General features: G+C 62.9%; 61 protein-coding genes and 1 tRNA gene. 32 read left to right on the top strand and 30 right to left on the bottom strand.

Annotated elements, in window-relative coordinates:
- Window positions 1-262: 262 nt before the first annotated feature.
- Window positions 263-766, bottom strand: coding sequence for a protein-export chaperone SecB (gene secB / locus NKI08_RS18515; protein ID WP_352453643.1), 504 nt, complete (start codon window positions 764-766; stop codon window positions 263-265).
- Window positions 767-879: 113 nt separating this feature from the next.
- Window positions 880-1,371: an FxsA family protein gene (locus NKI08_RS18520; protein WP_352771329.1), complete on the bottom strand. Its 492-nt coding sequence runs from the start codon at window positions 1,369-1,371 to the stop codon at window positions 880-882.
- A 198-nt stretch (window positions 1,372-1,569) separates the two neighbouring features.
- On the opposite strand from NKI08_RS18520, the gene NKI08_RS18525 reads away from it, so the two are divergent.
- Genes NKI08_RS18525 through NKI08_RS18540 form a run of 4 tightly spaced genes read left to right on the top strand, consistent with a single transcriptional unit; the run spans window position 1,570 to window position 4,362 of the window.
- On the top strand, window positions 1,570-2,277 hold the full coding sequence (locus NKI08_RS18525; protein ID WP_352771331.1) for a Tim44/TimA family putative adaptor protein: 708 nt from the start codon (window positions 1,570-1,572) through the stop codon (window positions 2,275-2,277).
- Window positions 2,278-2,300: 23 nt separating this feature from the next.
- Window positions 2,301-3,407 carry a murein transglycosylase A gene (gene mltA / locus NKI08_RS18530; RefSeq protein ID WP_352771333.1) on the top strand — a complete coding sequence of 369 codons (1,107 nt, stop codon included), beginning with the start codon at window positions 2,301-2,303 and terminating at the stop codon, window positions 3,405-3,407.
- Window positions 3,404-3,940 (top strand): Smr/MutS family protein, encoded by a 537-nt coding sequence (locus NKI08_RS18535; protein ID WP_352473990.1) that lies wholly within the window; start codon window positions 3,404-3,406, stop codon window positions 3,938-3,940. The genes mltA and NKI08_RS18535 overlap by 4 nt, the downstream gene beginning before the upstream one ends.
- Window positions 3,941-3,993: 53 nt before the next feature.
- Entirely contained in the window at window positions 3,994-4,362 is a 369-nt protein-coding gene (locus NKI08_RS18540; protein ID WP_352473989.1) for a helix-turn-helix domain-containing protein, read from the top strand.
- A gap of 9 nt (window positions 4,363-4,371) precedes the next feature.
- Here NKI08_RS18540 and NKI08_RS18545 read toward each other — a convergent pair whose 3' ends face one another.
- The 3 genes from NKI08_RS18545 to NKI08_RS18555 all read right to left on the bottom strand — a co-directional run bounded on the left by NKI08_RS18545 (window position 4,372) and on the right by NKI08_RS18555 (window position 7,094).
- Window positions 4,372-4,989, bottom strand: coding sequence for a transglutaminase-like cysteine peptidase (locus tag NKI08_RS18545; RefSeq protein ID WP_352473987.1), 618 nt, complete (start codon window positions 4,987-4,989; stop codon window positions 4,372-4,374).
- 212 nt (window positions 4,990-5,201) lie between these two features.
- Entirely contained in the window at window positions 5,202-6,479 is a 1,278-nt protein-coding gene (locus NKI08_RS18550) for a polyhydroxyalkanoate depolymerase (protein ID WP_352771336.1), read from the bottom strand.
- Window positions 6,480-6,734: 255 nt separating this feature from the next.
- Window positions 6,735-7,094: a septal ring lytic transglycosylase RlpA family protein gene (locus NKI08_RS18555; RefSeq protein WP_352771483.1), complete on the bottom strand. Its 360-nt coding sequence runs from the start codon at window positions 7,092-7,094 to the stop codon at window positions 6,735-6,737.
- Between the two features lie 305 nt (window positions 7,095-7,399).
- Between NKI08_RS18555 and NKI08_RS18560 the strand changes: the two genes are divergently transcribed.
- Window positions 7,400-7,531 carry a hypothetical protein gene (locus tag NKI08_RS18560; protein WP_352771338.1) on the top strand — a complete coding sequence of 44 codons (132 nt, stop codon included), beginning with the start codon at window positions 7,400-7,402 and terminating at the stop codon, window positions 7,529-7,531.
- Window positions 7,532-7,643: 112 nt separating this feature from the next.
- Here the strand turns inward: NKI08_RS18560 and NKI08_RS18565 are convergent, their stop codons facing one another.
- From NKI08_RS18565 to tauA, 4 genes are all read right to left on the bottom strand, one after another.
- Window positions 7,644-7,832 carry a hypothetical protein gene (locus tag NKI08_RS18565; RefSeq protein WP_352453651.1) on the bottom strand — a complete coding sequence of 63 codons (189 nt, stop codon included), beginning with the start codon at window positions 7,830-7,832 and terminating at the stop codon, window positions 7,644-7,646.
- Between the two features lie 19 nt (window positions 7,833-7,851).
- Window positions 7,852-8,715, bottom strand: coding sequence for an ABC transporter permease subunit (locus NKI08_RS18570; protein ID WP_352473980.1), 864 nt, complete (start codon window positions 8,713-8,715; stop codon window positions 7,852-7,854).
- A complete protein-coding gene (locus tag NKI08_RS18575; RefSeq protein ID WP_352771340.1) occupies window positions 8,712-9,485 on the bottom strand; it encodes a taurine ABC transporter ATP-binding protein in 774 nt (257 codons plus the stop codon). The genes NKI08_RS18570 and NKI08_RS18575 overlap by 4 nt, the downstream gene beginning before the upstream one ends.
- A gap of 108 nt (window positions 9,486-9,593) precedes the next feature.
- Complete coding sequence (tauA, locus tag NKI08_RS18580) at window positions 9,594-10,607, bottom strand: taurine ABC transporter substrate-binding protein (RefSeq protein WP_352771342.1); 1,014 nt, start codon at window positions 10,605-10,607, stop codon at window positions 9,594-9,596.
- Window positions 10,608-10,946: 339 nt separating this feature from the next.
- Here tauA and NKI08_RS18585 point away from each other — a divergent pair, with 339 nt between their 5' ends.
- The 4 genes from NKI08_RS18585 to NKI08_RS18600 all read left to right on the top strand — a co-directional run bounded on the left by NKI08_RS18585 (window position 10,947) and on the right by NKI08_RS18600 (window position 13,816).
- Window positions 10,947-11,138 carry a hypothetical protein gene (locus NKI08_RS18585; protein WP_352458582.1) on the top strand — a complete coding sequence of 64 codons (192 nt, stop codon included), beginning with the start codon at window positions 10,947-10,949 and terminating at the stop codon, window positions 11,136-11,138.
- Between the two features lie 147 nt (window positions 11,139-11,285).
- The gene (locus tag NKI08_RS18590; RefSeq protein ID WP_023675902.1) at window positions 11,286-11,738 is read left to right on the top strand and encodes an RrF2 family transcriptional regulator; all 453 of its coding nucleotides are present in this window, start codon (window positions 11,286-11,288) and stop codon (window positions 11,736-11,738) included.
- Between the two features lie 49 nt (window positions 11,739-11,787).
- Window positions 11,788-13,134 (top strand): FAD/NAD(P)-binding protein, encoded by a 1,347-nt coding sequence (locus NKI08_RS18595; RefSeq protein WP_352473976.1) that lies wholly within the window; start codon window positions 11,788-11,790, stop codon window positions 13,132-13,134.
- A gap of 328 nt (window positions 13,135-13,462) precedes the next feature.
- Window positions 13,463-13,816, top strand: a complete 354-nt coding sequence (locus NKI08_RS18600) for a winged helix-turn-helix transcriptional regulator (RefSeq protein WP_352771345.1) — start codon at window positions 13,463-13,465, stop codon at window positions 13,814-13,816.
- A 114-nt stretch (window positions 13,817-13,930) separates the two neighbouring features.
- Here NKI08_RS18600 and NKI08_RS18605 read toward each other — a convergent pair whose 3' ends face one another.
- Entirely contained in the window at window positions 13,931-14,578 is a 648-nt protein-coding gene (locus tag NKI08_RS18605) for a cysteine hydrolase family protein (RefSeq protein ID WP_352771347.1), read from the bottom strand.
- Window positions 14,575-14,904 (bottom strand): hypothetical protein, encoded by a 330-nt coding sequence (locus NKI08_RS18610; RefSeq protein WP_352458586.1) that lies wholly within the window; start codon window positions 14,902-14,904, stop codon window positions 14,575-14,577. The genes NKI08_RS18605 and NKI08_RS18610 overlap by 4 nt, the downstream gene beginning before the upstream one ends.
- Window positions 14,905-15,059: 155 nt before the next feature.
- Between NKI08_RS18610 and NKI08_RS18615 the strand changes: the two genes are divergently transcribed.
- The 8 genes from NKI08_RS18615 to NKI08_RS18650 all read left to right on the top strand — a co-directional run bounded on the left by NKI08_RS18615 (window position 15,060) and on the right by NKI08_RS18650 (window position 24,850).
- Window positions 15,060-15,458: a RidA family protein gene (locus NKI08_RS18615; RefSeq protein ID WP_352771349.1), complete on the top strand. Its 399-nt coding sequence runs from the start codon at window positions 15,060-15,062 to the stop codon at window positions 15,456-15,458.
- Window positions 15,459-15,645: 187 nt separating this feature from the next.
- Complete coding sequence (locus tag NKI08_RS18620) at window positions 15,646-17,070, top strand: pyridoxal-phosphate dependent enzyme (RefSeq protein WP_352542812.1); 1,425 nt, start codon at window positions 15,646-15,648, stop codon at window positions 17,068-17,070.
- A complete protein-coding gene (locus tag NKI08_RS18625; protein ID WP_352458589.1) occupies window positions 17,067-18,248 on the top strand; it encodes a cystathionine gamma-synthase in 1,182 nt (393 codons plus the stop codon). Before NKI08_RS18620 ends, NKI08_RS18625 begins: the two co-directional genes overlap by 4 nt.
- A gap of 327 nt (window positions 18,249-18,575) precedes the next feature.
- Window positions 18,576-19,553, top strand: a complete 978-nt coding sequence (locus tag NKI08_RS18630; protein ID WP_352458590.1) for a GlxA family transcriptional regulator — start codon at window positions 18,576-18,578, stop codon at window positions 19,551-19,553.
- 326 nt (window positions 19,554-19,879) lie between these two features.
- Window positions 19,880-21,184, top strand: a complete 1,305-nt coding sequence (locus NKI08_RS18635) for a M24 family metallopeptidase (protein WP_352539769.1) — start codon at window positions 19,880-19,882, stop codon at window positions 21,182-21,184.
- Between the two features lie 20 nt (window positions 21,185-21,204).
- Window positions 21,205-21,882, top strand: coding sequence for an isochorismatase family protein (locus NKI08_RS18640; RefSeq protein WP_352539770.1), 678 nt, complete (start codon window positions 21,205-21,207; stop codon window positions 21,880-21,882).
- Window positions 21,883-21,898: 16 nt separating this feature from the next.
- Window positions 21,899-22,891, top strand: coding sequence for an alpha/beta hydrolase (locus NKI08_RS18645; RefSeq protein WP_352771353.1), 993 nt, complete (start codon window positions 21,899-21,901; stop codon window positions 22,889-22,891).
- Between the two features lie 318 nt (window positions 22,892-23,209).
- The gene (locus NKI08_RS18650; protein ID WP_352771355.1) at window positions 23,210-24,850 is read left to right on the top strand and encodes an ABC transporter substrate-binding protein; all 1,641 of its coding nucleotides are present in this window, start codon (window positions 23,210-23,212) and stop codon (window positions 24,848-24,850) included.
- 139 nt (window positions 24,851-24,989) lie between these two features.
- On the opposite strand, the gene NKI08_RS18655 is transcribed toward NKI08_RS18650, so the two are convergent.
- Window positions 24,990-25,391, bottom strand: coding sequence for a hypothetical protein (locus tag NKI08_RS18655; RefSeq protein ID WP_352683973.1), 402 nt, complete (start codon window positions 25,389-25,391; stop codon window positions 24,990-24,992).
- 761 nt (window positions 25,392-26,152) lie between these two features.
- On the opposite strand from NKI08_RS18655, the gene NKI08_RS18660 reads away from it, so the two are divergent.
- The 7 genes from NKI08_RS18660 (at window position 26,153) to NKI08_RS18690 (ending at window position 32,048) form a co-directional block, all read left to right on the top strand.
- The gene (locus NKI08_RS18660) at window positions 26,153-26,542 is read left to right on the top strand and encodes a hypothetical protein (protein WP_352614715.1); all 390 of its coding nucleotides are present in this window, start codon (window positions 26,153-26,155) and stop codon (window positions 26,540-26,542) included.
- A gap of 33 nt (window positions 26,543-26,575) precedes the next feature.
- Window positions 26,576-27,016, top strand: a complete 441-nt coding sequence (locus NKI08_RS18665; RefSeq protein WP_352473549.1) for a hypothetical protein — start codon at window positions 26,576-26,578, stop codon at window positions 27,014-27,016.
- 113 nt (window positions 27,017-27,129) lie between these two features.
- Complete coding sequence (locus tag NKI08_RS18670) at window positions 27,130-28,125, top strand: Do family serine endopeptidase (RefSeq protein ID WP_352771357.1); 996 nt, start codon at window positions 27,130-27,132, stop codon at window positions 28,123-28,125.
- A gap of 37 nt (window positions 28,126-28,162) precedes the next feature.
- Complete coding sequence (locus NKI08_RS18675) at window positions 28,163-30,475, top strand: lysozyme inhibitor LprI family protein (protein ID WP_352771359.1); 2,313 nt, start codon at window positions 28,163-28,165, stop codon at window positions 30,473-30,475.
- Window positions 30,476-30,575: 100 nt separating this feature from the next.
- Window positions 30,576-30,983 (top strand): lysozyme inhibitor LprI family protein, encoded by a 408-nt coding sequence (locus NKI08_RS18680; protein WP_352771361.1) that lies wholly within the window; start codon window positions 30,576-30,578, stop codon window positions 30,981-30,983.
- Window positions 30,984-31,097: 114 nt separating this feature from the next.
- The gene (locus tag NKI08_RS18685; RefSeq protein WP_352614725.1) at window positions 31,098-31,598 is read left to right on the top strand and encodes a hypothetical protein; all 501 of its coding nucleotides are present in this window, start codon (window positions 31,098-31,100) and stop codon (window positions 31,596-31,598) included.
- Between the two features lie 78 nt (window positions 31,599-31,676).
- Window positions 31,677-32,048 (top strand): DUF4087 domain-containing protein, encoded by a 372-nt coding sequence (locus NKI08_RS18690; RefSeq protein WP_352473554.1) that lies wholly within the window; start codon window positions 31,677-31,679, stop codon window positions 32,046-32,048.
- Window positions 32,049-32,177: 129 nt separating this feature from the next.
- On the opposite strand, the gene NKI08_RS18695 is transcribed toward NKI08_RS18690, so the two are convergent.
- The 9 genes from NKI08_RS18695 to NKI08_RS18735 all read right to left on the bottom strand — a co-directional run bounded on the left by NKI08_RS18695 (window position 32,178) and on the right by NKI08_RS18735 (window position 40,864).
- Window positions 32,178-32,262, bottom strand: a tRNA-Leu gene (locus tag NKI08_RS18695).
- Window positions 32,263-32,335: 73 nt separating this feature from the next.
- The gene (locus NKI08_RS18700) at window positions 32,336-32,956 is read right to left on the bottom strand and encodes a 2,3-bisphosphoglycerate-dependent phosphoglycerate mutase (RefSeq protein WP_352473555.1); all 621 of its coding nucleotides are present in this window, start codon (window positions 32,954-32,956) and stop codon (window positions 32,336-32,338) included.
- A 59-nt stretch (window positions 32,957-33,015) separates the two neighbouring features.
- Window positions 33,016-33,849 carry a 4-hydroxy-tetrahydrodipicolinate reductase gene (dapB, locus tag NKI08_RS18705; RefSeq protein ID WP_352683980.1) on the bottom strand — a complete coding sequence of 278 codons (834 nt, stop codon included), beginning with the start codon at window positions 33,847-33,849 and terminating at the stop codon, window positions 33,016-33,018.
- Entirely contained in the window at window positions 33,846-35,705 is a 1,860-nt protein-coding gene (locus NKI08_RS18710; RefSeq protein WP_352771485.1) for an ABC transporter ATP-binding protein, read from the bottom strand. Before NKI08_RS18710 ends, dapB begins: the two co-directional genes overlap by 4 nt.
- Window positions 35,706-35,824: 119 nt before the next feature.
- Window positions 35,825-36,850 (bottom strand): glucokinase, encoded by a 1,026-nt coding sequence (locus tag NKI08_RS18715; RefSeq protein ID WP_352771364.1) that lies wholly within the window; start codon window positions 36,848-36,850, stop codon window positions 35,825-35,827.
- Window positions 36,851-36,971: 121 nt separating this feature from the next.
- The gene (gene mepA, locus NKI08_RS18720) at window positions 36,972-38,069 is read right to left on the bottom strand and encodes a penicillin-insensitive murein endopeptidase (protein WP_502899645.1); all 1,098 of its coding nucleotides are present in this window, start codon (window positions 38,067-38,069) and stop codon (window positions 36,972-36,974) included.
- 56 nt (window positions 38,070-38,125) lie between these two features.
- A complete protein-coding gene (locus tag NKI08_RS18725) occupies window positions 38,126-39,034 on the bottom strand; it encodes an SDR family oxidoreductase (protein WP_352683987.1) in 909 nt (302 codons plus the stop codon).
- Entirely contained in the window at window positions 39,031-40,191 is a 1,161-nt protein-coding gene (queG, locus tag NKI08_RS18730) for a tRNA epoxyqueuosine(34) reductase QueG (protein ID WP_352771368.1), read from the bottom strand. Before queG ends, NKI08_RS18725 begins: the two co-directional genes overlap by 4 nt.
- A complete protein-coding gene (locus tag NKI08_RS18735; protein WP_023678968.1) occupies window positions 40,172-40,864 on the bottom strand; it encodes a glutathione S-transferase family protein in 693 nt (230 codons plus the stop codon). The genes queG and NKI08_RS18735 overlap by 20 nt, the downstream gene beginning before the upstream one ends.
- Window positions 40,865-41,025: 161 nt before the next feature.
- On the opposite strand from NKI08_RS18735, the gene NKI08_RS18740 reads away from it, so the two are divergent.
- Window positions 41,026-41,832, top strand: a complete 807-nt coding sequence (locus NKI08_RS18740) for an undecaprenyl-diphosphate phosphatase (protein ID WP_352473563.1) — start codon at window positions 41,026-41,028, stop codon at window positions 41,830-41,832.
- A 94-nt stretch (window positions 41,833-41,926) separates the two neighbouring features.
- Window positions 41,927-43,177, top strand: coding sequence for a flavin-containing monooxygenase (locus NKI08_RS18745; RefSeq protein ID WP_352771371.1), 1,251 nt, complete (start codon window positions 41,927-41,929; stop codon window positions 43,175-43,177).
- Window positions 43,178-43,499: 322 nt separating this feature from the next.
- Here NKI08_RS18745 and NKI08_RS18750 read toward each other — a convergent pair whose 3' ends face one another.
- From NKI08_RS18750 to rsmI, 4 genes are all read right to left on the bottom strand, one after another.
- The gene (locus NKI08_RS18750; protein WP_352926009.1) at window positions 43,500-43,736 is read right to left on the bottom strand and encodes a metallothionein; all 237 of its coding nucleotides are present in this window, start codon (window positions 43,734-43,736) and stop codon (window positions 43,500-43,502) included.
- Between the two features lie 82 nt (window positions 43,737-43,818).
- On the bottom strand, window positions 43,819-44,778 hold the full coding sequence (locus tag NKI08_RS18755) for a complex I NDUFA9 subunit family protein (RefSeq protein WP_352771375.1): 960 nt from the start codon (window positions 44,776-44,778) through the stop codon (window positions 43,819-43,821).
- A gap of 204 nt (window positions 44,779-44,982) precedes the next feature.
- Entirely contained in the window at window positions 44,983-45,360 is a 378-nt protein-coding gene (locus NKI08_RS18760; protein WP_352451879.1) for a YraN family protein, read from the bottom strand.
- Complete coding sequence (gene rsmI, locus NKI08_RS18765; RefSeq protein WP_352771378.1) at window positions 45,353-46,279, bottom strand: 16S rRNA (cytidine(1402)-2'-O)-methyltransferase; 927 nt, start codon at window positions 46,277-46,279, stop codon at window positions 45,353-45,355. Before rsmI ends, NKI08_RS18760 begins: the two co-directional genes overlap by 8 nt.
- 176 nt (window positions 46,280-46,455) lie before the next feature.
- Between rsmI and NKI08_RS18770 the strand changes: the two genes are divergently transcribed.
- Window positions 46,456-46,641: a hypothetical protein gene (locus tag NKI08_RS18770; protein WP_352614740.1), complete on the top strand. Its 186-nt coding sequence runs from the start codon at window positions 46,456-46,458 to the stop codon at window positions 46,639-46,641.
- A gap of 263 nt (window positions 46,642-46,904) precedes the next feature.
- Here NKI08_RS18770 and NKI08_RS18775 read toward each other — a convergent pair whose 3' ends face one another.
- The 5 genes from NKI08_RS18775 to rph are packed head-to-tail and all read right to left on the bottom strand — an operon-like array spanning window position 46,905 to window position 50,214.
- Entirely contained in the window at window positions 46,905-47,228 is a 324-nt protein-coding gene (locus NKI08_RS18775) for a low molecular weight protein tyrosine phosphatase family protein (RefSeq protein WP_352770193.1), read from the bottom strand.
- 4 nt (window positions 47,229-47,232) lie between these two features.
- Window positions 47,233-48,396 (bottom strand): radical SAM family heme chaperone HemW, encoded by a 1,164-nt coding sequence (hemW, locus tag NKI08_RS18780; protein ID WP_352771381.1) that lies wholly within the window; start codon window positions 48,394-48,396, stop codon window positions 47,233-47,235.
- Window positions 48,393-49,040 carry an RdgB/HAM1 family non-canonical purine NTP pyrophosphatase gene (gene rdgB, locus NKI08_RS18785; protein ID WP_352771487.1) on the bottom strand — a complete coding sequence of 216 codons (648 nt, stop codon included), beginning with the start codon at window positions 49,038-49,040 and terminating at the stop codon, window positions 48,393-48,395. The genes hemW and rdgB overlap by 4 nt, the downstream gene beginning before the upstream one ends.
- 14 nt (window positions 49,041-49,054) lie before the next feature.
- Entirely contained in the window at window positions 49,055-49,465 is a 411-nt protein-coding gene (locus NKI08_RS18790) for a VOC family protein (RefSeq protein WP_352473571.1), read from the bottom strand.
- Window positions 49,466-49,497: 32 nt separating this feature from the next.
- Window positions 49,498-50,214 (bottom strand): ribonuclease PH, encoded by a 717-nt coding sequence (gene rph, locus NKI08_RS18795; RefSeq protein WP_352684003.1) that lies wholly within the window; start codon window positions 50,212-50,214, stop codon window positions 49,498-49,500.
- 145 nt (window positions 50,215-50,359) lie between these two features.
- Here rph and hrcA point away from each other — a divergent pair, with 145 nt between their 5' ends.
- The 5 genes from hrcA to cysK all read left to right on the top strand — a co-directional run bounded on the left by hrcA (window position 50,360) and on the right by cysK (window position 55,013).
- Window positions 50,360-51,472: a heat-inducible transcriptional repressor HrcA gene (hrcA, locus tag NKI08_RS18800; protein WP_502893799.1), complete on the top strand. Its 1,113-nt coding sequence runs from the start codon at window positions 50,360-50,362 to the stop codon at window positions 51,470-51,472.
- 36 nt (window positions 51,473-51,508) lie between these two features.
- Window positions 51,509-51,706, top strand: coding sequence for a hypothetical protein (locus NKI08_RS18805; protein WP_023678983.1), 198 nt, complete (start codon window positions 51,509-51,511; stop codon window positions 51,704-51,706).
- 100 nt (window positions 51,707-51,806) lie between these two features.
- The gene (locus NKI08_RS18810) at window positions 51,807-53,162 is read left to right on the top strand and encodes a PQQ-dependent sugar dehydrogenase (protein WP_352771383.1); all 1,356 of its coding nucleotides are present in this window, start codon (window positions 51,807-51,809) and stop codon (window positions 53,160-53,162) included.
- Window positions 53,163-53,249: 87 nt separating this feature from the next.
- Window positions 53,250-53,867 carry a LysE family translocator gene (locus tag NKI08_RS18815; protein ID WP_352771385.1) on the top strand — a complete coding sequence of 206 codons (618 nt, stop codon included), beginning with the start codon at window positions 53,250-53,252 and terminating at the stop codon, window positions 53,865-53,867.
- Window positions 53,868-54,032: 165 nt separating this feature from the next.
- Window positions 54,033-55,013 carry a cysteine synthase A gene (cysK, locus tag NKI08_RS18820; protein ID WP_023718844.1) on the top strand — a complete coding sequence of 327 codons (981 nt, stop codon included), beginning with the start codon at window positions 54,033-54,035 and terminating at the stop codon, window positions 55,011-55,013.
- The last annotated feature ends 127 nt before the right edge of the window (window positions 55,014-55,140 follow it).

A 55,140-nucleotide genomic window follows, 5' to 3' on the forward strand; every position in this document is an offset into this window, starting at 1 on the left:
AATCGGTGATCGCAACGTCACCACCGTGCCATGGCCGCTCGCCCCTCAGAGCAAGCTCCGTTCTCTCTCCAAAACTTTTTGCAGAACCTTCAGCACACTATCCCTGCGGCGATGAAAGATTGGCGAAGGCTGACGTGAAGTCCGATCTCCCCCCTTGAGGGGGAGATGGCCGGCAGGCCAGAGGGGGGTACTGCCCCGCCGGCGTCTCAAACAAAAAACCCGGCTTCGCGCCGGGTTTTCAAACGCTGCGAGCCAACCAGCCTCAGCTCACCTTGACCTTGGCGGCGGCAGCCTGGTCCTCGGCCAGCTTCTGCTGGAACATCTGCGCGAAATCGATCGGGTCTAGCATCAGCGGCGGGAAGCCGCCGTTGCGTGTTGCCTCGGCAATGATCTGCCGGGCGAACGGGAACAGCAGCCGCGGGCATTCGATGAACAGGATCGGCAGCATGTGCTCCTGTGGGAAGCCGCTGATGGAGAAGACGCCGCCATAGACCAGCTCGACGTTGAACAGCACTTCCTGGTCGAACGACGCTTTTGCGTTCAGCGTCAAATTGACGTCGAACTGCTTGTCCGAAAGCGGGTTGGCGTTGACGTTGACATTGATGGCGATGCCCGGAGCCTTGTCGCGGCCGCGCAACGAGTTCGGTGCGCCGGGGCTTTCGAAGGACAGGTCCTTCACATATTGCGCAAGCACGTTGAGCGAAGGCTGCGCCGCATTTCCATTACCGTTGGCTGCGCCGGTCGGCGCGTCGTCGTTGCTGGCCATAAGCTGTGGTCCTTTTGCCTGGGCAGCGTTGCTGACCGGATTGAAATTCGGGCGTTCGCTATCATGGCCGGCCCGACAAGACAAGTTTGCAAAAGACACCGGTTGCCTTGCAGCTACTCGTCCTTGAGGCGGCGCCAGGGAGAACCCGGTCCGCGCGTATGGTCGTCGGCCCGCGAATAGTCTCCGTCGTCGAGATCGATGGTCTTGCCGCGTTGCCTTGCCCGCAAACCACCGCTGAAATCGGTGGCCAGCACGATGCGGCCTTTCAGCATCCGCCAGGCAAGATCGCGCACCGGCGGCAGGAACAGCAGAAGGCCGAAAATATCCGAGATGAAGCCGGGGATGATCAAAAGGATCGCGGCCAGCACGATCATGGCGCCATGCGCAAGCTGGCCGCTCGGATCACGCCCAGCATCCATTTCGGCACGGATCCTGGCCATCACGCCAAAACCCTGGTGTCGAAGGAGCAAGGCGCCGGCAATGCTCGAGGCCAGCACCAGCCCGACCGTCGCCAGCGCGCCGATCTGGCGGCCGACAATGACGAAACCGGCTATCTCCAGCAGCGGAAGCGCGAGAATGAACAGGGGAAACAGCGAGATACGCAAATCTTGACCGATCGTTTCGATGTTTTGCCGGCCGGCGAGCAATCGCCGCTGGCACCAGAGCTGTTAGATAGGTATGGCTGCCTTTGATTTGAATGATTGCGCCATGCGTTCTATATGCTTTGGATACCGAACGCTATGTGATCGCGGCCCTTGCTTGGCCGCTGGTCCGGCCAAAGCAGGGATTGATTGGCGCAAGATATGGGCTTCTTCGACTTCGGCACGATTTTCTTTCTGATTGCGGCGGTGGTGATCTTCTTCCAGCTGCGCAACGTGCTTGGCCGACGCACGGGCAACGAGCGCCCGCCCTTCGATCCATATACGGCAGCGCGCAAAAACGACAAGGATGCCGCCCAGAAACCCGAGAACGTGGTTTCGCTGCCGCGCAAGCGCCTGACAGGAGAGCCGGCGGCCGACACCTATGTGGCGATCGATGCCTTTGCCAAGCCCGACACCGATCTCAACCGGGGCCTGCGGGCGATCAAGGACAATGATCCGACCTTCGACCCGAAGACCTTCGTCGACGGCGCCAAGATGGCTTATGAGATGATCGTCATGGCCTACGCCGATGGCGACCGCAAAACCTTGAAGAACCTTTTGTCGCGCGAGGTCTATGACGGCTTCGTCTCGGCCATCGGCGACCGTGAGGCGAAAGCCGAAAAGATCCAGTCCTCCTTCGTCGGCATCGACAAGGCCGACATCGTTTCGGCCGAGATGAAGGGCAGCGAGGCCCACATCACGCTGCGCATTGTCAGCGAACTGATTTCGGCGACCCGCGACAAGGCCGGCGCCGTCATCGACGGCGATCCCGAGACCGTCGCCGAGGTCAAGGACGTCTGGACCTTCGCCCGCGACACGCGCTCGCGCGATCCGAACTGGAAGCTCGTCGCCACCGAAGAAGAAGACTGAACTGGACGGCGGCGGAGGCTGTCGTGTCGCTTTCTCGAGCCTTCAGCGAAAAATCCTTTGGCGAATTGCCGGGCTGGGGTGAGGACGACCATCTTGCTGCCTTTGACGCCTTTCGCCGCTCGGCCTTTCATATCCTGAGCAAACCCTACCGCTCCGGCGCGCTCGGCGTCGACTACAATGGCTTTGCCGACGCCTATGCCGAAGCGCGCACCGTTTCGCCGGCGAATCGGTCGCAGGCTCGAAGCTTTTTCGAGCGCCATTTCGTTCCGGCCCGTATCGATGCCGAAGATGGTGGTCCCGGCCTGGTCACCGGCTTTTATGAGCCGGAGGTCGAAGCCTCGCCGGTACGCACGCAACGGTTTTCGGTGCCGTTGCTGGCGCGCCCGGCCGACCTAGTCGACATCGACGACGGCAATCGTCCTTCAGCCTTGGATCCTTATCTCGCCTTTGCTCGTGCGGCGCCGAACGGCCCGGTCGAATATTTCGACCGCGGCGAGATCGAACGCGGCGCGCTTGCCGGAAAAAGGCTGGAAATCGCCTGGCTCGCCGACAAGGTCGACGCCTTCTTCATTCACGTGCAGGGCGCGGCACGCCTCAAGATGACCGACGGCAGGCTTCGCCGCATCACCTATGCCGCCAAATCCGGCCAGCGCTTTACCGGACCGGGCAAGATCTTGAGCGAGGAAGGCGAGATCCCGCGGGAGAAAGTGACGATGCAGTCGATCCGTGCCTGGTTCAAGGCGCATCCGGAACGCGTCGACGAGATCCTTTGGCGCAACCGCTCCTACATCTTCTTCCGCGAGATGGGCGTCGACGACCCAGAGCTCGGCCCGATCGCTGCCGCCAAGGTGGCGCTGACACCCGGCCGCTCGATCGCCGTCGACCGGCTGCTGCATACGTTCGGCACGCCCTTCCATATCGATGCGCCGTCGCTGACCGCTTTCGACGGAAAACCGTTCCGGCGGCTGATGATCGCGCAGGACACCGGCTCGGCGATCACCGGGCCGGCCCGCGGCGATCTGTTTGCCGGGTCGGGCGATGCTGCCGGCGAGATCGCCGGCGTTATCCGCAACGCCGCAGATTTCTATGCGCTGGTCCCCCGGCCGCTGGTTTCAGGAGCAGGCCGATGACCCGGCGCATCGATAGGCTGAGCGAGGACGACCGGGTGCTGTGGAACCTGGTGGCGCACACGGCAAAACCGCTGAAGGGCAGAACCGCCGTCGAAATTCCGCACGTCGGGCCGGAGATCGACGAGACCAGGCAGGCGCCGCCGCCGGCACAGGTCGCGGGCAATGCTGCCACGGCCGCAAAGCCGAAGGCGCAGCATGTCTCCCACGCACTCGACGAACCGACGCTGGACAAGCTGTCGAAGGGCCGGCTGCCGATCGAGGGCCGCGTCGACCTGCATGGCCTGACGCAGGACGAAGCCTATTCGCTGCTGTTTTCCTTTCTGCACCGGGCGCATGCCGGCGGCATCCGCTACGTCCTCGTGATCACCGGCAAGGGCTCTTCGTCGGGCGGCGATGGCGTCTTGCGGCGCGCCGTGCCGTCATGGCTGTCGACACCCGCCTTCCGGCCCCTCGTCTCCAGCCACGACCATGCCGCCCGCAAACATGGCGGCTCGGGTGCGCTCTATATCCGCTTGCGGCGGGCGCGCTCATGAGGAAACGCCGATGAGGGACGCACCTATGAGGATGCACCCATGAAGGTGCGCTTGTGACCCCATTCGGCGAAAAGCTTCGCGTGCTGCGAAACGAGCGCGGCGTCAGCCAGAAGGACATGGCCAAGGCGATCGGCGTCAGCGCAGCCTATCTCTCGGCGCTGGAACACGGCCGCCGCGGTGCGCCGAGCTGGACGCTGATCCAGAAGATCATCGGCTATTTCAACATCATCTGGGACGACGCCGAGGAACTGGCGCGGCTGGCCGAAACCTCGCATCCGCGTGTCAAGCTCGACACGTCGGGCCTTAGCCCGGCGGCGACCGAGCTTGCCAACCTTCTGGCCGACAACATCGAAAAGCTTGACGAAGCCGAGCTTCGCCGCATCATTGCGTCGCTCCGCGCCGCACTGGCACGACCGAAATGAGCTGCCTTGTTACTGGACAGAGCCGACCAGCACCTGCTGGCCGCCGCGGATCGACACCCAGCGGCCGGTATTGTCGATCGCCTGCCGCTTGAGGAAACGATAGCCGGTCTGGTCCCAGGAACGGACCTGGTCGGTCAGATTGTCGAGGATGTAGTCGCCCTTGTCGGTGCGCACCGTCAGCACCGCGTGGCCTTCGCCATCCGGCTTGCGCACGACGGTCATCAGCAGATCGGAAAACGAGACGCCCAGCCGGTTCAGCTCACGGCGCTTTTCCAGGACATAGTCCTCGCAATCGCCGACGCCCTTGTCGGGATAGGCCCAGACCTCGTCCTTGCCGTAGATGTCGAAGTCGCTCTCCGGCTTGACGGCGGCGTTGACCCTTGTCGTGACGCTGAGCAGCTTGCGCCACAGCGAGCCGGTCAGGCTGGCGGGCGACAGATCCTTCGGGCGGATCGAACATTCGGACGCGTAGCTCTTGCAGAAATCATAATGGCCGATCGGCTGCGAGGTCGGGCCACCTGTTATCATCGGGCTGGCTGCCGAGGCCGAACCGGCCCAACCTGCCGCCACAGTAAGTCCGGCCAGCGCACACAGGCGCAGCGTTCTCGCCATTGGTGAGGAAATCATTGTCCCCGCTTGTCCCTTGTTGTTAACGAAACGTTAAGGGGTATTTACAGTCCGTGTCAATTATGAGGATGGATTGATTTTTGCGGCATGGTTACCCGCGTGGCGCCAACGCGACTATTGTGCAACAGGTCGACCGGCCGCACGGCCCCGCCAACCGATGATTTTGGCATTGACCGACCTGATGCGGATTGACGGGCATCATCACTGGTCGCCTATTTCTTGCCGGTCCTGACCAGCTTGGGCTTGACCGCAACACGGTTCTGACGGCCGTAGCTGGTAATGAAGTCGACGATGCGCGGCACGATTTCGGAGCGGAAGCGCGAGCCGTTGAACACACCATAATGGCCGACCGCCGGCTGCATGTAATGGGCGTGCCTGTCGGCCGGGATGTTGATGCACAGGTCGTGCGCAGCCTTGGTCTGGCCGAGGCCGGAGATGTCGTCGTTCTCGCCCTCGACCGTGAACAGGGCGACATTGCGGATCGCCGAAGGGTCGACCGCCACGCCGCGATGCGTCATCGTGCCCTTGGGCAAGGCCTGGCGGACAAACACGGTGTCGACGGTCTGCAGGTAGAATTCCGCCGTCAGATCCATCACCGCCAGATATTCGTCGTAGAACTCGCGGTGCTTCTCGGCATTGTCGCCGTCATGCTTCACCAGATGCATGAAGAAGTCCTTGTGGGCGATGATGTGGCGGTCGAGGTTCATGCTCATGAACCCCGAAAGCTGCAGGAAGCCGGGATAGACCTCGCGGCCGAAGCCCGGCACCGGCCAGGGCGCGCGCATGATGACGTTGCCGCGGAACCAGTCGATGCCCTTTTCCTGCGCCAGCAGATTGACCGCCGTCGGATTGCGGCGCGTGTCGATCGGCCCGCCCATCAGCGTCATCGTCGAGGGCACGAACGGATCACCCTTGGCTTCCATCAGTGCCGCCGCCGCCAGCACCGGCACCGAAGGCTGGCACACCGCCATCACATGGGTGTCGGGACCCAGCGCATGCAGCATGTCGACGATGTAGTCGATATAGTCGTCAAGATCGAAGCTGCCGTCGGCCAGCGGCACCATGCGGGCGTCGACCCAGTCGGTGATATGCACGTCGGCATAGGGCAGCATCGCCTCAACCGTGCCGCGCAGCAGCGTCGCGTAGTGGCCAGACATCGGCGCGACGATCAACAGTTTCGGATCCGGTCGGCGCCCAGCAGGAACCGCCCGCTCGAAACGGACCAGGTTGCAGAACGGCCGCGACCAGACGGTATGTTCGCTGACCTCGACGGTTTTCCAGTCGACCACGGTCTTGGTCAGGCCGAATTGCGGCTTGCCGTAGCGGCGCGTCGTGCGCTCGAACAGTTCGGCCGTTGCCGCAACCGAGCGACCCCAGGACGTGTGTGAGACCGGGTTGAGCGGATTGGAGTAGAACAGGCGCACCGCATCGGCATAGAGGCGCGCCGGCTGCAAGGCGGCGTGGTTCAGTTCGTAGAGCTGGTAGAACATCGAGAACCCCGCTGCCGACTGCGATCGAAGGGCCGACGAGCAGCGCCGAGCCTTGAATGCCTTGCGGGGAAGTTAGCAACAATCTGCTGCGATGCAATACGTCAACTTGCGTGATTTAGGCTCGTTCTTTCGTCCAAGGCGTTGAGAATCCGCCTGGAACGGCAACAGCCGGCTCAATGTGCACCTGCGAAGGCCAGGCAGGCAGCACGGCTATTGGGGACGAGCGTCGGAGGCGGTGTCCGGCCGTGGCGGCCGTTAGATCCGTGCCATGCAGACAGCGGTGTGACCCGAGCTGATGAAGCCAAGCTGACTGGCGGCGCCCTTCGACAGATCGAGCATCCGCCCCTTGATGAACGGGCCGCGGTCGTTGATGCGCACGACGACACTGCGGCCATTGTTGCGATTGGTCACCTTCAGCTTGGTGCCGAACGGCAGGCTGCGATGCGCGGCAGTCAGCGCCGACGGGTTCATGCGTTCGCCGGAAGCGGTTCTGGAATGCAGTGAGTACCAGGACGCACGGCCGCACTGAGCGGCGGCGCTGGCAGTGGATGCGCCGACCATCAGGCCAGCCGCGATCGTGGCCGCGACAAGCGCGGTCTGGTTGCTTTTGTTCATGTGTTGGGGACTGGCTCCGTTGACAGACCCGCAGCGGTTAGGGACGAATGAGGCAGCAAATGCGGCAATGATCTGTCGGTTCCATGGCAATGTTACACGTTTGGAGTCGACGCGAAACAATTTGTCAGAGATTTCCCGCAGCGCGGCACAGCTTCCTTGATGATCTTTTCACCGATCTCCGCATGTCTTGCGCAGGATCAGAGGTTAGCATCTAAGTAGAAGTTGGCGTAATTGGGCTGCTTCTTTTAGCTGTTCCATTTCGGCCGGAATGCGGCTGATGATCGACTTGGAAGGGAGTTCTAGCGATGAGATTGATCAAAAATCTGCTGGCCTTGATTGTGCTCGCCATCGGCGTGCTGTGGTCATTGCAAGGCATCGGTTGGGTCCAGGGCAGCTTCATGACCGGCCAGTCGCAATGGCTTATGCCGGCATCGTGACCGCGCTGGTCGGCCTGGTCGGTCTGGCCTGGGCAAACCGTTCGCGCGGTTGAGCAGGCGTCCATGCTCAGGCGCCCGCCGGAGCAGCACACAGCGGACCCGTGGCGGCCGCTCACCGCGACCAGTACTGCCAGCCCCAGTAGAAACTTTCGTCGCGCGGCGGCAGGCGGTTGCGCTCGGCATCCAGCTGGACCGGCGTCGGCGTTTTGCGTTCGCCGTCAGGCGGCTGTTTGTCTCCGGCCTTGATCAGGCGGAGCCAATGGCCGAAATGCGCAAACAGTACAGCGGTGGAATGGGGCATCGTCACGTCTCCGGTCCGGTTACTCCCGCCCCGCCCACGGGACGAGAACCCGCTCGATCCTGCGGATGATGAATTCGAGCACGAAGGCAATGGCAGCGATCACCAGTATGCCCATCACCACCACGTCGGTGACGAGGAACTGGGCAGCGGACTGGATCATGAATCCAAGCCCGCGCGTCGCGGCCACCAGCTCGGCGGCGACCAGCGTCGACCAGCCGGCGCCGAGCGCGATGCGCAGCCCGGTCAGGATCGAGGGCAGCGCGCTGGGCAGGATGACGTGCCTGATCACCTGGCGCTGCGTGGCGCCAAGCGAGCGCGCTGCATTGATGCGCTCCTGCGAGACGCCGCGAACACCCGATGCCGTCGACAGCGCAACCGGCGCCAGCATGGCAATGGCAATCACCAGGATCTTGGACGGCTCGCCAATGCCGAACCAGATAATGATCAGCGGCAGATAGGCGAGCGGCGGGATCGGCCGCAGGAATTCGAGCAGCGGATCGAAGATGCCGCGCCCGATCGTGCTGATGCCGATAGCCAGCCCGATGGGAACGCCGACGAAAACGGCCGCGACCAGCGCCGCAAACACCCGCCACAGGCTGGCGGCGATATGCTGGAGCAGCGTTGCGTCGACAAAGCCGTCACGGGCGACGACGACAAATTTGTTCCAGACTGCCACAGGCGACGGCAGGAAAACCGGCGACACCAATTGCAGGCGGGCCGATGCCGTCCACGCCGCCAGCATCATCAGAATGGTGATCGCGCTAACCACGCGGGCCGAAACGCGGCTGCGTCTCGGCCGCGGCCGCGACCATGGCACCGACAGCGCGTCGGCTCCGTCGTCGACCTTGCGCTGCGGCCGCTCGGTATAGGAGGTAACGGTCATGCTGCCTCCCCTTCGAAGATCGCGTCGGTCAGCTCGCCGCGCGCTGCGGCGAAGGCGGGATCGGCCTTGATGCTGCGAATGGCCTCGCCGGCTGCATAGCGCCGGCTGAAGCCGGTCTCGAAGCTCCACACCACCCGGCCAGGGCCGGGAGCGAGCACAATGATACGGGTTGCCAGCACCAGGGCTTCCTCGATGCCGTGCGTGACCATCAGCACGCCGACCTGGCTCGCCGTCCACAGATCGAGCAGCGTTGTCTGCATGCGTTCGCGTGTCAGCGCATCGAGCGCGCCCAGCGGCTCGTCGAGCAGCAGGAATTGCGCCTCGGCCGCCAGCGCCCGGGCCAGGCCGACCCGCTGGCGCATGCCGCCGGAAAGCTCCCAGATGCGCTTGTCGCCGGCGCCGTCGAGTTTCACCAGCGCCAGAAGGTCGTCGGCAGTCCGCGCCCGTTCCGCGGCCCTGACACCGCGCAGCCTGAGCGCAAAGGCGACATTTTCCCGCGCGGTCAGCCACGGAAACAGCGCGTCGTTCTGGAACACGACGGCGCGGTCAGAGCCTGGCGCCGTGATCGGCCGGCCGCCAATCGTGGCGCGTCCGCGCACAGGCTCGACCAGGCCCGCAGCGACGTTGAGCAACGAGGTCTTGCCGCAGCCGGAGCGGCCGACCAGGACAACGAAGTCATCCTTGGCGATCTCAATCGACACATTTTCGACCGCCGGCGCCGGCTGACCGTCATAGTGGACCGAGACCTTGTCGAGCACGAGATGCGTCATGGGAACCTCGCCGATATCCCGAATCTGTCTGCCCCGAAGCCGCTCCTCGCAAGCGGTTCGGGGCAGGGAGCACGCGGCGTCAGGGAAGGAGAACCGCGCGCGTTGGCGTCAGTTCGAGGCAAGCGCTTCGCTGACATATTTCGACGATACGTATTCCGAATAATCCGGCAGCACGGCGTCGATCTTGCCCTGCTCCTTGAGGAAGGCCGATGTCGCCTCGACCGCTTTGACCGTGCCGCCACCGAGGAACTTGTCCGAGGCTTGCTCCTCGAGCGTCGGGAAGAAATAGCCCCTCAATAGTTGCGGCACGTCCTCCAGCTTGGCCCCGGTGATCGTGGCGATCTTCGCCGCTTGCGGCGACGTCACCGACCAGGCGTCCGGCTTGGCCAGGAACTCGGCATAGGCCGCGCCCGTCACCTTGACGAAGTCGCGCACCGCTTCCGGGTTCCTTTCGGCGAAATCGGTGCGCACGATCCAGGCGTCGAAGGTCGGCGCGCCCCAGGCGGCGACCTGCGAGGAATCCAGCACGACCTTGCCCGAAGTCTTGATCTGGCCGAGTGCCGGATCCCAGACATAGGCGGCGTCGATGTCGCCGCGCGCCCATGCCGCCGCGATCTCCGGTGGCCGCAAATTGAGAATATCGATCGACTTCGGGTCGACACCCTCATGCTTCAGCGCGGCAAGCAGGCTGTAATGCGTCGTCGAAACGAAGGGCACCGCCACCTTCCTGCCGGCAAGGTCGGCGGCCTTCTCGATGCCGGCGCCGTTGCGGGCGACAAGGGCCTCGGATTCGCCGATCAGCCCGACAATGAAGATTGTCTGGATTGGAAGCTCGCGGCTCGCCGCCGCCGCCAGCGGGCTCGAACCGACATAGCCAATGTCGACCGATCCGGAAGCGATGGCGGCGATCACGTCGGCGCCGGAATCGAATTTCCGCCAGTCGATTGCCGCCTTGGTCGCGCTCTCATAGGCGCCGTCGGCCTGCGGCACCTTCGAGGGCTCGACGACCGTCTGGTAGCCGATAGTGATCTTGAGGTCCTGCGCATCGGCTTGGCCGAGAAAGGCGGCGCCAGCCAAGGCCGCCGAGGACAAGAGAACGATACGTCGCGAAATGGTGGACATGAAACGCTCCTTGGAAACGAGGAAAACCCGGATTGCGTTTCATAGTCATCTAACTCTATCGTTCTTGTAGAGTTAAATCCTTCCAATCGGTGCGGTCTTGTTAGAAAAAGTCATCTGGCTATGGCAGTTCGCGCGCTTCTGGGTGACGGCTCGGGTGAGAACCATCGTCCTTGCCCGGGAACCTCTTCCACGTCGTCCTTGCGCGCAACAAGGATTTTCCCGTTTTCGCCCCTGCATCGGCAAATCCATACTGTGGATAGCCAAGAAATTGGAAACAAGTTCCCTGTGTTCGCGGTTAAGTCTAGTATCCTTATCGACATTGAAGGATTGGAGAGGACGATGAGCGACGCCACCCTCCTTGTTGCCGCGCGCGGCATGCTTTGGCCTTCAAATTCAGGGGCAGAAGCTGCTGTTGGTATTCTCGCCGATCGGGACATTCCTGCCGCCGGCCAGTTTGCCGGTGTGTCATTCGCGGTGGCTCCTGTGCTCGCAAGAGCACAAGCCCCGGCCAAAATGGCCATTGCGGCGTGAAAACGAAGCAAAATCAACGTTTCTCGGCTTGTATATCATGTCACTAGAATTTATCTGTAGTGACAGCTTGGACGCGGCGGGGAGGCACGCCAGGCGTTTCGCAACCGGTGGCCTTGCGCCATCGCATGACAGAGAAACGTGCGGGTTATGCTCACGAAAAAAGGTAAATACGGCCTCAAGGCGCTCGTCCATCTGGCGCGCCTGCCGGTTGGACAGCTCGCCTTCGTCAACGACATCGCCACAGGAAACAATATTCCGAAGAAGTTCCTCGATGCCATCCTTGGCGAATTGCGCAATGCCGGTTTCGTTCAGAGCCGCAAGGGCAAGGAAGGCGGCTACCGGCTGGCACGCCCAGCGGACGAGATCAAGGTCGGCCACGTCGTGCGCGTGCTCGACGGGCCGCTTGCCCCCATTCCTTGCGCCAGCCGCACCCAGTATCAGCGCTGCGAAGACTGCAACGAGGCGACATGCCAAGTCCGACACCTGATGCTGGAGGTCCGGCAGGCCATCGCCGAGGTGCTGGATCAGCGCAGCCTCGCGGAAATGCGCGACATCGCCGGCGACGAGGATTTTTCGGCGGCGTTGAAAATCCAGGCCTGAACCAATCTCTCCTGAGCCGGCGACGATCGCCAGGACAGCTGGTGTGCGCATGACCGGGCGCGCTACGCCAAGTTCGATCATCATTGTCGGCGGCGGCGCCAGCGGTGTCGTGCTTGCCGCTCATCTGCTGAAGTCGCCCAATCCCGATCTACGTGTCAGCCTGATCGAAAAACGCCCGCATTTTGGGCAAGGCATGGCCTATTCAACGCTGCTGTCGGCGCATGTGCTGAATGTCAGCGCGTCGGGCATGAGCGCCTATGCCGACGATCCCGGCAATTTCTCGCGCTGGCTGCTTGAACGCGGCCTGGCAACGCCGGAACAGGCGCCGGTCTATGCGCCGCGCAGCGTCTACGCCCGCTATCTCAAGGAGTTGCTCGACGAGCTCGAGGCGCGTGAGCAGCAGACGGGCCGGCTGCGCTTGATCCGCGAGGAGAGCCTGTCGATCTCGCCGACCGCGTCAGGCGTCGAAGTGGCGCTGGCCAACGGCACCAGCGTGGTTGCGCATCTTGCCGTGCTCGCCACCGGCCACGACGAAGAGCCGGGGGCGGGGCAGGGGCATGCGATCAGGATGGGATCCGAGGCGGACACTGCGCTCGACCCCGAAGCCCGAGTCCTGGTGCTGGGCACCGGCTTGAGCATGGTCGATGCCTTCCTGTCGCTCGAGCAGCGCGGCCACCGCGGCGCGATCGTCGCGGTGTCGCGGCGCGGCCTGCTGCCTTCGCCGCATCGCAAGGGCAATCCGATCAAGCTCGACGTTGCCGACATTCCGCTCGGCACCCAGCTTTCCTATTTCGTCGGCTGGTTCCGCGACCTGATCCGGGAAAACCAGAAGGCCGGCATCGACTGGCGCGACGTCGTCGACGGTCTGAGACCCTTCAACCAGAAGATCTGGCAGAACTGGCCGTCCTCGGCCAAGCGCCGCTTCGTCGAGCACACCAAGGCCTGGTGGGACATCCACCGCCATCGCATGGCGCCGGAAGTCTACGCCCGCGTTGCCGAGGCGGTGCAAGCGGGCCGCATCCGCCTTGTCGCCGGCCGCGTCGTTGAGATCGCCGCCGGCGACGGCTTCAGCCTACAGGTCCAGTCGCGCCACACGCAGCAGCTCGAAAGGTTCGACGTCACCCGCATCTATGATTGCACAGGCATCGCCAGGGACATCTCGACCACCTCGAACAGCGTGGTGCGGTCGCTGGTCGAGCGTGGGCTGGCACGGCCGGATCCGCTGCGCCTCGGCCTCGACGTGACCGCGAACTGCGAGGTCATCGCCGGCGACGGCACGGTATTCGCCAATATCCTCGCCGTCGGTCCACTGACGCGCGGCACCTTCTTCGAAATCGACGCCATTCCCGATATTCGCGTGCAGTGCGCGCGGCTGAGCAAGCGCTTGCTCGGATGAGGCCGCCTCTGTCTTGACGCGATCTCGGATGCAAGACCGCTGTCGCCGGGTGAAAAGATCTCGACCGCATAGCCGCGTTCGGTGAAGGCGAACCAGGGTGCGGGAGCTCGCTCCACCAGAGCCGACCAGCAGCCTGTGGTGGTCGAGACAGCCAGGCGATGACGCCACACGTTTCGGCCGTCTCGCATCGACCGGATTGATGTCGCGCACGCTCGTCTTCGTTCTCCTCCATGGATTTTGTAGTCGGCGAGGCCGTGAGCCGCGACCCTGGCCAGATGGCCGGGCAAATTCTGCTTTCGTCGTCACCGTGCCTTGCCTACCATGGCGCATGACCCAACGCGGAAGACTCTACGGCTGTCCGGTCGAGTTCGCGCTCGACGCGCTCGGGGGCAAATGGAAGACGGTGATCCTGGCGCGCATCAAGGAACAGCCGATGCGCTATTCCGACCTGCGCCGGCTGATTCCCTCACTCTCGGACAAGATGCTGACGCAGCGCCTGGCCGAGCTTGTCGAGATCGGCTTCGTCACGCTCCAGACGTCGCCCGACGGCAAGGGGCGCTACGCCTTGACCGGGCGCGGTGAAGATCTCGCCGCCGCGCTCCAGGCGCTCTACGACTGGGGCAGCGTGCACGGTCGCGCCGAGGGCGTGCGTTTTCGCACCGACAGCGCAGCCACCATCTAGATCAATTCCGGGAAAGGCGCGGAGCGGTTTTCCGTCCGTAATGTGTGAAGACAAAGCGATGGAGCGGTTCGGCGTTGCCGTGAAACGGTAGGTCGCGCGGCAAGCCGATTGCCCTCAACCCGCGCCGGCAAGCGCGCTGCAGAAGCTTGCGACGTCGGTGAGGACGGCTTCGCCGAGGAAGCGTAGCGTTGCCATCGAGCGGTCGCGCGCTTCGCGGTTGCCGAAGCCACAGGCATCCTCGATTACCACGGCGACAAAGCCATTGTCGGTCGCCTGGCGAACGGTCGGCTCGATGCCGATCTCCATGGCGATGCCAGCGAGCGCTATCGTGCGCACGCCGCAATCGCGCAAGGCAAAGCCGAGCGCGGTGGAATCGAACGCCGACATCGTGAGCTTGTCGAATACCGCCTCGTCCGCGCGGGGGTCCAGCTCGGGCACGATCCGCGTCGCTTCGGCGTCGCGCGGGAACCACGGCTCGACCGTGTCGGGGCTGTCGCGCCGCTGCCAGGCCATGGCGGTGCGCAGCTGCGTCGCGCCCATCCATTTGCGCGGCAGCGACAGGTGGCGCGTGAACGCCACCCGCATTCCGGCCCCGCGCGCCGCTTCTAGCACCGTACCGGTACGCTCGACGATGGTCGCGGCGCGGGCCACCTGTCGGCAGATGCCGACCTGCATGTCGTAGACCACCAGCGCCGTGCGGCGCGGATCGCCCCACTCAGCCAGGCTGGCCGGGATTTCGATCCCGTCGCTCGACCGGATCATGCCGCAGTCCGGTCCCATGGCTTGGCGATATCGACCGTCGGATCGAACAGGAATTCCAGCGGCAATGGCGCGTCGAAGGCGATGAAGTGCCATTCTAGCAGCCCGGCCTTGGACAGCGGGAAGTCCTCGGTGTAGCGCCGCGCTTCCGCGACGCTGTCGAGCTCGAAGACGATGATGACGCCGCCAATATCGGCGCGCGCATAATTCTCCCGCACGATCCCCGCCTTCCAGAGCCGCCAGACATTCGACACTTCGTCGCGCAGATAAGGCCGCAAATCGTCGAGCGTGACGCCGGGCTTGAAATTGTCATAGGCAAGAATCTTCATCGGCCGTTCCTTGCATTGCTGTTCGCCCAGCGCCGGGTAGCATGGCGGAATCGGCGGCCGCAACGAACGAGATGGTGCGTTGAAACGCCCGCACGATTGCCGTTGATCCTATGGGCGGCCGCAGGATAATTTTTGCTGAAGAGGAGAAAAGCGCGGTGACCATCGAAAGGCTGAACCCCGAGGGCATGCACAGCAATCCGGCCTATTCGCACGGCGTGTCGCTGCCGGCATCCGCGCGCATCGTGCTGGTCGGCGGCCAGAATGGCGTCGACGCGCAAGGCCGGACCGTCGCCAGGGACGATCTCGCTGCACAGACCGCTCAGGCGCTTTCCAACCTGGCAAAGGTGCTGGAAGCCGGTGGGGCAAAGCCTGAAGACCTCGTCAGCCTCTCGGTCTATATCGCCGGCGACCTGGACATAGGGCCGGCCTTCGGCGCCTGGATGGCGTTCTGGGCAAACCGTGGCGCGCCGCCGATCATCAAGGTGCTGCGCGTCGCCGGCCTCGGCAATCCGGATTGTCTGATCGAGATCGAAGCCCAGGCCGCGATCGCCTGAACCCTAAGCGGGTTCTGCAAATCTTTTGCCCCTGCCTGCAGGCCGACGAAGCTTTCGCGAAATTCCATTCCCCTGCTGGCGGCCGGATTGGCACGATCTATCTTCTTTCCAACTGCAAACGGCTGGAAAAGACGGTAGGTTGCCGTCTTCCAGGGCGGTTGCTCATTCTGGCAACGGAGCATCTGACATGAGCAAGCACAAGATCGTGGCATCGGACGATGCATCGTCCCGCCTGCGCCCGCCTTATGCCTCGGTTCTCGACCTGATCGGGCAGACGCCGGTCGTCGAGCTGACCAAATTCGACATCGGCAAGTGCCGGCTGTTCATCAAGCTCGAAAGCCAGAATCCCGGCGGCTCGATCAAGGACCGCATCGCGCTGTCGATGATTGCCGCCGCCGAAAAACAGGGCAAACTGAAGCGCGGCGGGACGATTGTGGAGGCGACCGCCGGCAACACCGGTCTTGGTCTCGCCCAGGTCGGCATCCCCAAGGGCTACCGCATCATCCTGGTCGTCCCCGACAAGATGTCGCGCGAAAAGATCCAGCATTTGCGGGCGCTCGGCGCGGAGGTGCGGATGACGCGTTCCGATGTCGGCAAGGGTCATGCCGAATATTATCAGGACATGGCCGAAAAGATCGCCGCCGAGCTGCCCGGCGCCTTCTATGCCAACCAGTTTGCCAACCCGGCCAATCCGCTGGCTCATGAAACCACGACCGGACCGGAAATCTTCCAACAGCTCGAAGGCGACGTCGATGCGGTTGTCGTCGGCGTCGGGTCCGGCGGCACGCTGACCGGGCTCGGCCGCTACTTTGCGAAAGTCTCGCCAAAGACCGAGATGATTTTGGCCGATCCGGTCGGCTCGGTGCTGGCGCCGTTGATCAAGACCGGCAAGATGATAGAGGCCGGGAGCTGGACCGTCGAAGGCATCGGCGAGGATTTCGTCCCGCCCAATGCCGATCTGTCGCTGGTCAGGAAGGCCTATTCCATCCCCGACAAGCAGAGCATGCTGGCGGTGCGCGACCTGCTTTCGAAGGAAGGCATCCTCGCCGGCTCGTCGTCCGGCACGTTGCTTTCGGCAGCGCTCCGCTATTGCCGCGAGCAGACCGTGCCGAAGCGCGTCGTCACCTTCGTCTGCGACAGCGGCAACAAGTACCTGTCGAAAGTGTTCGACGACTTCTGGCTGGCCGAGCAGGGCCTTGCCGAGCAGGAGCAGCATGGCGATTTGCGCGATCTGGTGATGCGTTCGCACCGCACCGGTGACACCGTGTATGTCGGTCCGGACGAAAGCCTGCTCAACGCCTATGGCCGTATGCGCCGCTCGGACGTCTCGCAGCTGCCGGTGCTGGACGAGGGCAAGCTCGTCGGCATCATCGACGAAAGCGATATCCTCGCCAAGGTCGAAGGCCCCTATGACAGCCGCTGGGACCGCTTCAAGGCTCCGGTCAGTACGGCCATGACCTCTACCCTGCACACGCTGCAAGCCAGCCAGACGCTGGACGCGTTGCTGCCGGTGTTTGATCGCAACGAGGTCGCCATCGTCTTCGACGGCGACGAATTCATCGGGCTGATAACACGCATTGACCTGATCAACCATCTGAGGCGCGCCCGATGACCGTCAAAGCCACCGTATCGGGCAAAAACCGCCTCGCCTTTTCGACGCGCACCATCCATGGCGGCCAGAGCCACGACCCGACGACGGGCGCGGTGATGGTACCGATCTATGCCACTTCGACCTACGGTCAGCAGAGCCCGGGCGTGCACAAGGGCTTTGAATATGCCCGCAGCCAGAACCCGACCCGCTTCGCCTTCGAACGCGCTGTGGCCGATCTCGAAAGCGGCACAGCCGCCTTCGCCTTCGCTTCGGGGCTGGCAGCGATCGCCACTATTTTCGAACTGCTCGATTCCGGCGCCCACATCGTCGCCACCGACGACATCTATGGCGGCACGTTTCGGCTGCTCGAGCGGGTGCGCAAGCGCTCCGCCAACCTCCAGGTCGACTTCGTTGACTTCACCGATCTTGCCGCGGTCGAGGCGGCGATCCGCCCGGAAACCAAAATGCTCTGGGTCGAGACGCCGACCAACCCGCTGCTGCGTGTCGTCGACCTCGAAGGCGTCGCAGCACTTGCCAGGCGCAAAGGCGTGCTCTCAGTCGCCGACAACACTTTCTGCAGCCCCTATCTGCAGCGGCCGCTGGAGCTCGGCATCGACATCGTGGTCCATTCGACGACAAAATACCTCAACGGCCATTCCGACATGGTCGGCGGCGTCGCCGTGGTCGGCGACAACAAGGATCTCGCTGACCGGCTGAAATTTCTGCAGAACGCCATCGGCGCCATTTCCGGGCCGTTCGACAGTTTCCTGGCGCTGCGCGGACTGAAGACGCTGGCGCTGAGGATGGAGCGTCATTCGTCGAACGGCCAGAAGATCGCGCACTGGCTGGAAAGCCGTCCCGACATCCGCCGTGTCATCTATCCCGGCCTGCCCAGCCACCCGCAGCACGCCATCGCCAGGCGGCAGATGCACGCCTTCGGCGGCATGATCACGGTCGAGCTCGACCGCGACCTCGCCGGCACCAAACGCTTCCTCGAACATACGCAACTGTTCACGCTGGCCGAAAGCCTCGGCGGCGTCGAAAGCCTGATCGAGCACCCGGCGCTGATGACGCACGGCTCGATCCCGGCGAAAAAACGCGCCGAGATCGGGATTTCGGATTCGCTGGTAAGGCTGTCGGCCGGGATCGAGGATGGCGACGATCTGATCGCGGATCTGGATCAGGCGCTGGCGAGCTGAGCCCGCCAACAAGAACCTGCGAGACGTCGGCAGGACAGTGCCCCCCTCTGCCCTACCGGGCATCTCGGCCACGAGGGGGGAATTTGGCCGTCATCTTGCGCTTTCGCCAACCTCCAACGCTGAAACACGCACGGGACGGCGAAGCTGCCGATCTCCCCGCTTGTGGGGGAGATGTCCGGCAGGACAGAGGGGGCGTGAAGGATCGCGAACGAGCGGCGCTTATTCTGCACCCATATCCATGTGTCTTACATTCTATTCCGTTGACCTTGGCGCCATCTGGCAGAATTGTAGCTTCCAGATCCACCTTGCTGCCTGGCTCCGGAAGCTATGAACAACCGACAACGCAACCAACCGACGGCAAGCGATACCCCGCTCACCTTCGCCATCCTGGTCTTCCCAGGCTTTCCGATGATGGCGTTCAGCTCGGTGATCGAGCCGCTGCGCGCGGCGAACGTGCTGGCCAAGCGGGACTGGTACCGCTGGATCATCGTCGGCGCCGCCGAAGGCCCCGTCGAGGCCTCGAATGGCGTCGTCATTCAGCCCGGCTTTTCCGCCCATGACGCGCCGAAGGTCGATCGCATCGTCGTCTGCTCAGGCGGTGACGCCGATCATCTCGTCGCCGAGGATGCCGTGAGCTGGATCCGCAAAAGCCTGCGCGGCGGTGCCCATATCGGCGCGGTGGCGGATGCCGCCTTCTTCCTAGCTCGGGCCGGCCTGCTCGACGGTCATGCCTGCACCTTGCACTGGACCAGCCAGGCTGCCTTCACCGAAGCGTTTCCGGACATCGAGCTGAGGCGCGATCTCTATGTCATCGACCGCAAGCGCTTCACTTCGGCCGGTGGCGTCGGCAGCCTCGACATGATGCTGGAGATCATCACCGGCGATTATGGCGCCGAACTGGCCGCCGGCGTCGCCGAATGGTTTGTGCACAGCCCGCTACGCTCCAGCGTCGACCGCAAGCTGATGCCGCTCAGGCTGCGGACCGGCGTGCAGAACGAACTGGTGCTGTCGGCCATCGCCATCATGGAGGATGCGGTGGAGGAGCGGCTCGGCATGGCGGAACTGGCGGGGCGACTTGGTATCTCCTCCGATAAGCTCGAACGCAATTTCCGCTCCGAACTCAGTATCTCGCCCAACGGCTATTACCGCCGCCTGCGGCTGAAGCGTGCCGCCGACCTCCTGGCGCATTCGACGCTGATGGTGCGCGACGTGGCGCTGGCCTGCGGCTTCGCCTCGATGTCGAGTTTTGCGCGGGCGTTTCGGGAGGAGCATGGCCATGCGCCGAAGGTGATGCGCAGACATTAGGTATTTCGGATGTTGGCGGGACAGCGCCCCTCTCTGCCCTGCCGGGCATCTCCCCCACAAAGGGCCACAAAGGGGGGAGATTGGCCGTCGCCTCCGCTTTCGCCAATTGCCAACATCGCGTGCCAACATCGCGAGAGTAGCGCCATCGGCGAAGCTGCCGATCTCCCCCCTCGTGGTCCCTCGTGGGGGAGATGTCCGGCAGGACAGAGAGGGGCGCGAAGGATCGCCGGCGCGTCGGGGCTGCGGCATCCGGCACAACATCTGCGGTATCGCGCACAGCCTCTACGCGGCGCATGGCCCATCCTCGCCGCTTCCAGGAGGCACCCATGAGCATCGTCGTTTTTGACCCCGACAGCACCGAGGATGTCGACTTTAGGGATCGCATGCGCCATCCGGCGGCGGCGGATCCGGCCGGCGGTATGTGGCTGTCGGACACCGAGCCGTCCTTCATCGACGCCGACGCGCTGCGCAAGGGCCGGCTTGCCAGGCTGCGCGCCTGGATGCGCGAGGCCGGCTATGGCGGCGTCGTTTTGTTCGATCCCTACAACCAGCGCTACGCCACCGGTTCGCGCAACATGTTCGGCTATTTCCTGCGCAACTCGACGCGCTATTTCTTCATACCCACCGAAGGGCCGATCGTGCTGTTCGAATATCCGCAGAGCTACCATGTCTCGATGGTGCTCGACACGATCGACGAGGCGCGTCCGTCCAAGCTGGTCTGGTCGTCGGTGTCAGGCCGCGACGACGAGACCGCCGGCCCGTTCGCCGATGAGATCGCCGAATTGCTCAAGGTGCATGGCGGCGGCTCGATGAAGCTCGGCCTTGACCGCTGCAGTCATCTGCAGGCACTGGCGCTCGAAAAGCGCGGCTGCGAGGTGCGGGATTGCCAGGGCGAGATTTTGGCGGTGCGCGCGGTCAAGACGCCCGAGGAAGTAAAATGCCTGCAGGTGTCGATGGCTGGTGCCGAGGCTGCGGTCTATGCCGTGCGCGAGGCGATCAAACCTGGCGTTTCCGAAAACGAGCTGTTCGCCATCATGTATGGTGAGGTCATCCGGCAAGGCGGCGAGTTCATCGAGACCCGGCTGCTGACCTCGGGCCAGCGCACCAATCCGTGGTTCAACGAGGCGAGCGGCCGCAAGATCAGGCCGGGCGAACTCTTGGCGCTCGATACCGATACGATCGGCTGCTACGGCTATTATTCGGACTTTTCGCGCACCTTCCGTTGCGGACCGGGCAAGCCGACGGATTATCAGAAGTCGCTCTACCGCATGGCGCACGACCAGGTTCAGCACAATATCGGGGTCGTCAAGCCGGGCATGGCGTTTCGCGAGATTGCCGAAAGGGCCTGGAAGATACCGGACCGCTTCGTCGACCAGCGTTATACCTCGGTCATGCACGGCGTCGGCATGCATGGCGAAACGCCGTTCATAGCGCACGCCATGGACTACGAGACCTATGGCCGCGACGGTTTCATCGTGCCCGGCATGGTGGTCAGCGTCGAAAGCTATATCGGCGAGAAGGGCGGCCGCGAGGGCGTCAAGCTGGAAGACGAGATCCTGATCACCGAGACCGGCACCGAGCTCCTGTCGCGCTTCCCCTATGAGGATGATTTCCTTGACAGACACGTTTGAGTGCTGACAGGCAGTTTTGCATGAAAAGCCCGATCTCGATCAAGCGCGGCAAGGCGGCGGCGGTGTTTATCGATCTCCAGGAGGAGCATCGGCGGGACAAGCGCTATCTGGTCGAAGGCTATGGCGATATCCTCGCCAACGTCCAGCGCCTGCAGACAGCAGCACGGGCCAATCATGTGCCTTTGTATCACTGGGCCTATATCGTCGATCTCGCCACGGCGCGGCCGTTCCACCCGGTCGAGGCCAGCGGCAAGTCGGCATTTTCCGACAAGGACGATCCGCTGACTGCGATCTGCGCGGAAGTGGGCCCGGCGACAGGCGAGATGATGTTGGTCAAGACCGATGCCAGCGCCTTCCGCGCGGGGCCTGCCGCCGAGCGGCTGAAGGCCGATGGCATCGAGTGGCTGGTCGTTGCCGGCGTCTGGACCGAGGCCTGCATCGATGCCACCGTCAAGGATGCGGTGGCGCTCGGGTTTCGAGTGCTGCTGGTCAAGGATGCCTGCGGCAGTGGCAGCACGGCGATGCACCAGACGGCCATCCTCAACCTTGCCAACCGGCTCTATGGCGGTGCCGTCACCACCACCGACGGCGCCTGCCGGCTGCTGGCAGGCGAGACGGTCGAAGCCTGGCAGGTCGAGGGCTCGGTGCCGCTGCGCTTCAGCTATGAAAATGCTGCCCGGCTCTACGCCGAGCTCTGAGCGGGATCGCGCAGCGATGATCACCGAGGCCGAGCGACCCGGAACGAGAGGGCGCGGAAAATACCAGACGCTGCTCGATCCGGAGCTGTGGGCCTATATCGATCGGGTCAACGAGTGGTATCCGCCCGAAATCGTCTACATGCCGATCGACAGGCAGCGGGCGGTCTATAATGCCATGTGCCGGACGTTTCGCGAGCCCTATCCACCTGGTGTCAAGGCCAGCGACAGCGCGGTTCCTGCCGGCGACCGTGCGATCCCGGTCCGACGTTACCAGATGGCGGGCACGGCGCCGCAGGCGATGGTTGTCTATTATCACGGCGGCGGCTTCGTCCTTGGCGGGCTCGACAGCCATGACGACATCTGCGCCGAGATATGCGCCGGCACCGGCTTTGCCGTGCTGTCCGCCGATTACCGGCTGGCGCCCGAGCATCTGCATCCGGCCGCCTTCGACGATGCGCTGGCCGTATTCGAATGGGCGACGGCGACGGCCGGCCTGCCGATAGTGCTCTGCGGCGAAAGCGCCGGCGGCAATCTGGCCGCTGCGGTGGCACAGGCGACACACCGTCATCCTCGCCATGCGATCGGCCAGGTGCTGATCTATCCCGAGCTCGGCGGCCCGGAACCAGTTGGCAAAGAGAGCGCCGGCTCCTGTGTCGAGCACGCCGAAGCGCCGCTGCTGACGTTGCGCGATATCGAATTCTATCGCAACGTGCGCTCCGCAAAGGCACAGTCGCCCGACGATCCGACCTTTTCGCCGCTCCGAGGCAGCAATTTCTCCGGCCTGCCGCCGACCTTCATCATCACGGCCGAGTGCGATCCGCTGTCCTCCGACGGCGAGGCCTATCGCGACTGCATCCTCGCCGCCGGCGGCCGCGCCTGGTGGCGCGAGGAGCCGCGTCTGGTGCACAGTTTCCTGCGCGCCCGCAAAACCGTTCCGCGCGCCGGTGAAGCCTTCGCCCGCATCATTGCGGCCATCGCCGCGCTTGGCAAAGGCGACTGGCCTTACTGAGGTTGCGAAGGCCCCCTCATCCGGCGGCTTCGCGTCCACCTTCTCCCCGCTGGCGAGAAGAGCCTGGCATCAACGCAGGCGACCTCCTCTCCCCCGGGGGCGAGGTCGGATTGCCCCGAACTGCCCTTCGCAATTCGGTTGGCAATCCGGGTGAGGGGACCTCCCGCTTGCGGAACAGCGCACAAGAACTGCGGAAGTCCGAACACTCCCCCACGGGCGCTCGCCCTATCATCCCCAAGGCAATGGCGCTCCGGCGATCGCATCCGTCCCCCGCGTTTGGCGATCGGCAGAGGTGCCAACAACAGGGGAATGACGACAATGAAGTTCATGCTGACCGATCGAAAACTGCATCCGCAGGCCGAGCCCGTCGCCGATGGCTTCAAGAAAGGCCAGATGAACCGGCGCGAATATCTCGCCACCATGGCTGCGCTCGGTGTCAGCGCTGCCGGCGCGCTGGCGCTTGGCGGGCTTGCGCCGTCACCGGCCAGGGCCGAGGAGGCGAAGCGCGGCGGCGTCTTGCGCGTTGCCATGAACGTCAAGGGCTGGAAGGATCCGCGCACCTTCGACGGCGTCGAGATGTCCAACGTCGCCCGCCAGTGCAACGAATATTTGGTGCGCTGGAAGCGCGACTTCACCTTCGAGCCATGGCTGCTCGAGAGCTGGGAGACCAGCGACGACGCCCGCGTCCTGACGCTGCATGTCCGCAAGGGCATCACCTGGTCGAACGGCGACACCTTCAACGCCGACGACGTGATCCACAATCTGACGCGCTGGTGTGATGCGTCCGTCGCCGGCAATTCAGTCGCCGCGCGCATGGGCGCACTGGTCAACGCCGATACCAAGAAGCCCGTCGACGGCGGCATCGAGCGCGTCGACGACGTCACCGTGCGGCTCAATTTGCCGAAGCCCGACATTTCGCTGATCGCCGGCATGGCCGACTACCCGGCGCTGATCATGCACCGCAGCTATGAAGGCGACGGCGATCCGCTGAAGGCATTGGCGATCACCACCGGGCCTTGCGAACTCGTGGCATGGGACGCCGAGGTCGGCGCCGAAGTCCGCCGCAAAGACAAGCCATGGTGGAAGGGCGAGTTCTACCTCGACGGCATCAAATGGGTGGACTACGGCTCCGACCCCAATGCGATGCTGTCGGCCTTCGAATCGGGCGAGATCGACACCGATCACGAAACCGCCTCCGACACGGTTGCGCAGACCGACTCCATGGGCCTGAGCAATTCGGAAATCGCCACCGGCTCGACCATCGTCGCGCGGTTCAATATCGGCAATCCGCCCTATGACGACATCAAGGTGCGCCGCGCCGCCCAGCTCGCCGTCGACAACGCCGCCGTGCTGAAGATCGGCATGGACAACCGCGGCAAGCCTGCCGAGAACCATCATGTCGGGCCGATGCATCCCGAATATGCCGATATCGGCCCGGCCGTCCGCAACATTGATCAAGCCAAGGCCCTGCTCGCCGAGGCCGGCAAGGCCGACCACGAATACGAACTCATCTCGGTCGACGTCGACTGGCAGAAGAGCTCCGGCGACGCCATCGCCGCGCAGATGCGCGAGGCCGGGCTGAAGATCAAGCGCACCGTGCTGCCGGCCGCGACCTTCTGGAACGACTGGAGCAAATATCCTTTCTCCTGCACGGAATGGCTCGGCCGGCCGCTCGGCGTCCAGGTGCTGGCGCTCGCTTATAAGTCTGGCGCCGCGTGGAACGAGACCGCCTACGCCGATCCGGAATTCGACAGTCTGCTCGACAAGGCGCTGGCGATGCCCGATCCCGGCGCCCGCAAGGAGCTCATGGCCAAGATCGAACAGAATCTGCGCGATTCCGGCGTCATCATCCAGCCCTACTGGCGCTCGGTCTACCGCACCTACCGCAAGGGCGTGCATGGCTGCGAGCAGCACCAATCGCTCGAGCAGCATTTCGAGAAGGTCTGGCTCGAGGCGTAGCCTTGCAGACGACCAATTGTCGGGGCCAGCGCCGCTCTTTCTTCCTTCTCCCCTTGTGGGAGAAGGTGGATTGGCGCGCAGCGCCAAGACGGTTGAGGGGTGCGGACGGAGTGCCGTCAGTATCAAGCTGGAACACCCCTCATCCGGCCGCTTCGCGTCCACCTTCTCCCACAAGGGGAGAAGGAAGAGCCACGCCAGGCCTTGAAATCTCCAGTCCAAGCCGCACGGTCTCCCGCACCAGCAGGTCCAGATCGTCGCGCCGGGTGCGGTGGTTGTTGATCGCCACCCTGAGGCTATGCTGGCCATGCACCGTCGTGTCGGAAATGGCGGCGATGCCTTCTTCCTGCAGCCTCAGCATGATCTCGGTATTGAGCGCTTTCAGGCGCTCCCCGCCCAGTCCGTCCGCGCGGTAGCGAAAGCACACGATGTTGATGCTCACCGGCGCTACCAGTTCGAGTGCCGGTTCGGCCGCGATCAGCGCGCCGAGATAATGCCCTTGCGCGATGTTCTGGTCGATCAGCCGGCTCCCAAAATCGCGCAAGCTGTGTGCGCTGCTCGCCTATCTGGCGCTGGCGCCGCATCCGGTCGGCCGCAGCCGCCTCTGCGAGCTTTTGTGGGATGTGCCGCCCCCACTGTGCCTCTATTTGGCACTCCGCAGCGTTGAAAAGTCGGGCAAAGGGCACGTTTCTTTCGGCCCTCGCAAGGGTTGGCTGGGTTCGAAAAAATACCACAATAGATCGCGATTGGGGTGGGTTCGTCGCGCCCTTTTTGTAGAGCTGGCGCAAAATTCACAACAGCATAGAATATTGCTTGTACTAACTCGGCTTAATGAGAACAAACCTAAGGAAGCATTCCGGAATCTTGCTGCTGGTCACATTTCAGTATCTGCTAAGATAGCCCGTGCTGATTCCGAATTATTAAGCATTTGCAAAATTCAATCCTGCGATATTGGGATTTGTCCTTGTCATAGGCTGACTTGGATGCATTTCTTGGAAGCACAGCCGCGTCAGCGGATCGTTGAAACATGCTTGGGCGGACGGGGCACTAAGCATGGAGAGGAATATTGACACTCGCTAATGCGGCGGCCCCGGCCGGGAGCGTTCGACCCGACGCAAGAGACTACGGCAACCGTCGGCTAAGTCGTCGAATGCATCGCCCACAGCCTGGCTCTCGTTTGATGGCCGGCGAAGCTTTGCCCTCCTCCGATTGGCGCCAGCCTTCGCGGCAAAAGCGGGGATCGCCGCCTGCAATGGCCTTCCGATATGGACGATGTCCGCCGCCAGCCAGTCGGAGGAATGAATCATGAAATTCGTAATCTATGCGACCTTGGCCACTGCTTTGATGGCGATCGCCGGTTGTACCACCGACGACTACGGCGGTTGTCGCGGAAAGGGCTGCCTGGCTGATCGGCCCCATAAAGGTGGCCGACAGATTGACTATCGGCCGCAGTTCGACAGGAACGGCAATCCCAACTTCGATACCAGGGGCCGTTACATCGGCTGCCATGGGCTCGGATGTAAAGTCGACGATCCTGATGACGGGGATCAAAGTATCGACGACAGACCGCAGTACGACAGAGAAGGCAATCCCAACTTCGATACGCAAGGCAACTACCAAGGCTGCCGCGGCATCGGCTGCGAGGTCGATACACCGGACGATGACAATTCATCCGACGATGACGATTCCGATTAACGGACTCGGGGGCGAACAAGGAGGAAGCCAATCATGTCTGAATTCAGCGGCCTGGTCCGGCGACATGCCAAAATCGTTATGGTCGGCCTTGCGGGGTTGGGAATGGCGCTGACGTCCGCTTTCGCTGCGAATAACGCCTGTGACGGTATAAAGGTCGAAGTGACGAAGGCGCGCAAGCAGGAATATGCCCCTCTCGTCGTCTCGGCGATGACCAATAAGTTCAAGCCCGCTCAGGCAAAGTTCTTCACGATCATGGAGAGCGGCAGCTGGAGCGCCGCCTACGTCTCCACGCCGGTGAGCGACGACGGCGTGATGTTCTTCCAGACAGTCGACGGAAAGAAGCAGTTTCGCGACGTGTGGGGCGGCTATGCCGAGCCGTCGGAAAAACCTGAACTGGTATCCTGGGCGAAGAAGCTCGGAGCGCCGCAAGACCTGGCAAAGTGTTTTGCCGAGGAAGTTACGGAACGACGGTGATGATCGCTGGAAATTGCCGCTGACCGTTGGTGCAGGGGGAGAATGATTGGTGAGCGCTCCGGGGCGCCGGGGCTCTGAGATCGACTCCAATCATCAGCTGCAGGATGTGCAAAATGCAAACCGTTCGAAAATCCAGACTGATAATGCAGCTCGCCCGTGCATTGGCAACTTCAGTGAAAATGACGGCTGTTGTGAGTGTAGCTGTCCCGCACACGATCAATGTTGCGTATGCCAGCAAATATGATCTGCCGAAACCCTATGTTTCCCGGGCTCTTAACGCGGTTCTGATACCGATCAATCACGCCTCTCGGCACCGCTACCAGATCCCGCCCAAGCTTCGCGGCGTGTATGTCCTGGCCGTTGCACCCCACGGTGTTGCCGCGCGGCAAGGCATCCGACCGGGTGACGTGCTTGCCACAGTGCGGCATCAACCGATTTCGACGCCGCGCGATGTCGATAGGTTCGTTTGGGCCGCCCTTGCCGCGAGTGCCACCAGTTTCCTGTTTGGCGTGAATCGCGGGACAGAAGTCGCAGATGTCGTCGAGGTCAACACCAACATCACCGTCAACAACTTCAACACCAACATCTCGGTCAACAATATCTCCCAATGGACGAGCGTCGACAATCGAGAGGAATGGACGCAGATCGTCGATGAGTATGACGAGGAGATGGAGACGGGCCTCAATGACACAAGCTATCGCGGGGACGAGTCGCTGCCCGGCGACGCCAGTCCAGACGCAAATGTGTCTTCTCCCGATGCTGACGACGACGATACCAGCACCGACACTGACGACAATAACCCGGCCGACAGTACCGACGACAACAGTTCCGATCAGGACGATTCGAGCGATCAGAACGACGATGAAAACTCAACAGACGGTGATGATGACAAGAACAGCACCGACACCGACGACGATAGCACGGATGACGATGCGTCGGATGACAGCACTGACAACAATGATTCCGATGATCAGGACGATTCCAGCGATCAGAATGACGATGACGACCCGTCGGCAGATGGTGAAGACGAAAACAGCACCGACAGTAATGACGACACGTCGGATGACAGTAACGACGCTGACGGATCGGACGATGACAATGCCAACTAGCGGCGACCGTGCCGGCAGTTCTAGACCGAGGACATCGATGAAAACCGCGATGCTGACCGCTGCCATCGTTCTGGCCATGCCGGCTTTCGCATTTGCCCAGGACAAGTGCAACGACGCAGCCAAGGATCAGTCCGCCCCGAACGAGTGCGCCGATGCCGCGTCCAGGAAATCCGACAAGAAGCTCAACGAGCTTTACAAGCAGATCGAAGCCCGCCTGAACGACGACGCGGATATCAGGACGCTTCTCGTTCAAGCACAGCGGGATTGGGTCAAATTTCGCGACGCAGAGTGCAGTTTCCAGACCGCAGGAGCGGCCGGAGAAAGCGCAATTCCAACGCTCATCGCGGAGTGTATGGACGGCCTGACGCAATCCCGTGTCAAAGATTTCGAGGGTTACCTGCAATGCAGGGAAGGCGATGCGAGCTGCCCCGTTCCGGCAGCGAACACATCACATGCCGTACCTGCCGTGGCCGAGGAGAACGGCCAGACCGGCCTTGCCCAGGCTGCCGACCCGATACCCATTCCATTGCAACATGTTGTTGGGCACCTCGGAACCGGCAGCGATGAAGTCATCTACCACAAACTCGGGATTGCGTTGGGCATCAATGGTGCCAAGCCTCGTCTGTTCGAATTCGACACCGGGTCGGATGAGTTCAACGCTGAGATCGATTCGAGTGTCCCTGGCGTAGAGCCGGTGCGCGGCAGCAAGCCCGAAATGTACCCCTATGGAAACGGCACCTATGGAGGTTGGGTACAACAGGCCCGGGTCGACAGCCTGTCCTATTACGATCCAGATGATCCCTCGGAGCCTGCCGTAACCTTTGACGGCGGCTTTAGCGTAGGTCGGGTGGTGGATTACGTCTTCACCAAGGATTTCGGCGACTTCGAGGATGCGAATGTGACGCAAAAGCCCGTGGGCCACCATGGCGATACGCCGGTTTATGCGGATCTTGATGCGCGCAAGAGCATGAAGAATGGCGAACCCGGTAACGAGGCGCCGTTTTACGGCGTCTTTGGAGCCGGCGATTTTATCGATAAGGGGGACCAGACCGCCGCTCCTGGCAGTCAGACGCAAAGCGGCTATGTGGTCTCCGCCAATGCAAATCTTGGAAAGAGGACGACACCGGGCTGCGCTCCCTGCCTGACGCTGAATTTGTCCCCCAGTCTGAGATCCCAGTTTACGGCCCTGATACCGTGGGGCGAACTGGATTACGAATTCCTCCAGAGACGATTCCCGCGATCAGGCGCGAATGCATCCAGTCAGTACGAAGGGTCTTACCGTTATAAAATTTCCTTTGATCATAAGGGAAAGAAGCAATCGGTTGATTTCAGTGGACCTGTTTTATTGGATACAGGCACGACAAGCTTTATTTATATTACAACAGAATCTATTTTGAATAAGCTTCAGTCGAGAGGATTTCATATTGCTGAATTTGGTGATGAGATAGTCGACTTCAAGTTTTTTGGATTCGATGATGGTATAAATAACCGTGAATATGATGATGTCGACATTCTCCGCCAAAGCGATGAGATGAAAGTCGGCGGTCTCATTCTCGGTCTGCCATTCTTCGAGTCCAATTCCATAATGAATGATCTGGAAAACAGGACGACCGCATATTCACCCTATTTTGTCAGCGCTGCTAACTTTACGACAGACGCGGCTGCCAAGGATCAAGTGCAGTTGAATCGCGCGACCAGCGATGCTGGAAGCAACGGATGGCTCGGACTGGCCGGCATCGTCTCCGGCGCCGGCGACTTCACGATCGAGAAGGACGCGGACGTGCGCATGACCGGGGCCAATACCTATACCGGCACAACCCATATCGCGGCCGATGGGTATCTTACCCTGGCCGGTCCGGCCAGCATCGAGCATTCATCGCGCGTCATGGTCGACGGTGTGCTCAACCTCGACCAGAAAGGAAACCAGCTGAAGCCCTGGGGGGTGGCGCACTCCCTGAACGATACGGCCATTCGCAACCTTGGCGGTAAAGGCGAGGTCTATCTGGGCGCGGGCAGACTGATCCTGACAGCAGCCGACGGGCAATTTGATGGAACCATCGCGGACTTTGATGACGCCGGCGACAGCGGCGGCCTCGTTGTTGCCGGTGGCAAGCTGACGCTGAGCGGCAAGAACAAATATTCGGGCATGACGGAAGTGGTGGCGGGAGCGGAGTTGCATGTGACCGGCTCTTTGACCGGTGACGTTTCCGTCTCGGGACTGCTTGTCGTTGACGGAGAGGTCTCCGGCGAAGTCATGGTCAAGGAGGGCGGCACGCTGACCGGCTCAGGAAAGGTCGGCAACGTCACGGTCGCCGAAGGTGGCAAAGCTGATCCAATGAAAACCAGATAATCGGGCCATGGGCCGATCGTGGCAATAACGGACAGCTGACGAGAACATAGGGCGGGGCTGAGCAACTTAAGAGCTTGACTGCAACCGGAAGGGGAAATCGATGAAAATAGCGATATTGACTGCTGCCGTGGTTCTGGCTGCGCCGACATTCGCCCTTGCCAAGGACAAGTGCGCCGATGCCAAGGATCAGGCCACCATGAATCAGTGCTTCGGTGCCGAGTTCCAGAAATCCGACAAGAAGCTCAATGAGCTTTACAAGCAGATCGAAGCCCGCCTGAAGGACGATGCGGATACCAAGAAGCTTCTTGTTCAGGCACAGCGGGATTGGGGCAAGTTTCGCGACGCGGAGTGCAGTTTCCAGACCGCAGGCGCGGCCGGAGGAAGCATGATGCCAATGCTCATCGCGCAGTGCATGGACGGCCTGACACAATCCCGTGTCAAAGCCTTCGAGGGTTACCTGAATTGCAAGGAAGGCGATCTGAGTTGCCCCGTTCCGGCCGCGAACTGACACGTGCTGCAACTTATTTGATCATGATCAAGCCGGCGGCGAGCATGACGTCGCTGCCAGATATGAACAATGCGAGGGGCATCATCACTGCGTGGGGACTTGAAGGAGGGGATTGTGAAACGCTGCGGATCATCGCTCGCAATGGCGATTGCGGCATCTGTGCTGCTGGCATCTGCCGTGCCGGCAACAGCCCAGGATGACATGGGCTTCGACGTCAACGTCACGCTGTCCAAGAAAGCAGCCGCCAAGCTCGCGGCTGAAAAGGAGGGAATCGTCGTCTTCGCCTCCTATTACGGCGACCCCAAGCCGAGCGCCGCGAAGCACGCCAACGAAGTCGGCCTGATCGATCTCACACCGCACGACGAAGAGGTGGAGATACCGGGCACAGGCGGCCACGCCCGCATCAGCGGCGCCAAGGTCGACGCAAAGCGTCTCGACTGGCTTGCCGGCCCTCCCGATGTCAACGTCAACGTTGCGTCGGCGCGCAAGAGCAGCTCGGTCAATCTGCTCGGCTGCGATTTCATCGACGGTCCACTCAGCAACGTCCAAAGGGCGCCCGTGACGCTTCATTGCGGATTGATCGAAGAACATGTGGACACGAAGTTGAAGCCATAAGGCTCGCAAAAGTCATGCGCGTCTCCGGCGCCAACGGATCGGCGGCACGACCTGACCTACTTCAGGGAGGAGATATTCATGCGCCCACTGTTCGCTATCTGTGTCTGCCTGGCTATCATGTCCTTGTCTGCAGCCGCCCATGCCGAGCGCCGTTGTGGCTGGTACTCCAGCCCGACCCCCGGCAACCTCGTCCTGACCGACAGTGACGGGGATTGGTGGATCCAGATGCAGGGACGCCCGGATCCCAAGGGCATCGACAATGTGCCGGCCTTTGACGAGCGGCAATTCGTCGAGACCAATGTGCCTGGTTCGGGTCACGGCTACGGATGTGCGTGCATGAACGTCGTAACCAACGCCAAGCAACAGAAGATCACCAGAGTGATCTCGGGCCAAATCCTTCCGCTGCTGCGCTGTCGCAACGACAGATCGCTGCCTAACCCGGACGGATAATTGTTGGATATCTTGTGGATACCATGGCTGACGGTAGGCAGCTTAGAGCATTGGATCAAGAAAAAGCCCGGCAAACCGGGCTTTTTCTTGGGTCTCTGAAACCGCATCAATCGGTTCGAAACGGGAATTTGGTGCCCAGAAGAGGACTCGAACCTCCACTCCTTGCGGAACACGGACCTGAACCGTGCGCGTCTACCAATTCCGCCATCTGGGCTGGTGCGCGCTCATTAAGCGGGCGAGGGATGAGTGTCAACGCGCTTTTTTGAAAGCCGCGTTCCTTCTCCGGCTCAATGCTCCAGCACTTCCTTCGACGCCACCGTGGAATCGGCGTTGAGCGTGTAGATGATCGGCACACCGGTGCCGAGCTCGAGCTTGACGATCTCCTCGCCCGATTTGCCGTCCAGCGCCATGATCAGCGCGCGCAGCGAATTGCCGTGCGCCGCCACCAGCACGGTGCCGCCGCGCAGCACATGCGGTTGCAGATCGTGCAGGTAATAGGGCCAGACGCGCGCGCCGGTGTCCTTCAGGCTTTCACCGCCGGGCGGCGGCACGTCATAGGAGCGGCGCCAGACATGCACCTGCTCCTCGCCCCATTTCTTGCGCGCATCATCCTTGTTGAGGCCGGAGAGATCGCCATAGTCGCGCTCGTTCAGCGCCTGGTCGCGAATGGTCTCGAGGTCGCTCTGGCCAACGGCGTCGAGAATATGCTGGCAGGTCTTCTGCGCCCGGATCAGCGACGACGTGAAGGCGATGTCGAACTTCATGCCGCGCGCCCTGAGCTTGGCGCCGGCCGACTTGGCCTCGGCATGACCCAGTTCGGTCAGGTCGACGTCGCGCCAGCCGGTAAATAGGTTCTTCAGGTTCCATTCGCTCTGGCCGTGGCGCACGAGCACGAGAGTTCTCGACATATTTGCTCCTTCAAATCTTGTGGATCAGCCAAATCTTGTGGATCAGCCAAATCTGTGGATCAGCTTGTCAGGCCGAGCACGTCCCGCATCGAATAGAGGCCCGGCTTGCGGCCGCGCGCCCACAGGGCTGCCTTGACCGCGCCGCGGGCAAAGATCGCCCGGTCCTCGGCATGATGGGCAAGCGTGATGCGCTCGCCGGTACCGGCCAGCACCACACTGTGGTCGCCGACCACCGAGCCGCCGCGCAAGCTGGCGAAACCGATCGAGCCTGCCTTGCGCACGCCGGTATGGCCGTCGCGCACGCGAACATCGTTGCCGGCAAGTGCTACGCCGCGCCCGGCAGCGGCGGCCTCGCCGAGCAGCAGCGCCGTGCCCGACGGAGCATCGACCTTGTGCCGGTGGTGCATTTCCAGGATCTCGATGTCGAAATCGTCGGCATCGAGCGCGCGCGCCGCCTGCTCAACCAGCACCGCCAGCAGATTGACGCCGAGGCTCATATTGCCTGACTTGACCACCGTCGCGTGCCGCGCCGCCGCCGCGATCCTGGCATTGTCTTCAGCCGAGCAGCCGGTGGTGCCGATGATATGGACGATGCGCGCCTGCGCCGCATAGCCGGCGAATTCGACGGTCGCTGCCGGCGTGGTGAAATCGAGCACGCCGTCGGCCTTGGCGAAGGCCGGCAGCGGATCGTCGCCGATCGCCACGCCGAGCCTGCCGACGCCGGCCAGCTCGCCGGCATCCTTGCCGAGATGTGGCGAACCGGCCGGCGCGATGGCGCCGGCGACACGCGCGCCCGGTATCGTGTGGATGGCGCGGATCAGCGCCTGGCCCATGCGGCCAGCCGCGCCCACCACCACCAGGCCCATTTCACTCACGGTCGGCGTGTCGCTCATGAATGTCTCCCGACCGCCTTTTTCGCGTGATCATTTTGCGCCGCAGTCTGGATTGGCTTGGCGTCATCGACAAGCCCCAGCCCTTTCCTGCCTTGCACCCGATGGAACCGCGCATAGACGCTGTGCGGGTCGGCCATCAGCGAGGCATGCGTGCCCTGTTCGACCAGCCGGCCCTGCTCCAGCACGATGATATGATCGGCATTGACCACCGTCGACAGCCGGTGCGCGATGACAATGGTGGTGCGCCCTTCCATGACATGGGTCAGCGCTTCCTGGACGCGGGCCTCGGCCTCGTTGTCGAGCGCCGAGGTGGCTTCGTCGAGCAGCAGGATCGGCGCCTGCCGAACGATGGCGCGTGCAATCGATACGCGCTGGCGCTGGCCGCCCGACAGCGTCACGCCGTTCTCGCCGACCGGCGTGTCGTAGCCTTGCGGCTGCTGGCGGATGAAATCGTGTGCCGCGGCCTGTTGGGCGGCGCGTTCAATCTCTGCGTCGGTGGCGCTCAGCCTGCCGTAGCGGATGTTGTCACGGATGGTGCCTTCGAACAGATAGGGCTGCTGCGATACATAGGCGATCGAGCCGCGCAGCGAATGCTTGGTTACCTTTGAAATGTCCTGGCCGTCGATTTCGATGCTGCCCGACTCGACGTCATGGAAGCGCTGCAGCAGCGCAACCAGCGTCGTCTTGCCGGCGCCCGAGGCGCCGACGATGGCGGTCACCTTGCCGGCGGCGGCGACAAAGGTCAGATCGTGCAGGACCGGCGCCTCTTCGACATAGCGGAAGGACACGTTGTTGAAGCGCACTTCGCCAGAGGTGAATTTCGCCTCGGCGGCTGCCGGCACGTCACCTTGCTGCGGCTCGAGGTCGAGAAGCTCGTAGATCATGCGCGCATTGACCAGCGACTTTTCCATGCCGACCTGCATACGCGCCAGCCGCCTGGCCGGATCATAGGCAAGCAGCAGGGCGGTGAGGAAGGCAACGATGGCGCCCGGCGGCTGGCCGCCGACGGTCGCCCGGTAGCCGGAATAGGCGATGACGCCGGCGACGGCGAAGCCGGCCAGCATGTCGGAGATCGGCGTCAGCCGTTCCGAGACGCGGGCGATCTTGTTTGCCCGCTGCTCGGCGCCGGCGACGAGGCCGCCGATGCGGCGCGACAGCTCGTCTTCCAGGGTGAAGGCCTTGACGATGGCGATGCCTTGCGTCGCTTCCTGCATGGCACCGATCAGCCGCGAGTTGATCTGTACCGATTCGCGGGTGATGCGACGCACCCGGCGCATCAGATAGGTGACACTGTAGATCAACGGCGGCCCGATCAGCAGCGACATCGCCGAGAGCACCGGGTCCTGCCAGATCATGACGCCGACCAGCGCGACAAGCGATACCGCATCGCGCGCCAGCGATGTCAGCGTCATCGACAGGAGATCGCGGATGCCGTTGACGTTCTCGTTGATCTGCGCGGCGAGCCGGCCCGAGCGGGTGTCGTTGAAGAAGCCGACGCCGAGCTTCATCAGATGGTTGAAGATGCGGCGCTGATAGCGCGCCACCAGATTGTTGCCGATCTTGGCCAGCGTCACTGCCTGGCCGTAGCTGGCCAGGCCGCGCAGCATGAAGGCGGCCAGGATGGATACGCTGATCAGCGCGATAAGATCGCCGCGCTGCTTGTAGAAAATCTGATCGACGACGTCCTTCATGATCCAGGCGGTGAAGGCGGTCGTCGCCGCGATCGTCACCAGGCACAGCACGGCAAGAGCATAGTACCAGCGATAATCGCGGCTGTTCTCGGCGATGATGCGGCGGATCACCGCCACGATCTCGCTGGGACGGACTTTCCCTTTGGTTGGTGCTGGAATTGTCACGTTGGAGCGCTTTGTGGTTTCGGTTCGGCCGGACTGCAATTCGGCAACCTCTTAACGCCCCGATGGCGGCTTGCCTATGGCCGGGGACGGCGAAACTTCGTCGCGGCGCAGCTTGTGTCCTAAACCCGCCAGCGCCGCCCCGCCGTCTGCACGCCGAACAGCGACGGATTTCTGGCATAGGCGGCCAGCCCTAAAAGCGCCGCAAGCGGATGGGTGATGACGTAGACCGGCATGCCGCGCATCAGGGCGCTGTGCGGCGCCTTGTCCTCGAAGGCGGCGCGGAAATTGCCGGTGCGCAGCGCCGGCAGGATTTTTTGCGCGATGCCGCCGGTGAGAAACACGCCGCCGCGGCTCATGAACACCAGAGCGAGATCGCCGGCGGTGCGCCCCAGGCAAGTGACGAAGATCGACAGCGCCTCTTCGGCCACCGGATCGTTCTTTGCCAGCGCCGCGGCGGTGACCTCGGCAGGCGTTGTAAAGGGCGACGGCTTGCCGTCCGCCCTGGCCACCGCCCGGTAGGCATTGACCAGGCCGCGGCCGGACAGGATCTGTTCGCCGGAGATGCGGCCCTCGAGCTTCTCGATATGCGGAAACACCTGGAAATCGCGCGGCGAGCGCGGGCCGATATCCATATGGCCGCCCTCGCCGGGTACCGGTATCCAGTGATGCAGCGCATAAACCAGCCCGGCGACACCGAGGCCGGTTCCCGGGCCGAGCACCACCCGCCCGGAATTCGGTTCCGGCTCGTCGCCGCCGATCTTCTCCATATGCTCTTCGCCGAGCGCGACGACAGCCAGCGCCTGTGCCTCGAAGTCGTTGAGCACCACGACGTCGCTGAGACCGAGACTGGCGAACATCTGTCTCGGCTTGACGATCCATGGGCAATTTGTAAGCGGGATCTCGTCGCTTTCGACAGGACCGGCTACCGCCAGCACAGCTGAATTCGGCCGGACCGACGAGCGGTCGAGCACGGCCGACTGGATCGCCTCGTCAATCGTATTGAAGTTGGCGGTCTGGACGATGGTCGGCTCGCCGGCCTCGGAATTCGCGTCTAGTACGATCGAGAAGCGCGCATTGGTGCCGCCTATATCGCCGATCAGGATCGGAAATCGCAACAGAGTGTCGTCGTCGCTTACGCCTGGCATGCTCTCGTCCGTTCCCGACGCGTATCGCCGTTCTCTCGTTGACTAGCGCATGACCGCAAAAAGGGAAATCGGTTTTCGAAGTGGAGATGCACGGATGCAGACAGCGAACACGCTGCCCGCATCAGTGCCCCGGTCGTGGCCGCGGCAGCGGAATGCCGATCTCGGGCATCGCCACAAAGGCGTTCGCCGAGGCCGGAAGCGCTGCCGCGCCGGCTGCGACCGTTGGCTGCGGCGCAAGCTCGGCTGCGAGAGCGGGTGCGGTGGCCGCGATCGGCACGCCGTCGCCATAGTAGGTGACTGCTTCCGCCGACGGCGGAGCTGGCGCGTCGAGCACGAATTGGCATTGCCTGGGCAGGTTCGCCATCGTCATCAGGTCGCGTGCCTTCGGCTTGTCCGGGTTCTTGTTGGGGCGCCACGGCTCCTCGGTGAACCACCAGGCCAGCGCCTGGTCGCAGCCATCGCCTGGCGCCGTCGCTTCCTGTGCCTTGCAGTCGGGTGATCCAGCCTGGCAGCCGATGCGAATGTGGAAGTGGTAGTCGTGGCCCCAGAACGGCCTGACCTTGCGCAACCAGCTACGGTCGCCTTTGACCGTGTCGCAGAGCTTCTTCTTGATCCCGGGATTGACCAGGATGCGCTCGACTTCGGGATAGCTCGCGGCGCGCTTCAACAACCGCGTGTGCATCGGCGTCCACAGCCCGTCCTTCACCAAATGGGTCTTTTCATCGACCATCAAGGTAGCGCTGATGTTTTCGCGCTCTTCGGCCGAGAGCTTACGGTCGGGCATCGGCGTCAGCCAGATGTCGGCGTCGAGGCCGATCTGGTGCGAGGCATGGCCGGTCAGCATCGGACCGCCGCGCGGTTGCGAGATGTCGCCGATCAGCAAGCCCGGCCAGCCGTCGGCAGCGGCATCGCGCGACAGTTTCTCGATCAGCGCGATCATTGCCGGATGGCCCCAGCGACGATTGCGCGACGGTCGCATCACCTCCCAGTGCCGGCCGTCCATGGGTAGGGCGACGCCGCCGGAAAAACAGCCTTTGGAATAAAAGCCGATCGATTGCGCTGCTGCGAGTGCCGGCAGCTTTTTGGCGCCGAACAGGTCCTTTGCCCGTTGCTCGGCGCTCCCTGGCTGCGTTGCAAGCGCCGCCAAGCCGGCGATGGCCAGTACTGCCGTCAGCAGCAGCGTTTTGCCCGGCAAGGCTCGCGCTAACGTCTTCCCCAAGCTGGACCCCTCCGCGATTTGAACCGCATCATACCATAGCCCGCGCAACGTATCGATCATGACCGTTTCATCGGGCTGCGCGCCTCGCCGTCGCGCCAGTCGCCGCTCGCCCACATGGCATCGAGCGCCGAGCGATAGTCGGGAAAGCGAAAGCCATAACCGGCCGCCTTGATTGCCGCGTTGGCGACACGCTTGTTCTCGCCGTAGAAAGACCGCGCCATGGGCGAAAGTTGGGCGGTCTCGAACGGAATTTCGGGCGGCGGCTCGATGCCCATCAATTGGGCGGCATAGGCGACGACGTCCTGCGGCGGCGCCGGCAGGTCGTCGGTGACGTTGAAGATGCCGCCGCGATTGCCCTCGGCGAGATGCCAGAGCGCACCGGCAATATCGTCGCAATGGATGCGGTTGAACACCTGGCCCGGCTTGACCAGCCGCCGCGCAGTGCCGTTTTCCAGGTTGACCAGGGCGTTGCGGCCCGGCCCGTAAATGCCGGAAAGCCGCAGGATCGCCACCGGCCGGTGGATGTCATGGCCCAATTGTAGCCAATCCTGCTCGGCTGCAACACGCATCACCGACCGCTTCGACAACGGCCGGCATTCGGCGGCCTCGTCCACCCAATTGCCGCCACGGTCGCCATAGACGCCGACGGTGGAGAGATAGGCGATCCATTCGAGCTCCGGCATGTTGGCCGCGATCTCCTCGCGTGCCGCGCCCAGCATCGGGTCGCCGGCCTTGTCCGGCGCGACTGAGACGACGAGATGGGTTGTCTTCCCAAGGGCATCGCCGATTTCGGAGGTCAGCGTGCCATCGAAACGCAGCGGCACGATACCGGCTTGCCGCAGCGCCGCGAATTTTTCCAGCGACCGTGTTGTACCGAAGATCGTTGTGTCGGCATCCCTGTTGGCGCGGGCGAAGGCCCTGCCCGAATAGCCGGCGCCGAAGATGAAAATCTGCTTTTTTGTCATGTATGCGCCTCGATCGGCTTTGGCAGGGCCAGAAGCCATTCGCCTCTCACCGCCTCGTCATGTTCTGCTTGCAAAGCGGCTGCGGCACGTTCGGCGAACTCCCGACCCGGCACCAGCCGCGACAGCGCCCATACCGCAGCTCCGCGAACCAGGGGCGAGGCGTCGTCGAGCAGCGCGCGAACGGCGCCGGCCAGCGACAAGTCCTGGGAATTGCCGGCCGCTATCAGCACGTTTCGGATAAAACGGTCGCGGCCGATGCGCTTGATCGGCGAGCCCGAAAAAAGCGTGCGGAAGGCAGTGTCGTCGAGACGCAGCAGCTCGGCGAGCGGCGGTTCGCGCAAGTCCGCGCGGGCGGCAAGCTTTGCCTCCGAAGCGGCTTGGGCGAACTTGTTCCACGGGCAGGCGGCCAGGCAGTCGTCGCAGCCATAGATGCGATTGCCGATCTTTTCCCGGAACTCATGCGGGATCGGTCCTTTGTTCTCGATGGTGAGGTATGAAATGCAGCGCCGCGCATCGAGCCGGTAAGGCGCCGGAAAGGCGTCCGTCGGGCAGGCGTCGAGGCAGGCCCGGCAGGAGCCGCAATGATCGTTCTCAGGCGCGTCCGGCACCAGCTCGGCCGTCGTGAAGATGGTGCCGAGGAACAGCCAGGAGCCATGCGCGCGGCTGACCAGGTTGGTGTGCTTGCCTTGCCAGCCGAGGCCGGCCGCCTCGGCCAGCGGCTTTTCCATCACCGGCGCGGTGTCGACAAACACTTTCACGTCCGCGCCGGCGCGCGCCACGATCTTGCCGGCGATCTCCTTCAGCCGGCCTTTTATCACGTCATGATAGTCGCGGTTCTGCGCATAGGCCGAGATCGCGCCGCGGTCGCGCTTTGCCAGGATGTCGCGTGGGTCGTGGTCGGGGCCGTAATTCATCGCCAGCACGATGATCGAGCGGACCTCTGGCCAAAGCGTCGTCGGTTTGCCTCGCCGCTCGAGCGTTTCGGCAATCCAGCCCATCGAGCCGTGAAAGCCGTCGGCAACGAATTCGGCCAGCCGTTCCGGCGCCTGCGGAATCGCATCGGGCGTGGTGACGGCAACGGCGTCGAAGCCGGCATTCCGCGCCTCGCGGTCGATCAGCGCGCGCAGCTTTGCCGTATCAGAAATCGAGGTCCGCATAATGTGACACCGGCGACAGGCCGCGCACCCGGTCGGACAGAAGCGGCCGGAACGAAGGCCGTGATTTCACCCTTGTATACCATTCGCGCGCGGCGCTGTGTTCGCGCCAGTCGATCTCGCCGAGATAGTCGAGCACCGACAGTGCCGCCGCCGCCGCGAGATCGGCATAGGTGACCTTGTTGCCGGCCAGCCAATGACGGGTGCCGGCCAGCCAGTTGGTGTATTTCATGTGCTGGCGGATATTGGCGCGGGCGGCGCGGATCGCCGCCGAATCGGGCGAGCCGCCGCCTGCCGTTTCCGGCATGACCGGCTTCAGGACGCGCTCGCGCACTAGGTGCCGGGTAACCTCGCTTTCCGCCTTGTTGAGGTACCAATCGGTCAGCCGTCGGATTTCGGCGCGCTCCATCGGATCCTCGGCGAACAGCCGCTTGTCGCGCTTGAGTACCCCGCGCGTCTCGTCGAGATATTCGGCAATGACCACTGCGCCAACGATCGGCACGTCGCCTTCGGCGAGCAGGATCGGCAGCGTGCCGGCCGGGTTCAGCGCCAGGAACTCCTTGCGCCGCGTCCACGGCTTCTCTTCGATCAGCGCCAGTTCCTCGCCATACTCGCCAAAGGCGAGGCGGACGAAGCGGCAGCTGGCGAACATCGGATGGTGGAAAAGCGTCAGCATGGTCCCGCGATAATAGAGCGCACTGGCAAATCGCCGGCTGCGCCGGTAAGTCTTGGCCGCCCGATTCAGGGGCTGTCAGGGTGCTGCGACCTATAGGGGGAGTTCCGCGCCGTGACAAGCAAGCCCTTTTCTCACGCCCTCACTCCAACGCCGAGGTTGCCATGGAAAGCCAGACCGTCGTCGAAGCGCTGCTGCTCGGCATGCTCGAGGGCCTGACCGAGTTTATTCCGGTGTCTTCAACCGGTCATATCCTGCTTGCCGGCCATTTCCTCGGCTTTCATTCGACCGGCAAGGCCTTCGAGATCCTGATCCAGCTCGGCGCCATATTGGCGATTCTCAGCGTCTATTTCCGCCGTCTCTGGAAGATGCTGCTCGAGCTGCCCTACGATCGGCTGACGCGGCATTTCGTCCTTGGCATCCTCATCGCATTCCTGCCGGCGGCCATTATCGGCGCGCTGGCGCACGATTTCATCAAGACGGTGCTGTTCGAATCGCCGCGGCTGATCTGCATCATGCTGATCATCGGCGGTGTCATCCTGCTGCTGGTCGATCGCATGAAGCCGAAGCCCTATTACCACGATGTCGAGCGGTTTCCGACCAGGCTTTATCTGCAGATCGGGCTGTTTCAGTGCCTGTCGCTGATCCCCGGCACGTCGCGCTCGGGTTCGACCATCGTCGGCGCGCTGCTGCTCGGCGTCGACAAACGGGCGGCGGCGGAATTCTCCTTCTTCCTTGCCATCCCGACGATGGTCGGCGCCTTCGCCTTCGACCTGTTCAAGAACCGCAATGTGCTGAGCAGCGCCGACCTGCCCATCATCGCCGTCGGTTTCGTCGCCGCCTTCGTCACCGCGCTAATCGTCGTGCGCTTCCTGCTCGACTACGTCTCGCGCCATGGCTACGCGCTGTTCGGCTGGTGGCGGCTGGTCGTCGGCATCGTCGGCCTGGCGGGGCTGGCCATCTGGGGATGAGCCGGCGCGGATAGCGCAATCCCAGCCGGAACTCTATTCTTGCCCGAAGTTGAGCCATACGATCTTGTGGACGTATGGTTGGCAGGGGGAATGCGTGAGCGAAGTTCTTGACGCCCTCGTTATTGGCGCCGGTCCGGCGGGACTCGGCATCAGCTACTTCTTGAAACGGCAGGGCCGCGACCACCGTGTACTCGATCGAGGCCGGATCGGCGAAACGTGGCGAACGCAGCGGTGGAACTCGTTTCGACTGAATTCGCCGACCATTCGCTCCATCTTACCCGGTGATTCCTACGAGGGGCCCGAGCCGTGGGGCGCGATAACCCACCACGAATTTGTCGCGTATCTCGAAGGCTATGCCGAGCGGCACCGCCTGCCGGTAAGCACCCAAACTCCGGTGCAAGAGCTGACGAGAGACGACGGGATCTTTCGCATCACCACGACGGACGGGGCATTTCTGGCGCGCAATGTGGTGATCGCCGCCGGCGACCAGAATCGGCAGGTCCGGCCAGCAGGGTCGGCGGATTTGCCAACCGCAATTCGCCAAGTCGATTCCTCGGCTTATCGCAACCCGGCCGAGTTCGAGAGTGGCGCGGTGCTGGTGGTCGGCAGCGGTCAGTCGGGCGGCCAGATCGCCGAGGATCTGGCGCTGGCCGGACGTGCGGTCTTTTTGGCGACCAGCCGCAACGGCCGTTGGGTGCGGCGCTACCGCGGGGGCAACATACTTAAATGGCTGACGCTGTCCGGTTTTCTCGACGTTCCGCGCAAGGAACTCGTCCTCCCCTCCGGCAAGCTGCAGGCCCGCGCGCTGGTCGGCGCGACCCATACGATCAGCCTGCAATCGCTGAGTGCACAGGGCGTGGTGCTGCTCGGCCGCTTTAGGGGTGTGGAGAACGCCAACCTCGTCTTCGGCGACGAGCTCGACGACCATATGCGATTTGCCGACGAGGTCTCCGCGAATGCCAAGCGCCTGGTTGACGAGTACATCGAGCGCGCCGGCCTCGATGCGCCACTGGCCGAGGATGATCCAGCCGAGACGATTGAACCGCGCTTGCCCGATCCTCCGATCCGCTCCCTCGACTGGACGGCGAGCGGCATCAGATCAGTGATCTGGTGCACGGGCTTCACTGGCGATTTCTCATGGGTTCGGCTTCCCGGCGCGCTCGATGCCGCCGGCCAGCCCGTCCACGAGGATGGCGTCGGCGCTGTTCCAGGTCTCTTTTTCGCCGGCCTCGATTTCGGATCGACGCGGAAGTCGGGCACCATACCGGCCATTCCAGAGGAGGCGGCCGCCGTCGTGGAGCGACTCGTCCAAGTGGGAGCCGACTTGCCACGGAACGGCGTCTAAACGAGCGCGTCGAACGCGGGTTCTTGAACGTACAAGAACATGACAGCTCTGGCGCGATCAAGACGACGCACGCTGCCTTCTGTCGAAGCGCACCGACAATTTTCCGTAGTCCATTGGTGCGACAGCCAGAAATCGCCGGCACCTTCGATACGGTGCTCCAATTCGCGGCCGACTGCATCCATTGCCTCCGTCAACGTGCGGCGGCCTTGACCTCGGCGTCTTGACCTCGGCTGGTCGTCGTCGTGCTGACAGCACTGGCAATATGGGATGAGCCGGCGCAGTCGTTCGGAATGGTCGCCCTGGAGACGCCAAAGAAGGTGCATCAAGGCGCGCGATCGGTCAGCGCGTTCGCACCTTCCTCCGCGGCGCAATGTGCGCAGCAGTAGATGATGTCATCCTGTTCGACGCCATGTCCGATGATCCGGCATCCGCAATGCGGACATATCGGAGCAAGTTTCTGGACCGCGCATTCGAAGCTGTCGAACGTGTAGGTCTCCTCGGCCATCGTCACTTTGAAAGCCTTGTCGTAGTCATTCCCGCATTGATCGCATCTGGCCATAGTTCGTTTCCTTCTTTCACGGCTTCAAGCTCGACCAACCTGTCGCGCGGCGATAGGTTCCCGCCAGCATCAGGGGGCCGTCCTAAGGCGGAGACGAGCGCGAGCCTACGCCACGGCGCTGTTCGATCGCACGGATCACCTCGTCGATATCCCGCGGCTCGATGTCGAGTTCCTTCAGGCCAGGCGCGTCGATTGCTGCCACATTGTCCTGACGCATAAGATCGATCTGGTTGCGCGTTATGGGGGCAGCCGGGAGGAGTTCCGCGACGCCAGCCAAGGCGTTCCATACCGCAAACGGCACCGGCATCAGCTTGACGTGCGTATCGAGTTGTCGGGCGATCTCCCGAAGCAGTTCCTTATAGGTATAGATGCGCGGGCCACCGAATTCGAATATGGATGAACCCGTGTGGGTTCGCCCGTCGATCAGCCGGCTCACTGCTTCGGCGACGTCTGCCACATAGACCGGCTGAAGCCGTGTGCCACCATCGCCGAACAGCGGATAGACCGGCAGGAGGCGTATCATCCTCACAATGGTCGTGAGGAAAGCGTCGTCAGGTCCTGTCATGACGGCGGGACGCACAATGAAAGCGCCGGGAAATGCGCTTTCCACGGCACCTTCTCCGCGCCCACGCGCCCTTATGTAATTCGAATCCGATTGAGGATCGGAGCCGATCCCTGAAATCAGGACGAACTGGTCGATCGCGCGGTCGCGCGACGCGGCAGCCAGATCGGCCGCGGCTTTCACATGCACGCGTTCAAAGGTCTGGACGCCGTGCTCGATGTAAAGACTGACAGCATTCACGACCGCCTGTGATCCGGTAATGGCCGACCCGATCGAGGACGCATCCAATATATCCGCCTCGACTGCCTCGGGCATCCTTGTAATCGAGGAAAAGACCAGGGCCACGCGAGCTGGATGGCGAGATGCAGCGCGCACCGTGAAACCTCTTTCCAGGAGCCGCTTCACGATCCTGCGCCCGAGAAAGCCGGTTCCGCCGAACACGGTGACGATCCGTACCGGGTTGAGATCGTCGGGATCCATTTGCCTCGCCATCCCTTTGTCCTCGCATAGCTGCCACGAGGATTGCCCTGGCCGGCATTTGAACCAGCCCGTCGAACATCAGGACGATTGGGGAACAACGCAGGAACGCTTTTGTTCCAGTCAGCGCTGGGCGGATGCTTGACAGATCGGCAAACCATGATCTGAACCGCAGGCGCAGCAAAACGGCCCCACTTCGGGAATAGCCTAGTTCCGCCCGTAGAAAACGTTCTCGACATGCACCGGCCAGCGCCACGGCAGCACCGCCACCATGTCGAAGCGCACCGATAATTTTCCGTAGTCGGATTGGCGCGACAGCCAGAAATCGGCGGCGCCTTCGATGCGGCGCTCCGATTCACGGCCGACTGCTTCCATTGCCTCCATCAGCGTGCGGCGCGCCTTGACCTCGACGATCAGCACCAGATCGCCGCGCCGCGCGATCAGGTCGATCTCGCCGAACCTGGTGCGGTGGCGGCGGGCCAGAATTCGGTAGCCTTTCAGCATCAGCGCCGCCGCCGCCAGCCATTCGCCGTGATGGCCGCGCCGGTAGGCCTTTTGTCGGCTGGCGCTCGGCCGTTCAGCCATCGCCGTCTCCGCCGGTCCCGTCTCTTCCGGCATTTTTGAGGTCGAGGAGCCGACGATAGAGCGCCTGCTTCTGGCCACCCGTCATCTTGGCGGCTTCCGCCGCTGCCTTGGAGGCCGGCATCTCGGCGGCGAGCGAAAGCAGCAGCCGGTCGATGTCTTCTGGCTCATCAGCGACCGCATCGGCCGGGCCGACGCAGATGACGATTTCACCCTTGGGCGTATCGGCTCCCGCATAATGGCTGGCGAGCGATTGCAGGGTGCCGGTCCGCATCTCCTCGAAAGTCTTGGTCAGCTCGCGGCCGATCGCCGCCTTGCGGGCACCGCCCAGCACCTCGACCATGGCACTGAGCGTCTCGGCCAGCCGGCGCGGCGATTCGAAGAAGATCAACGTTGCCGGCACCGCCTTCAGCGCTTCCAGCCGCGTCAGCCGCTGCCCGGTCTTCACCGGCAGGAAGCCGGCAAACAGAAACGCGTCCGAGGGCAGGCCGGATGCCGTCAACGCGGCAAGTGGCGCCGACGGTCCGGGGATCGGCACGACACGAATGCCGCGATCCAGCGCCTCACCAACCAGCCGGTAGCCGGGGTCGGAGATGAGCGGCGTGCCGGCATCCGAGATCAGCGCTACGCTTTGGCCGGCCAGCAGCGCCGCGATCAGCTTCGGTCCGGCCTCGCCGGCATTGTGCTCGTGGTAGGCGGTGGTGCGGCGGCGGATGCCGTAGCGGTCGAGCAGCACGCGGCTGACACGTGTGTCCTCGCAAGCGACGATATCGGCGGCGGCGAGCGTTTCCAGCGCGCGCAGCGTGATATCGGCGAGATTGCCGATAGGCGTCGCCACCAGGTAGAGCGCCGGCTCGAGCGGCCGGGCGGCGATTTCGGTCTGCCCGACCACATAACTGCGTTTGGCCGATTCGCCGGTCACCTGCACAACTCCGTTCGACCCTGTTTGGCACGGCTCACGCTTGGTTGCAAAAGCCTGGGTTGCAAAGGCCCTGGTTCCAAAAGGGATGCCGACGTGAACCGGCCGCCATGCCTTCGCCACAGTAGGGAACGAAACCGTTGCCGGCGAATTTTACCCCTGATCTCGGGAGGAGCAGGATGGACAGCCTGACGATACAGGACGTTTTCGAACCCTACTATGCCGGCCGCAAACGCTTCGCCGCACCATGCGACAAGAGCCGGCCTGCCGAAGCCGCAGATGGCAGAGCCAAGAAGCCGCTTGCACGCCAGCGATCGGCAGAGAGCAAGCCCGCAAACGAAACCGCCCGCACGATGGAGCACTGACCGGACGATGCCCAATCGCTTCGACATTTTCATCACCCGCCTCGAAACAAAAAGCGCCCGCGATGGCGCAGCGTCACATTCCACAGACGACCAGCACCATGCCTCACGCGACAAAAGCGAGATCAAGCCGGTCCGTTCCGGAGAGACCAGCGAAAAAGATCGCGCCAAACACCGCCACAAGCACGAGGCTTGACCCCGCAAACCTTAGCGATCGGTCGAGACAGTTCTCGAAGCGCGGTTGCGCATGCTCCGCGATGTATCGTTCAACCCAGATACTTCGAGACACGCGCCTCCAGCAGGCCCACCAGAGCCGGGTCCATGAATGCATAGTCGTCGGGAATATCGAGGCAGATTACCCGAACCTTTTTCAGGCTTGTCTTGAATTTCTGCTGCAGTTTGGCGCGGTGCGTTTTTTCCATCACGAAGATGATGTCGGCCCAGGCGACGAGTTCATGCGTCAACGGAATGTCGGCATCGTGATTAGTGCCGGCCGAAGCGACCTCGATGTCCCGCCGCTTGGAAAACACCTGCTCCGCCGTCGGGCTGCGCAAGCGATTCTGGCTGCAGATGAAGAGAACGTTCTTCAACGTGCTATCTGGCCAAGTCCGCCACGACCGCATCGAGCACGATCATGCCGGCCGGCGTGGCGCGCAGGCGCGCATTGCCGATCGGCGCCACCAGGCCTTCGTCCTGCAGTACCGACAGCTGTGCCGTCGACAGGCCGCGCCCTGAAAATGCCTCGTAGCGGGAAAGGTCGATGCCTTCCGCCAGCCTCAGCCCCATCAGCAGGAACTCGTCGGCCTCTTCCGACCGCGTCAGGATCTCGCCGCCGGTAACGCCATGGCCCTTGGCCTCGACCAGATTGGCCCAAGTCTCCGGCATTTTCTCGGCGATCGTCACCACGCGCCGGCCATTTTCGACGAACCGGCCATGCGCGCCGGGACCGACGCCGACATATTCGCCATAACGCCAGTAGGTGAGATTGTGCCGGCTTTCGGCGCCGGGCCTGGCATGGTTGGAAATCTCGTAGGCCGGCAGTCCGCGCGCGGCGGTGATCTCCTGTGTCAACGCGTAGAGATCGGCGGCAAGCTCATTGTCTGGAATGATGAACTTCCTTGCCGCATGCAGCGCATGGAACGGCGTGCCTTCCTCGATGGTCAGCTGATAGAGCGACAGATGGTCTGCGGCGTGGCCGATCGCCTGCTCGAGCTCCGCCTGCCACGCTTCCGGCGTCTGACCGGGCCGCGCGTAGATCAGGTCGAACGACAGCCGTGGGAATATCTCGCGCGCCAGGCCGATCGCATGCAGGGCCTCATCGACATTGTGCAAACGGCCGAGGAAGCGCAGATCCTTGTCGTGCAGCGCCTGCACGCCAAGCGATACCCGGTTGACGCCGGCCGCGCGATAGCCGCGAAAGCGCTCGGCCTCGACGGAGGAGGGATTGGCCTCCAGTGTCACCTCGATGCCATCAGGCACCGTCCAGTTCTTCGCCACTGCATCCAGCACCGCCGCCACGGTCTGCGGTTTCATCAGCGATGGCGTGCCGCCGCCAAGAAAGATACTGGTCACCTCGCGCGGCCCGGTGCGGCCGCGCATCGTCGCCAGCTCGGCCTCGAAGGCGCGGGCAAAACGCTCCTGATCGACCGGCTGGTGGCGGACATGGCTGTTGAAGTCGCAATACGGGCATTTGGCCGCGCAGAACGGCCAGTGGACGTAGACGCCGAAACCAGGCCTGCGGTCGAGCAGCATGGTCATACGGCGGCCAATCGGGCTTGCGCGAATTTCTGGAAGGCGCGGGCACGGTGCGACAATGCGGTTGGCTGGCCGGGCTTCCAGCCATGCTTGTCCTTCGCGCTCATCTCGCCGAAGGTCTTCTCGGACCCATCGGGCAAGAACACCGGATCGTAGCCGAAGCCGAGCTCGCCGCGCGGCGGCCATACCAGCGTGCCCTCGACCTCACCGCGAAAATATTCCGCCTGGCCATCGGGGAAGGCCAGGCAGATGACCGCGACAAAGCGGCCCTTGCGCTGGGCAGGCGTGATCGCGCCAACTTCTTGCAAGGCCACTTCCGTGCGCTGCATGGCCATGCCGAAGTCGCGGGAGCCGTCCGGCGTCTCAGCCCAGTTGGCGGTGTAGACGCCGGGTGCGCCGTCGAGCGCATCGACACACAGGCCGGAATCGTCCGACAGCGCCGGCAATCCAGTGGCCTTGGCGGCGGCCAAGGCTTTTATGAGGGCGTTCTCCTCGAAAGTGGTGCCGGTCTCGTCCGGTTCCGGCAGGCCGTATTCCTTTGCGGACTTCGCTTCAATGCCGAATGGCGCCATCAGATCGGCGAATTCTCGCAATTTGCCGGCGTTGTGGCTTGCGACGATGATCTTATGCCCATCAAGCGAATGAATAGTTGGCGAATGCATCAGATGCCCCAAATTCGTGGCTCGGCGAATTCGATCGAATTGCCGGAGGGATCGCGAATATAGATCGAGCGGCCGCCTTGCGGCCACTCGAACTCGCTTTCGATGGCGATTTTCTTCGCCTCAAGATGCGCTTTCCAGCGTGGGATTTCATCCGCGCTTGCGGCGAAGCAAAGATGGCCCTGGCCGACCGCGCCATGCGGCGGCACGGGCAGCTTGGCGTCGGCCCGCGGCGGCACTTTGGTGGCCTCGGCATTGAAGATAAGCAGCACGCCGTCGCCGCAGCGGAAGAAGAGATGCCTGCCATCGACCTTACCGAGCAGATCGAGCCCGAGCACGCCCGAATAGAACCGTTCCGCGGCAGCAAGGTCGGTCACGTAGAGTGCTGATTCCAGGATTGCGGAAGGAGTCACAGGATCGCCAATCTCATCAATATTGACCGCAGCTAAGCCACCGCCATTTGCTGCAAGCTGACCAGGCGCTGAATGCCTTTCTTGGCGAGCCCCATCAGCGCCGCGAACTGCTCTTCCGAGAACGGCTCGCCCTCGGCCGTGCCTTGGATCTCGACGATGCCGCCCTTGCCGGTCATGACGAAATTGGCGTCGGTGCCGGCCGAGGAATCCTCGATGTAGTCGAGGTCGATGACCGGCTGGCCATCATGGATTCCGCAGGAGATTGCCGCAACGTGATCCTTCAGCACCTTGCTCAGGCTCGCCATCTGGCGGGCTTCCATCCAGCGCAGGCAGTCGTAGAGCGCCACCCAGCCGCCGGTGATCGAAGCGGTGCGCGTGCCGCCGTCGGCCTGGATCACGTCGCAGTCGACGGTGATCTGCTGCTCGCCGAGCGCCTGCAGATCGACCACGGCGCGCAGGGAGCGGCCGATCAGCCGCTGGATTTCCAGCGTGCGGCCGCCTTGTTTGCCGGACGAAGCCTCGCGGCGCATGCGCTCGCCGGTCGAACGCGGCAGCATGCCGTATTCCGCCGTCACCCAGCCCTTGCCGGAGTTGCGCATCCAGCCCGGCACCTTTTCCTCCAGGCTGGCCGTACACAGCACATGCGTGTCGCCGAACTTCACCAGGCACGAGCCTTCCGCATGCTTGGAGACGCCGCGCTCGAAGGAGATGGGGCGCATTTCGTCGAATTGGCGTTTGGAAGGGCGCATTCAGGCTTCTTTCTTTCTTCGGAATCTTGGCCGGGGAATCTTGGCCGGCTTGTAGCCGCACGGGGCGTGAGGCGCAAAGGAAAATGGACCGGTTGCGCCGACACCGCGGAAGTCTATATCTTCGGGGCGGAGGTTTTGGCTCGAAATGACAAAGGCAGTCGATCCCGGTTTGCAGTCGCACGTGCTCCCGTCGCACGCGCTGCAATCGCCCGCGCTTCAATCGCTCGACATGCGTTCGCGCGACATCTTCCGGCGCATCGTCGATTCCTATTTGAGGGATGGCGAGCCGGTCGGTTCGCGCAGCTTGTCGCGCATCCTGCCGTCGTCGCTGTCGCCGGCCACCATCCGCAACGTGATGAGCGACCTTGAGCATCTCGGCCTGATCTATGCGCCGCACATTTCGGCTGGCCGGCTGCCGACCCAGGCAGGCCTGCGCTTCTTCGTCGATGCTTTCATGGAACTTGGTGACCTCTCCGACGAGGAGCGCCGCACCATCGAGGCCCAGGTGCGCGCCTCCGGCTCGGGCGCAACTCTGGAGCATATGCTGACCGAGGCCAGCCAGATGCTGTCCGGCATGTCGCGCGGCGCCGGCCTCGTGCTCGCCGCCAAGAATGAGGCGGCGCTTAAGCACATCGAATTCATCCAGCTCGAGCCGACCAAGGCGCTGGCCGTGCTGGTCTCGCAGAACGGCGACGTCGAAAATCGCGTCATCGATCTGCCCGCCGGCATCACCATCTCGCAATTGCACGAAGCCTCTAACTTCCTCAACGCCCATATCCGCGGTCGCACCCTGGCCGAGGCGCGGGTCGAGATCGCCCGCATCAAGGAAGAGACCAGGGCGGCCCTCGACACGCTGTCGCAGGATCTGGTCGAGAAGGGCCTGGCGGTCTGGGCAGGCGCTGAAAGCGGCGTGCCTGGGCGGCTTATCGTGCGCGGTCGCGCCAATCTCCTGGAAAACGTCACTGCCCAGGCCGACATAGAATTGCTGCGGCATCTGTTTGAGGATCTGGAGACGCAGGATGGGCTGATCCAGCTTCTCGACCTCGCCGAGGCAGGCCCAGGCGTGCGCATATTCATCGGTTCGGAAAACAAGCTGTTTTCGCTGTCTGGCTCCTCGCTGGTGGTGGCACCCTATCGCGACAAGGACGCGCGTGTCGTCGGTGCGCTCGGCGTCATCGGGCCGACGCGGCTGAATTATGCGCGCATAGTACCGATGGTCGACTATACGGCGCAGCTGATTTCGCGCATGCTGAGCTAGGAGCCGCCGCGGGCCCGCCGCAAGGAGGAGAAAAGAATGGCGCTGGAATCGTTCAAGGCCCAGATCAGTCTGCTGCTCGAAGAAATGATCAACCAGCCAGAGGATCAGCACGAGGTACAAGAGCAGTTGCGCGAGAAGCTGCAAGAGATGCGGGCGATGGGTTTACCGCTGCCGGCCGATCTGGTCGCGCTGGAAAAGCGCCTCGACGACGACTTTTACGCCTCTGGCAACTGAACGGGTTCGGCTTCAAATCCTCGTGTGCTGGACGGCCGCTTGGAACGATCAATACCTGATGCCGTTTGCCCCTGTTCGAGGCGAATCCCGGAGGACGTTGATGATCCGATCTGGCGGCTTTGCGGCCTTGGCCGCTGCCCTCCTTGTTGCGACACCGGCAGCCGCCCAGCAGGCGGACCAGAATGTGCTCAAAGGCGAAGCCGCGTTTGGCGATTGGCACGCCGACAGGCCTGGCGTCCGACGCCTGATTGGGCCGCGAGACATGCCGGCAGCCGACCCCGCCCAATCCGCTTCGAACGGCGCCGGCGTGGCGGAACGGCCCGAAAGCGCCAAGCCAGAATTGCCGTCGGGCTTTTCGGCTGAAATGATCGCATCCGGCATCGTCAATCCACGTGTCGTGCGCGTCGCTCCGAATGGCGACCTGTTTGTTGCCAACAGCCATGCCGACCAAATACGCGTCTATCGTCTCGCCGAGGGCAGCGCCAGGCCCATCGAGAAAGCGATCTTCGCCAAGGGGCTCAATTATCCCTACGGCATCGCCTTCTATCCGCCAGGAGACAAACCGCAATGGGTTTATGTCGCGAACAGCGACAGCATCGTCCGCTTCCCCTATCGCGATGGCGACCTGAAGACATCCGGCAAACCAGAAACCATTGTCGCCAAAATCCCGTCGGGTGGTCACACGACCCGCGACATCGCCTTCTCGCAGGACGGCAAAACGCTTTATTTGTCGGTTGGCTCCGCCTCGAACGTCGCCGAGGATATAGGCAAGGAGCCGGATAGCGGCCTCGAAGCTTGGGCCAAATCAAAGCCGCTAGGGGCGGCCTGGGGCTCCGAGGACGGCCGTGCCGATGTGCTCGCCTTTGACCCGGATGGGAAAAATCCCCGAACTGTTGCCACCGGCCTGCGCAACTGTACGGGCATGACCGTGCAGCCCGCCACCGGCGCATTGTGGTGCGTCGTCAATGAGCGCGACGAACTCGGCGACAATGTGCCGTTCGAATTTGCAACGGCGGTCAAGGACGGCGGATTCTATGGTTGGCCTTGGTACTACATCGGCAATAACGAGGATCCGCGCCATCAGGGCGAACGGCCAGACCTCGCCGGCAAGGCCACTGTCCCCGATGTATTGATGCAGGCGCATTCGGCGCCGATGAATATAGCCTTCTACGACGGCAAGAACTTCCCGGCGGATTATCAGGGTGACGCCTTCGTCACCATGCATGGTTCGTGGAACCGTGGCGCCAGGACCGGCTACAAGGTGGTGAGGCTCAAATTCAGGGATGGCAAGCCGACCGGCGAATATGAGGACTTCATGACCGGCTTCGTCATCTCGAACGACGCCGTCTGGGGCCGCCCGGTCGGTGTCGCGATGGCCAAGGACGGCTCGGTGATCGTCACAGAAGACGGTAATGGCACCATCTGGCGCGTTACCTACGAAGACGGCCGTTCCTGAACGGCGGTGTCGCCTGCTGCGCTGGCGCAATCGAATCCGGCCCGAGGGAATTCACCCAACTTCAACATTGTGCGACAAGCGCCAATCATGACACTCACTGGGTTCCTCGCCTATAGTGCTGCCCTCGGCATCGCCGCGGCCATCCCGGGCCCAGGCGTCACCGCGCTTGTTGCGCGTGCTCTGGGTTCCGGCTTCCACTCGTCGCTGGCCATGTCGTTCGGGCTGATGCTCGGTGACCTGACCTATCTCACTGCCGTGGTGCTCGGCCTGGCTTTCGTCGCACAGACTTTCGGCATGGTCTTCCTGGCCATCAAATGGCTGGGCGTCGCCTACCTCGCCTTTCTTGGCTGGCGTTTCTGGACGAGCGGCATCACGCCCGAAACGGTGGAGGCGAAGAAAGGCAAGGGCGGCTTGGCATCCAGCTTTGTAGCCGGCCTTGCCGTCACGCTCGGCAATCCGAAGACGATGATCTTCTATCTTGCCATCACCCCGACCATCGTCGATCTGAAGACGATCACGCTGGCCGATTACAGCATCCTCGTCGCGCTCACCATCGTCGTCCTGCTCGTCGTGCTGGTGCCCTATCTGGCGCTGGCGGCCAAGGCGCGCTGGTTCCTGAAGTCGCCGCGGGCGCTGAGGGCACTCAACCGCACCGCCGCCGGCTTTATGGTCGGCGCGGCGGCGGCAATTGCCGCCCGCCAATAGATCTCTTTCGCCAATCCGCCCAAGGATTGCCACCCCTTGCAAAGGCGGGGGTACTCAGCACGAACTTCACTCGGATATTTTTCGATCGACAGCCTATCTTGCGCGGTGGATGGCTCTATCCTATGCCCGCGCGACTCTTGCCGCTTGACCTCTGGGAGGAAATCAATGAACAAGCCCGCCACCCCCACACACGTGCCCGGCCGCGGCCGCATCTACAATTCGATCACCGAGACGATCGGCGACACGCCGCTGGTGCGGCTTGATAAATTCGCCAGGGAGAAGGGTGTCGTCGCCAATCTGCTGGCCAAGCTCGAATTCTTCAACCCGATCGCCTCGGTCAAGGACCGCATCGGCGTGTCGATGATCGAGGCATTGGAGGCTTCGGGCAGGATTACGCCCGGCAAGACCACCCTCATCGAGCCGACCTCGGGCAATACCGGCATCGCACTCGCCTTTGCCGCCGCTGCCAAGGGCTACAAGCTGATCCTGACCATGCCGGAAACCATGTCCGTCGAACGCCGCAAGATGCTGGCTCTGCTCGGTGCCGAACTGGTGCTGACCGAAGGGCCGAAAGGCATGAAGGGCGCCATCGCCAAGGCCGACGAGCTGGCGGCAACGCTGCCCGACGCTGTCATTCCGCAGCAATTCGAAAACCCGGCCAATCCGGAAATCCATCGCCGCACCACCGCCGAGGAAATCTGGAACGACACCCATGGCGAAGTCGATATCTTCGTTGCCGGCATCGGGACCGGCGGCACCATCACCGGCGTCGGCCAGGTGCTGAAGAAGCGTAAGCCCTCGGTGCATGTCGTCGCCGTCGAACCGGAAGCCTCGCCGGTGCTGTCGGGCGGCCAGCCAGGCCCGCACAAGATCCAGGGCATTGGCGCCGGCTTCGCGCCAAAAATCCTCGACACGACGATCTATGACGAGATCGTCAAGGTCTCGAACGAGGATTCGGTTGCCAATGCACGGCTCGTCGCTCGGCTCGAAGGTGTGCCGGTCGGCATCTCGTCGGGGGCCGCCCTGCAAGCGGCGATCGTCGTCGGCTCGCGGCCCGAGAACAAGGGCAAGAACCTCGTCGTCGTCATCCCCTCCTTCGCCGAGCGCTATCTCTCGACGATCCTGTTCGAGGGATTGGGCGCTTAGACACGAGCGTTTTTTACCGGTCAGTAGCGATCCTTCGCGATGCCCCTCCGACATCAAATACTCAGTATCACGCGTCGGCGTGGACCGCTGAAAAGCCACCTGTGGCGGGCGTCGTTCGCTTGAGCGG

The organism is Mesorhizobium sp. M0768, assembly GCF_040320195.1.
GTDB lineage: Bacteria > Pseudomonadota > Alphaproteobacteria > Rhizobiales > Rhizobiaceae > Mesorhizobium.

Excerpts from the sequence above, each read along its gene's own strand:
- secB (WP_352453643.1), bottom strand. The coding sequence starts at position 766 with ATGGCCAGCAACGACGACGCGCCGACCGGCGCAGCCAACGGTAATGGA.
- NKI08_RS18525 (WP_352771331.1), top strand. The coding sequence starts at position 1,570 with ATGGGCTTCTTCGACTTCGGCACGATTTTCTTTCTGATTGCGGCGGTG.
- NKI08_RS18535 (WP_352473990.1), top strand. The coding sequence starts at position 3,404 with ATGACCCGGCGCATCGATAGGCTGAGCGAGGACGACCGGGTGCTGTGG.
- NKI08_RS18545 (WP_352473987.1), bottom strand. The coding sequence starts at position 4,989 with ATGATTTCCTCACCAATGGCGAGAACGCTGCGCCTGTGTGCGCTGGCC.
- NKI08_RS18550 (WP_352771336.1), bottom strand. The coding sequence starts at position 6,479 with ATGTTCTACCAGCTCTACGAACTGAACCACGCCGCCTTGCAGCCGGCG.
- NKI08_RS18555 (WP_352771483.1), bottom strand. The coding sequence starts at position 7,094 with ATGAACAAAAGCAACCAGACCGCGCTTGTCGCGGCCACGATCGCGGCT.
- NKI08_RS18560 (WP_352771338.1), top strand. The coding sequence starts at position 7,400 with ATGAGATTGATCAAAAATCTGCTGGCCTTGATTGTGCTCGCCATCGGC.
- NKI08_RS18565 (WP_352453651.1), bottom strand. The coding sequence starts at position 7,832 with ATGCCCCATTCCACCGCTGTACTGTTTGCGCATTTCGGCCATTGGCTC.
- NKI08_RS18570 (WP_352473980.1), bottom strand. The coding sequence starts at position 8,715 with ATGACCGTTACCTCCTATACCGAGCGGCCGCAGCGCAAGGTCGACGAC.
- NKI08_RS18575 (WP_352771340.1), bottom strand. The coding sequence starts at position 9,485 with ATGACGCATCTCGTGCTCGACAAGGTCTCGGTCCACTATGACGGTCAG.
- tauA (WP_352771342.1), bottom strand. The coding sequence starts at position 10,607 with ATGTCCACCATTTCGCGACGTATCGTTCTCTTGTCCTCGGCGGCCTTG.
- NKI08_RS18585 (WP_352458582.1), top strand. The coding sequence starts at position 10,947 with ATGAGCGACGCCACCCTCCTTGTTGCCGCGCGCGGCATGCTTTGGCCT.
- NKI08_RS18590 (WP_023675902.1), top strand. The coding sequence starts at position 11,286 with ATGCTCACGAAAAAAGGTAAATACGGCCTCAAGGCGCTCGTCCATCTG.
- NKI08_RS18595 (WP_352473976.1), top strand. The coding sequence starts at position 11,788 with ATGACCGGGCGCGCTACGCCAAGTTCGATCATCATTGTCGGCGGCGGC.
- NKI08_RS18600 (WP_352771345.1), top strand. The coding sequence starts at position 13,463 with ATGACCCAACGCGGAAGACTCTACGGCTGTCCGGTCGAGTTCGCGCTC.
- NKI08_RS18605 (WP_352771347.1), bottom strand. The coding sequence starts at position 14,578 with ATGATCCGGTCGAGCGACGGGATCGAAATCCCGGCCAGCCTGGCTGAG.
- NKI08_RS18610 (WP_352458586.1), bottom strand. The coding sequence starts at position 14,904 with ATGAAGATTCTTGCCTATGACAATTTCAAGCCCGGCGTCACGCTCGAC.
- NKI08_RS18620 (WP_352542812.1), top strand. The coding sequence starts at position 15,646 with ATGAGCAAGCACAAGATCGTGGCATCGGACGATGCATCGTCCCGCCTG.
- NKI08_RS18625 (WP_352458589.1), top strand. The coding sequence starts at position 17,067 with ATGACCGTCAAAGCCACCGTATCGGGCAAAAACCGCCTCGCCTTTTCG.
- NKI08_RS18630 (WP_352458590.1), top strand. The coding sequence starts at position 18,576 with ATGAACAACCGACAACGCAACCAACCGACGGCAAGCGATACCCCGCTC.
- NKI08_RS18635 (WP_352539769.1), top strand. The coding sequence starts at position 19,880 with ATGAGCATCGTCGTTTTTGACCCCGACAGCACCGAGGATGTCGACTTT.
- NKI08_RS18640 (WP_352539770.1), top strand. The coding sequence starts at position 21,205 with ATGAAAAGCCCGATCTCGATCAAGCGCGGCAAGGCGGCGGCGGTGTTT.
- NKI08_RS18645 (WP_352771353.1), top strand. The coding sequence starts at position 21,899 with ATGATCACCGAGGCCGAGCGACCCGGAACGAGAGGGCGCGGAAAATAC.
- NKI08_RS18650 (WP_352771355.1), top strand. The coding sequence starts at position 23,210 with ATGAAGTTCATGCTGACCGATCGAAAACTGCATCCGCAGGCCGAGCCC.
- NKI08_RS18660 (WP_352614715.1), top strand. The coding sequence starts at position 26,153 with ATGAAATTCGTAATCTATGCGACCTTGGCCACTGCTTTGATGGCGATC.
- NKI08_RS18665 (WP_352473549.1), top strand. The coding sequence starts at position 26,576 with ATGTCTGAATTCAGCGGCCTGGTCCGGCGACATGCCAAAATCGTTATG.
- NKI08_RS18670 (WP_352771357.1), top strand. The coding sequence starts at position 27,130 with ATGCAAACCGTTCGAAAATCCAGACTGATAATGCAGCTCGCCCGTGCA.
- NKI08_RS18675 (WP_352771359.1), top strand. The coding sequence starts at position 28,163 with ATGAAAACCGCGATGCTGACCGCTGCCATCGTTCTGGCCATGCCGGCT.
- NKI08_RS18680 (WP_352771361.1), top strand. The coding sequence starts at position 30,576 with ATGAAAATAGCGATATTGACTGCTGCCGTGGTTCTGGCTGCGCCGACA.
- NKI08_RS18690 (WP_352473554.1), top strand. The coding sequence starts at position 31,677 with ATGCGCCCACTGTTCGCTATCTGTGTCTGCCTGGCTATCATGTCCTTG.
- NKI08_RS18700 (WP_352473555.1), bottom strand. The coding sequence starts at position 32,956 with ATGTCGAGAACTCTCGTGCTCGTGCGCCACGGCCAGAGCGAATGGAAC.
- dapB (WP_352683980.1), bottom strand. The coding sequence starts at position 33,849 with ATGAGCGACACGCCGACCGTGAGTGAAATGGGCCTGGTGGTGGTGGGC.
- NKI08_RS18715 (WP_352771364.1), bottom strand. The coding sequence starts at position 36,850 with ATGCCAGGCGTAAGCGACGACGACACTCTGTTGCGATTTCCGATCCTG.
- NKI08_RS18725 (WP_352683987.1), bottom strand. The coding sequence starts at position 39,034 with ATGACAAAAAAGCAGATTTTCATCTTCGGCGCCGGCTATTCGGGCAGG.
- queG (WP_352771368.1), bottom strand. The coding sequence starts at position 40,191 with ATGCGGACCTCGATTTCTGATACGGCAAAGCTGCGCGCGCTGATCGAC.
- NKI08_RS18735 (WP_023678968.1), bottom strand. The coding sequence starts at position 40,864 with ATGCTGACGCTTTTCCACCATCCGATGTTCGCCAGCTGCCGCTTCGTC.
- NKI08_RS18740 (WP_352473563.1), top strand. The coding sequence starts at position 41,026 with ATGGAAAGCCAGACCGTCGTCGAAGCGCTGCTGCTCGGCATGCTCGAG.
- NKI08_RS18750 (WP_352926009.1), bottom strand. The coding sequence starts at position 43,736 with ATGGCCAGATGCGATCAATGCGGGAATGACTACGACAAGGCTTTCAAA.
- NKI08_RS18755 (WP_352771375.1), bottom strand. The coding sequence starts at position 44,778 with ATGGATCCCGACGATCTCAACCCGGTACGGATCGTCACCGTGTTCGGC.
- NKI08_RS18760 (WP_352451879.1), bottom strand. The coding sequence starts at position 45,360 with ATGGCTGAACGGCCGAGCGCCAGCCGACAAAAGGCCTACCGGCGCGGC.
- NKI08_RS18770 (WP_352614740.1), top strand. The coding sequence starts at position 46,456 with ATGGACAGCCTGACGATACAGGACGTTTTCGAACCCTACTATGCCGGC.
- hemW (WP_352771381.1), bottom strand. The coding sequence starts at position 48,396 with ATGACCATGCTGCTCGACCGCAGGCCTGGTTTCGGCGTCTACGTCCAC.
- rph (WP_352684003.1), bottom strand. The coding sequence starts at position 50,214 with ATGCGCCCTTCCAAACGCCAATTCGACGAAATGCGCCCCATCTCCTTC.
- hrcA (WP_502893799.1), top strand. The coding sequence starts at position 50,360 with ATGACAAAGGCAGTCGATCCCGGTTTGCAGTCGCACGTGCTCCCGTCG.
- NKI08_RS18805 (WP_023678983.1), top strand. The coding sequence starts at position 51,509 with ATGGCGCTGGAATCGTTCAAGGCCCAGATCAGTCTGCTGCTCGAAGAA.
- NKI08_RS18810 (WP_352771383.1), top strand. The coding sequence starts at position 51,807 with ATGATCCGATCTGGCGGCTTTGCGGCCTTGGCCGCTGCCCTCCTTGTT.
- NKI08_RS18815 (WP_352771385.1), top strand. The coding sequence starts at position 53,250 with ATGACACTCACTGGGTTCCTCGCCTATAGTGCTGCCCTCGGCATCGCC.
- cysK (WP_023718844.1), top strand. The coding sequence starts at position 54,033 with ATGAACAAGCCCGCCACCCCCACACACGTGCCCGGCCGCGGCCGCATC.